At 60.0% G+C, this 57,671-nt stretch carries 46 protein-coding genes and 1 riboswitch (2 of these 47 cut by a window edge); of the genes, 15 read left to right on the top strand and 31 right to left on the bottom strand.

The annotated features are described in order from the left end of the window. The 3 genes in view from J5M66_RS07400 to J5M66_RS07410 are tightly spaced (each overlapping or abutting the next) and all read right to left on the bottom strand, a layout consistent with a single transcriptional unit that may run on beyond the window. Positions 1-746: the 5' portion of an N-acetylmuramoyl-L-alanine amidase gene (locus tag J5M66_RS07400; protein WP_024011366.1), read on the bottom strand. It extends 685 nt beyond the left edge of the window; only the first 746 of its 1,431 coding nucleotides appear in the window; its start codon is at positions 744-746; the stop codon falls past the left edge of the window. Beyond that, on the bottom strand, positions 747-1,217 hold the full coding sequence (gene tsaE / locus J5M66_RS07405; RefSeq protein WP_123443942.1) for a tRNA (adenosine(37)-N6)-threonylcarbamoyltransferase complex ATPase subunit type 1 TsaE: 471 nt from the start codon (positions 1,215-1,217) through the stop codon (positions 747-749). Continuing rightward, the gene (locus J5M66_RS07410; protein WP_207809642.1) at positions 1,205-2,704 is read right to left on the bottom strand and encodes an NAD(P)H-hydrate dehydratase; all 1,500 of its coding nucleotides are present in this window, start codon (positions 2,702-2,704) and stop codon (positions 1,205-1,207) included. The genes tsaE and J5M66_RS07410 overlap by 13 nt, the downstream gene beginning before the upstream one ends. Positions 2,705-2,767: 63 nt before the next feature. On the opposite strand from J5M66_RS07410, the gene queG reads away from it, so the two are divergent. After that, positions 2,768-3,862 carry a tRNA epoxyqueuosine(34) reductase QueG gene (gene queG, locus J5M66_RS07415; RefSeq protein ID WP_207809640.1) on the top strand — a complete coding sequence of 365 codons (1,095 nt, stop codon included), beginning with the start codon at positions 2,768-2,770 and terminating at the stop codon, positions 3,860-3,862. A gap of 76 nt (positions 3,863-3,938) precedes the next feature. Here the strand turns inward: queG and J5M66_RS07420 are convergent, their stop codons facing one another. The 6 genes from J5M66_RS07420 to orn form a co-directional block, all read right to left on the bottom strand. Continuing rightward, the gene (locus tag J5M66_RS07420) at positions 3,939-8,669 is read right to left on the bottom strand and encodes an RHS repeat-associated core domain-containing protein (protein ID WP_207809638.1); all 4,731 of its coding nucleotides are present in this window, start codon (positions 8,667-8,669) and stop codon (positions 3,939-3,941) included. 80 nt (positions 8,670-8,749) lie between these two features. Beyond that, a complete protein-coding gene (locus tag J5M66_RS07425; protein ID WP_207809636.1) occupies positions 8,750-9,736 on the bottom strand; it encodes a hypothetical protein in 987 nt (328 codons plus the stop codon). A gap of 340 nt (positions 9,737-10,076) precedes the next feature. Further along, entirely contained in the window at positions 10,077-12,599 is a 2,523-nt protein-coding gene (locus tag J5M66_RS07430; protein ID WP_207809634.1) for a hypothetical protein, read from the bottom strand. Between the two features lie 177 nt (positions 12,600-12,776). Then, positions 12,777-13,811 carry a hypothetical protein gene (locus J5M66_RS07435; RefSeq protein WP_207809633.1) on the bottom strand — a complete coding sequence of 345 codons (1,035 nt, stop codon included), beginning with the start codon at positions 13,809-13,811 and terminating at the stop codon, positions 12,777-12,779. A 175-nt stretch (positions 13,812-13,986) separates the two neighbouring features. Then, complete coding sequence (locus J5M66_RS07440; RefSeq protein WP_177421648.1) at positions 13,987-14,601, bottom strand: trimeric intracellular cation channel family protein; 615 nt, start codon at positions 14,599-14,601, stop codon at positions 13,987-13,989. A 102-nt stretch (positions 14,602-14,703) separates the two neighbouring features. Continuing rightward, positions 14,704-15,246, bottom strand: a complete 543-nt coding sequence (gene orn, locus J5M66_RS07445) for an oligoribonuclease (RefSeq protein ID WP_110644898.1) — start codon at positions 15,244-15,246, stop codon at positions 14,704-14,706. 107 nt (positions 15,247-15,353) lie between these two features. Between orn and rsgA the strand changes: the two genes are divergently transcribed. The 3 genes from rsgA to J5M66_RS07460 all read left to right on the top strand — a co-directional run bounded on the left by rsgA (position 15,354) and on the right by J5M66_RS07460 (position 18,143). Beyond that, positions 15,354-16,385, top strand: a complete 1,032-nt coding sequence (gene rsgA, locus J5M66_RS07450; protein WP_024011360.1) for a small ribosomal subunit biogenesis GTPase RsgA — start codon at positions 15,354-15,356, stop codon at positions 16,383-16,385. 313 nt (positions 16,386-16,698) lie between these two features. Next, positions 16,699-17,658 carry a caspase family protein gene (locus tag J5M66_RS07455; protein ID WP_207809631.1) on the top strand — a complete coding sequence of 320 codons (960 nt, stop codon included), beginning with the start codon at positions 16,699-16,701 and terminating at the stop codon, positions 17,656-17,658. Beyond that, positions 17,658-18,143, top strand: coding sequence for a toll/interleukin-1 receptor domain-containing protein (locus J5M66_RS07460; RefSeq protein WP_016771960.1), 486 nt, complete (start codon positions 17,658-17,660; stop codon positions 18,141-18,143). The genes J5M66_RS07455 and J5M66_RS07460 overlap by 1 nt, the downstream gene beginning before the upstream one ends. Positions 18,144-18,201: 58 nt before the next feature. Here the strand turns inward: J5M66_RS07460 and motB are convergent, their stop codons facing one another. Next, positions 18,202-19,248 (bottom strand): flagellar motor protein MotB, encoded by a 1,047-nt coding sequence (gene motB / locus J5M66_RS07465; RefSeq protein ID WP_041480740.1) that lies wholly within the window; start codon positions 19,246-19,248, stop codon positions 18,202-18,204. A gap of 3 nt (positions 19,249-19,251) precedes the next feature. Further along, positions 19,252-20,103, bottom strand: coding sequence for a flagellar motor stator protein MotA (gene motA, locus J5M66_RS07470; protein WP_016771962.1), 852 nt, complete (start codon positions 20,101-20,103; stop codon positions 19,252-19,254). Positions 20,104-20,269: 166 nt separating this feature from the next. Between motA and J5M66_RS07475 the strand changes: the two genes are divergently transcribed. The 4 genes from J5M66_RS07475 (at position 20,270) to J5M66_RS07490 (ending at position 25,360) form a co-directional block, all read left to right on the top strand. Then, entirely contained in the window at positions 20,270-21,808 is a 1,539-nt protein-coding gene (locus tag J5M66_RS07475) for an HDOD domain-containing protein (RefSeq protein ID WP_207809629.1), read from the top strand. Between the two features lie 42 nt (positions 21,809-21,850). Continuing rightward, a complete protein-coding gene (rhdA, locus tag J5M66_RS07480; RefSeq protein WP_110602719.1) occupies positions 21,851-22,675 on the top strand; it encodes a thiosulfate sulfurtransferase in 825 nt (274 codons plus the stop codon). A 9-nt stretch (positions 22,676-22,684) separates the two neighbouring features. Continuing rightward, complete coding sequence (gene asd / locus J5M66_RS07485) at positions 22,685-23,545, top strand: archaetidylserine decarboxylase (RefSeq protein WP_207809626.1); 861 nt, start codon at positions 22,685-22,687, stop codon at positions 23,543-23,545. A 66-nt stretch (positions 23,546-23,611) separates the two neighbouring features. Further along, positions 23,612-25,360, top strand: coding sequence for a molecular chaperone (locus J5M66_RS07490; RefSeq protein WP_206421151.1), 1,749 nt, complete (start codon positions 23,612-23,614; stop codon positions 25,358-25,360). Between the two features lie 104 nt (positions 25,361-25,464). Here the strand turns inward: J5M66_RS07490 and serB are convergent, their stop codons facing one another. Further along, entirely contained in the window at positions 25,465-26,679 is a 1,215-nt protein-coding gene (serB, locus tag J5M66_RS07495; protein WP_016771966.1) for a phosphoserine phosphatase SerB, read from the bottom strand. Positions 26,680-26,813: 134 nt separating this feature from the next. Here serB and J5M66_RS07500 point away from each other — a divergent pair, with 134 nt between their 5' ends. Continuing rightward, entirely contained in the window at positions 26,814-28,325 is a 1,512-nt protein-coding gene (locus J5M66_RS07500; RefSeq protein WP_110644890.1) for an AhpA/YtjB family protein, read from the top strand. Between the two features lie 231 nt (positions 28,326-28,556). On the opposite strand, the gene J5M66_RS07505 is transcribed toward J5M66_RS07500, so the two are convergent. The 9 genes from J5M66_RS07505 to J5M66_RS07545 all read right to left on the bottom strand — a co-directional run bounded on the left by J5M66_RS07505 (position 28,557) and on the right by J5M66_RS07545 (position 37,923). Next, entirely contained in the window at positions 28,557-29,267 is a 711-nt protein-coding gene (locus J5M66_RS07505; protein ID WP_024011350.1) for a PqiC family protein, read from the bottom strand. Positions 29,268-29,452: 185 nt separating this feature from the next. Continuing rightward, positions 29,453-31,717 (bottom strand): DNA topoisomerase IV subunit A, encoded by a 2,265-nt coding sequence (parC, locus tag J5M66_RS07510; protein WP_024011349.1) that lies wholly within the window; start codon positions 31,715-31,717, stop codon positions 29,453-29,455. A gap of 7 nt (positions 31,718-31,724) precedes the next feature. Next, a complete protein-coding gene (locus tag J5M66_RS07515; RefSeq protein WP_130888435.1) occupies positions 31,725-32,249 on the bottom strand; it encodes a TIGR02281 family clan AA aspartic protease in 525 nt (174 codons plus the stop codon). Next, positions 32,246-33,235 (bottom strand): esterase-like activity of phytase family protein, encoded by a 990-nt coding sequence (locus J5M66_RS07520; RefSeq protein ID WP_123443957.1) that lies wholly within the window; start codon positions 33,233-33,235, stop codon positions 32,246-32,248. The genes J5M66_RS07515 and J5M66_RS07520 overlap by 4 nt, the downstream gene beginning before the upstream one ends. Beyond that, positions 33,235-35,142, bottom strand: a complete 1,908-nt coding sequence (gene parE / locus J5M66_RS07525; RefSeq protein WP_024011346.1) for a DNA topoisomerase IV subunit B — start codon at positions 35,140-35,142, stop codon at positions 33,235-33,237. Before parE ends, J5M66_RS07520 begins: the two co-directional genes overlap by 1 nt. Positions 35,143-35,183: 41 nt before the next feature. After that, positions 35,184-35,792, bottom strand: coding sequence for a YqiA/YcfP family alpha/beta fold hydrolase (locus tag J5M66_RS07530; RefSeq protein ID WP_123443959.1), 609 nt, complete (start codon positions 35,790-35,792; stop codon positions 35,184-35,186). 157 nt (positions 35,793-35,949) lie between these two features. Further along, entirely contained in the window at positions 35,950-36,765 is an 816-nt protein-coding gene (gene cpdA / locus J5M66_RS07535) for a 3',5'-cyclic-AMP phosphodiesterase (protein WP_123443960.1), read from the bottom strand. A gap of 97 nt (positions 36,766-36,862) precedes the next feature. Beyond that, the gene (locus J5M66_RS07540; RefSeq protein WP_016771972.1) at positions 36,863-37,315 is read right to left on the bottom strand and encodes a DUF1249 domain-containing protein; all 453 of its coding nucleotides are present in this window, start codon (positions 37,313-37,315) and stop codon (positions 36,863-36,865) included. Next, positions 37,306-37,923, bottom strand: coding sequence for an NUDIX domain-containing protein (locus J5M66_RS07545; protein WP_024011344.1), 618 nt, complete (start codon positions 37,921-37,923; stop codon positions 37,306-37,308). Before J5M66_RS07545 ends, J5M66_RS07540 begins: the two co-directional genes overlap by 10 nt. A 227-nt stretch (positions 37,924-38,150) precedes the next feature. On the opposite strand from J5M66_RS07545, the gene J5M66_RS07550 reads away from it, so the two are divergent. Then, entirely contained in the window at positions 38,151-38,897 is a 747-nt protein-coding gene (locus tag J5M66_RS07550) for an RsiV family protein (RefSeq protein WP_016771974.1), read from the top strand. On the opposite strand, the gene cytX is transcribed toward J5M66_RS07550, so the two are convergent. After that, on the bottom strand, positions 38,866-40,158 hold the full coding sequence (cytX, locus tag J5M66_RS07555; RefSeq protein ID WP_207809624.1) for a putative hydroxymethylpyrimidine transporter CytX: 1,293 nt from the start codon (positions 40,156-40,158) through the stop codon (positions 38,866-38,868). The two genes, J5M66_RS07550 and cytX, sit on opposite strands and share 32 nt — an antisense overlap. Before the next feature lie 251 nt (positions 40,159-40,409). Then, entirely contained in the window at positions 40,410-42,299 is a 1,890-nt protein-coding gene (gene thiC, locus J5M66_RS07560; RefSeq protein WP_207809621.1) for a phosphomethylpyrimidine synthase ThiC, read from the bottom strand. A 144-nt stretch (positions 42,300-42,443) separates the two neighbouring features. Beyond that, a riboswitch (TPP riboswitch) is annotated at positions 42,444-42,549 on the bottom strand. Positions 42,550-42,753: 204 nt separating this feature from the next. Here thiC and J5M66_RS07565 point away from each other — a divergent pair. After that, on the top strand, positions 42,754-44,187 hold the full coding sequence (locus tag J5M66_RS07565; protein WP_016771977.1) for a TolC family outer membrane protein: 1,434 nt from the start codon (positions 42,754-42,756) through the stop codon (positions 44,185-44,187). 1,683 nt (positions 44,188-45,870) lie between these two features. Here J5M66_RS07565 and waaA read toward each other — a convergent pair. Together waaA and J5M66_RS07575 are read right to left on the bottom strand one after the other, a co-directional pair. After that, entirely contained in the window at positions 45,871-47,145 is a 1,275-nt protein-coding gene (gene waaA / locus J5M66_RS07570) for a lipid IV(A) 3-deoxy-D-manno-octulosonic acid transferase (protein WP_207807709.1), read from the bottom strand. Positions 47,146-47,156: 11 nt separating this feature from the next. Beyond that, entirely contained in the window at positions 47,157-48,053 is an 897-nt protein-coding gene (locus J5M66_RS07575) for a LysR family transcriptional regulator (RefSeq protein WP_123443964.1), read from the bottom strand. Between the two features lie 108 nt (positions 48,054-48,161). On the opposite strand from J5M66_RS07575, the gene J5M66_RS07580 reads away from it, so the two are divergent. From J5M66_RS07580 to J5M66_RS07595, 4 genes are all read left to right on the top strand, one after another. After that, positions 48,162-48,494: a multidrug efflux SMR transporter gene (locus tag J5M66_RS07580; protein ID WP_016771980.1), complete on the top strand. Its 333-nt coding sequence runs from the start codon at positions 48,162-48,164 to the stop codon at positions 48,492-48,494. Between the two features lie 117 nt (positions 48,495-48,611). Continuing rightward, positions 48,612-49,787 carry an FAD-dependent oxidoreductase gene (locus J5M66_RS07585; protein WP_207807708.1) on the top strand — a complete coding sequence of 392 codons (1,176 nt, stop codon included), beginning with the start codon at positions 48,612-48,614 and terminating at the stop codon, positions 49,785-49,787. After that, positions 49,784-50,596: an aldo/keto reductase gene (locus J5M66_RS07590; RefSeq protein ID WP_207807707.1), complete on the top strand. Its 813-nt coding sequence runs from the start codon at positions 49,784-49,786 to the stop codon at positions 50,594-50,596. The genes J5M66_RS07585 and J5M66_RS07590 overlap by 4 nt, the downstream gene beginning before the upstream one ends. A gap of 32 nt (positions 50,597-50,628) precedes the next feature. After that, complete coding sequence (locus tag J5M66_RS07595) at positions 50,629-51,594, top strand: metal ABC transporter ATPase (RefSeq protein WP_071174214.1); 966 nt, start codon at positions 50,629-50,631, stop codon at positions 51,592-51,594. Here J5M66_RS07595 and J5M66_RS07600 read toward each other — a convergent pair. From J5M66_RS07600 to J5M66_RS07625, 6 genes are all read right to left on the bottom strand, one after another. After that, on the bottom strand, positions 51,591-52,391 hold the full coding sequence (locus J5M66_RS07600; RefSeq protein ID WP_123443967.1) for a hypothetical protein: 801 nt from the start codon (positions 52,389-52,391) through the stop codon (positions 51,591-51,593). The genes J5M66_RS07595 and J5M66_RS07600 overlap by 4 nt on opposite strands. Before the next feature lie 57 nt (positions 52,392-52,448). Next, positions 52,449-53,135, bottom strand: a complete 687-nt coding sequence (locus J5M66_RS07605; RefSeq protein ID WP_123443968.1) for a hypothetical protein — start codon at positions 53,133-53,135, stop codon at positions 52,449-52,451. Then, on the bottom strand, positions 53,136-54,110 hold the full coding sequence (locus J5M66_RS07610) for a glycosyltransferase (RefSeq protein ID WP_207807706.1): 975 nt from the start codon (positions 54,108-54,110) through the stop codon (positions 53,136-53,138). A 130-nt stretch (positions 54,111-54,240) separates the two neighbouring features. Further along, positions 54,241-55,662: a bifunctional D-glycero-beta-D-manno-heptose-7-phosphate kinase/D-glycero-beta-D-manno-heptose 1-phosphate adenylyltransferase HldE gene (hldE, locus tag J5M66_RS07615; protein ID WP_076565323.1), complete on the bottom strand. Its 1,422-nt coding sequence runs from the start codon at positions 55,660-55,662 to the stop codon at positions 54,241-54,243. Positions 55,663-55,726: 64 nt separating this feature from the next. Next, positions 55,727-57,127 (bottom strand): PIG-L family deacetylase, encoded by a 1,401-nt coding sequence (locus J5M66_RS07620; protein WP_207807705.1) that lies wholly within the window; start codon positions 57,125-57,127, stop codon positions 55,727-55,729. Between the two features lie 4 nt (positions 57,128-57,131). Further along, a protein-coding gene (locus tag J5M66_RS07625; RefSeq protein WP_207807704.1) for a GNAT family N-acetyltransferase crosses the window boundary here: on the bottom strand, positions 57,132-57,671 show its 3' portion. It continues 357 nt past the right edge of the window; the window shows 540 of its 897 coding nt (coding positions 358-897); the start codon falls outside the window, past its right edge; its stop codon occupies positions 57,132-57,134.

Consider the following 57,671-nt stretch of genomic DNA (forward strand, 5'->3'; position numbering starts at 1 on the left):
AGGTCGGCGCCCTTCTTGCGGGCGATTTCGGTTCGCCCGCGCAATGGAATGAAGTAGTCGCCGGTACGGGTCAGCTCGGCGCGGAAGCCTTTCATGCCGTTGACCTGACGCTGCAGCTCGCGAGCGATCTGCAGTACCACGTCTTTCTCACGCTGGCCGCGCGAGCCGGACGCGCCCGGGTCTTCGCCACCGTGGCCGGCGTCGATCACCACGATAATGTCGCGTTTGCCGGCCGGGGCTGGCGGCAGCTTGATCGCCGGTTCGGTCGGGGTCACCGGCACTGCCGGCACGGTCGCCACCGATGGCGTCGGGGCCGGCGGCGGCGCGGCATCGGCCGGGTTGTCGAACAGATCGACTACAAGACGGTTGCCATACTGCGCGTTCGGCGCCAGCGAGAAGCTTTTCGGAGTGACGGCTTTTTTCAGGTCAATGACCACCCGCAGGTCGGTCGGCGTGCGCTGGGCCGAGCGCATCGCGGTGATCGGCGTGTTCGCCGTCTGCACGTTCAACGGCGCGCCGAGGGTGGCGCCATTGATGTCGATCACCAGCCGGTCCGGGGCTGTCAGGGTGAAAACGCTGTGCTGCACCGGGCCGCTGAGGTCAAAGACCAGTCGCGTGTTGTCCGGCGCCCGCCACAGGCGCACGCTGTTGACCTTTGAATCGGCCACAGCGTTGACGGTTACTGCCATCAACATCAGTCCAGCGGCAGCCACCAACGCGCGAAAGCGCATACCAAACCCCATCATTTAATTGGATTCCAATGCCAAAGCGGCACACCAGGCCTCGCCACGCGAGCCCTGGGCTAAAATTTTCAGCGAACGCCCGCTGTCTTGCGGGCTAATGGTAATGGTCAGGTCAGGCTTTGGCAAAAAGCCTGCACCTTTATCGGGCCACTCGATCAGGCACAGGGCATCGTCTTCGAAGTAGTCACGGATGCCGAGAAACTCCAGCTCCTCGGGATCGACCAGGCGATACAGGTCGAAGTGGAAGGCACGAATGTCACCGATCTCGTAGGGCTCGACCAATGTGAAGGTCGGACTTTTTACCGCGCCAACATACCCCAAACCGCGAATGATGCCCCGCGACAGGGTGGTTTTGCCCATACCCAGATTGCCTTCGAGAAAAATCAGGCCATGGCCCTGGGTGACGCGGGCGATCCGTGCGCCAAAGTCGCTCATCGCCTGTTCATCGGCCAGGTACAGGGTTACTTCAGACACGGTGCTTGCTCCTCCAACAACTGACGAATGGCTGGAATCAGATCACTGGCCGCCAGCCCACGGCCGAATTTGCCTTGTTGCATACCCGCGTTGGCGTGCAGCCAGACGGCCAGGCATGCCGCATCGAACGCGTCCATGCCCTGGGCCAGCAATGCGCCGGTGAGACCGGCCAGCACATCACCCAACCCGCCCGTGGCCATCGCCGGATGGCCCTGATGACAGAGGGCCAGACGCCCGTCTGGATGGGCGATCAGACTGCCGGCACCTTTCAGAACCACTACCGCTGAATACTTTTTGCTCAACGCCAGAGCAGCGGCCGGGCGATCGGCCTGCACCTCGGTGGTGCTGACGCCAAGCAAGCGCGCCGCTTCACCCGGATGCGGGGTGATCACGCAATCCTTGGGCAACTGGACAAAATCGCTGGCCAGCAGGTTCAACGCGTCAGCGTCCCACACCTGCGGCAGCGGCGCATTGGCGGCAGCCGACAACAGGGCACGGCCCCAACTGGCCTGACCGAGGCCTGGCCCGACCACCAATACCGAAACCTTTTCCAGCAGACCCATCAGTTGATTGGCTGACGAGGTGCCGAGCGCCATAGCCTCCGGCACCCGAGTCAGCGCCGCCGGCACATGCTCTGGGCGAGTCGCCAGCGAAACCATGCCCGCGCCGCCGCGCAAGGCCATTTCCGTGCTGAGCAGAATCGCTCCGCCGAACCCGTGATCGCCGCCGATCAGTAACACATGACCAAAGCGCCCCTTGTGCGAGGTCAGCGCGCGCGGCGCAAGTGCTGGAAGATTAGCGGCGCTCAGGCGTTGAGCGCAGACGGGAATGTCACTGAAAATTTCGTCGGTGGCTTGCAAGTCGTTGAACACCAGTTCGCCGATTTGATCCGCCGCGTCGCCAGTCAACAGCCCGATCTTCATAGCAATGAATGTCACCGTTAGATCGGCGTGGACCGCGACCCCCAGTTCACGCCCGGTATCGGCACATAGCCCGGAAGGGATATCGACCGCCGCTACCGGCAAACCGCAGGCGTTGATCGCCTTGATCGCCGATGCATACGGCTCGCGCACTTCGCCGCTCAGACCTGTGCCGAGCAAGGCATCGAGGACGACACCGCGCAGCTCGCTTTGCCCCTGCCAGCCTTGCACCACAACACCAGCAGCCACCGATTCGGCATGGGCCAGTGCGGCATCGCCCTGCAAACGCTGCGGATCGCCGACGGCGAGAACCCGCACCGTCCAACCGGCCCGCAGCGCCAGCCCGGCCACCAGATAACCGTCGCCAGCGTTGTTGCCGTGCCCGGCGAGCACCGTCAGTTCGTTCGCTGCCGGCCACTTGCGCACCAGTGCGCGCCACGTCGCGCGGGCGGCGCGCTGCATCAATTCGAAGCCCGCCGTGCCGGCGGCGATCAGCCGCGCGTCGAGTTCGCGCACCTGCGCGGCGCGGTAAAGCGCGTCGGGTAATTCATCTTTCGTCTGCGGCATGCGTCTTCGGGCTCCGATGTCTGGCAGAATTATACGCACCTCAGCTCCGGTTTCTCTCGCCTCATGTCCGCCATCACCACAGACCTGCCCGCCCTCGCCCAATCGATCAAGGATTGGGGCCGCGAGCTGGGCTTCCAGCAAGTCGGCATCAGCGGTCTGGACCTGGCCGAGCACGAGCAGCATCTGCAACGCTGGCTCGACGCCGGCTATCACGGCGAAATGGACTACATGGGCGCCCATGGCAGCAAACGCTCGCACCCGGAAGAACTGGTGCCGGGCACGTTGCGCGTGGTTTCCCTGCGCATGGACTACTTGCCGGGCGATACCGAAATGGCCAAACGCCTGGCTGAACCGGAAAAGGCTTACGTGTCGCGTTATGCCTTGGGCCGCGATTACCACAAATTGATCCGTAAACGTGTTCAACAATTGGCCGACAGGATCCAGGCAGAGATCGGCCCGTTCGGTTTTCGCGCGTTTGTCGACAGCGCACCGGTGCTGGAGAAAGCCATCGCCGAACAGGCGGGGCTGGGCTGGATCGGCAAAAACACCCTGGTGCTCAACCGCAAGGCCGGCAGTTACTTCTTCCTCAGTGAGCTGTTCGTCGATCTGCCGTTGCCGGTGGATGAACCGCACAGCAGCGAACATTGCGGGCGTTGCACTGCGTGTCTGGATATCTGCCCGACCAACGCCTTCGTCGGCCCCTATGTGCTGGACGCGCGGCGCTGCATTTCCTATCTGACCATCGAGCTGAAAACCGCGATTCCCGAAGAGTTGCGGCCGTTGATTGGCAATCGCGTGTTTGGCTGCGACGATTGCCAGATCGTCTGCCCGTGGAACCGTTTCGCCCGGCCGACCGGGGAAAACGATTTCAAGCCACGGCACAATCTGGATAACGCACAGTTGGCCGAGTTGTTTTTGTGGGATGAAGATAAGTTTCTAAGCAGCACCGAAGGTTCGCCATTGCGGCGCGCCGGGTATGAGCGCTGGTTGCGCAATCTGGCGGTGGGGCTGGGAAATGCGCCTTCAACGATTCCGGTGCTGGAAGCGTTGAAGGCGCGACGGGATTATCCGTCAGAGTTGGTCAGGGAACATGTCGAGTGGGCACTGGAACGGCACGCCCGCCGCGCGTTCGCAAAACCGGCAAGCGCAATGTTCTAATCGTAGCCGGACCTTGAGTGCTCCTGCTTTCGCTATGTATCGTTTCATTGCGTGCTCCAAGCTTATTGTTTGTCCTTTACCTATGACCACCCAGCTGGTCGATGACCGCGATCCGCTCCTTAGCGTTTTCGGTCATATATATTCGGTCTCCTTTCGACAGATAGAGATGCATCGACTTTGATGCTGATCCGGATGGGCCATACATGGGCGTGTATTCGGCATGAATCAGCACTGCAGAAGACGTTGGGGAGTTACCCGCCTCAATGTGCTGCATGAAGGTTTCGGCCTTTTCAAGCAAGCCCGTAAGCCCCCTTTTCTCAAGCATGTTATTTTTGGGATTGACCCTGACGAGTGACCATGGTTTCTCGGCCTCTTCCTGAACGGCCGCGCTGGCCTTCGCCTTAGCCTTGGCCGCCGCCTTGTTTCCCTTGCCCTTGATCATACCTCGGGCCATCTCTCGACCCGCTGCTTTGGAGCCTTTACTACTCAGGCCTTGCTTGAAGGCGCCAGCCAGTTTCCTGCCAGCATTGATGCCCGCTTTGGCACCAGCTGCCAGCCCTGCCCCCACCGAAGCCAGCCCGAGACCAAAACTGATCCAGCCCAATATCTCGCCCGCCTGAGAACCCGGTGCGAGTTCATTGACCACCTCGCTGGCAATACCCGCCAGGCCCGAAGCAACCGCCAGCCCCAGTGCCGTCACTGCCCATGGCGTCGCCGCGCCCATCGTCACTACGCTGGCAACAATGCCGAGAATACTCAGGCCGATGCCCAGGATCGATTGCCAGGAGACATGCCCGGTAGGGTCAACCCGATTGACCGGGTCGCCCAGGCAATAACTGTAGGCATTCAATCCGCCCGCACCGAACGGACTCATGCTATCGGGGGAAAGAAAACGCATCAGTGTCGGGCTATAGGCCCGGTAACCGTTGCCCAGCAGATACAGCCCGGTAACCGGATCCAGCTGTTCGCCGTTGAACCCCGCCAGGCTGAACAATCCGCCGTCGGCAGGACGGTGCCCATAAGGACTGTAGGCGCAATCGGTGAGGTGCTCCTTACCCAGTGTTGCCAGCACGCTTTGCTGTTGATCGGTGCCAAACAGCTGCGCGCTGGCGTTCAGACCGAGTTGCCGCTGTCCCACAAGCGCGCCACCGTGACGCACGACACTGGATGAATTTTCACCACTGACCTCATTGGCGACCCGGCCTGCGTGGTAATAACGCTGCACAGTCGCCTTATCGGGTTGCGACAGTTCAACCAGATCGTCGAAACCGTCGTAATGGTAGCCACGGAACGCTGATCCCCCCGCGTCGGACAATTGCTCAAGACGTCCGAACGCGTCATAGGCCAGCGTTCGCGCCTGGTCGTCCTTGATCATCCTGCCGTTGGCGTCGTATTCCAGCGTCACTGCTGGTGGATAGTCGACATGGGAATGTTTGACTGCGCTGAGCTGTACCGGATCGGGATTGTCATAACTGAAGGTGGTCAGATTCACGCCCAGCGGGAACTTCGTCTGCACGGTAAGAATGTTGTCCAGCGCATCGAAGGTGAACGTCTGCTGGATAATTTCCTTGCCATACGGGTCACGGGGCTTTTGGGTGCCAGCACAGTCGTACTGGATCAAGCGCCCGCGCCCGTCGTAGGTGAACTGTTCATCACGTAAGAGTTGAGTGCCACGTCTGGACACTTTCTGCGCCAGTTTGCCAGCCAGCGTGTAAGTCGATTCGAGGGTCTGGTCAGGCTGACCCTGAATCTCGAATGTACGCCGGGTTTCACGACCGATATCGTCATAGGCGAACCGGGTGATCATCTGACGCTTGATCGAGGTGTCTTCGGTTTTCGTCCACTCCAGCATCCCCGTCCGGGCGTTGTAGTGGAACTCGGTTGTCAGCAAGCCTTGCGAGGCGGATAGAAGGCGGCCGAACTCATCGTATTCAGATCTGTTGTCGGTACCGAGCACATCAACGTGGGTGATCGGTCGCCCCTGCAGGGACCAGGTACTGGACGTTGCTTTCGTGATAGCGCCGAAGCTCGTCGTTTCGGATTTCAGGCGCCCGGAAGGGTGATAGGCAAAGCTGCGGCTCCTGCCGCTTTCGGTACAGGTCAAGGGTTTGCCACTGACGGGGTCATAGGTCATGGTTGTGACCAGGTCCTCTGCCTTGCGCTCAGTCAGCAAACCGCCCAGTTCCCGCAAATAAGTGAATTCGGTTTTTTTGCCATCAGCACTCTTGTACCACTGCGGCTGAGTGAAGCCCGCTTCATAACCCGCCTCGGACTTTCGCCCGCCCACAGTACTCTGGATCAACCGCCCCAGACCGTCATACGTTTGCTGGCCCAGCACTTTGTCACCGACCTTGATGTTGATCGCCAGCCCTTCATCACTATGCTCGGCGTACTCGGTCACGACCCTACCGCCGTCGGGCAGGACATTGCGGGTCATTCGGTCAAAAACATCGTACTCATATCGGCTGGTGTTGCCGACAGGGTCTGTCTGGCTGGCTGTGCGCCCATAACCGTCATAGGTGTAAACGGTTTTGCCCAGACTCCTGTTCTTCAGATTGAAGCTCTCGACACTCAGCGGTTTACCGAAATCATTGACGACGGTGATCGTCTTGCCCATGCCCTGGAGCCAATTGGTTTGCCGGCGAAGCACCGGATCCGCCTCGCTGTGTTCGATACGCCCATCATCGTGCAGCGTCTTGCTGACCTGGCCCCAGGAATCGAATTCATAGCAAGTGCTGACCGGACAAGGCTTGCCATCACGCCAATCAGTCAGCGTCACTTTCACCTTGTGACCGACCGAATCATGCAGCGCAGAATAAAGCGTGCGTGTCTGAATGAGACCGTCCTTGTCGGGATGGTCGCAGTCCTTTTCCTGAACGGTGATCACCCGTTCCAGTCCGTCATAGGCGACTTTTTGCTCGCCGCCAGCAGGATCCGTGGTCACCATTGTCGCCGGCTGCTGTTTGCTGGCGGCCAGATAGGCCCACCGGGTAGCGGCCGCAAAGGGGGTGCCGGCAGCAACTGTTTTGCCCACTGCCCGGCCGATTGCATCGTATTCATATTCGATGTGCTCGCCATCGACACCGACTTCAGAGACCTGTAATCCGGTCAGCGTCGAAAGCACCTTCTCACTGGTCTGCAGCGCGCCGTCGAATCCGCGCGTGCTGGACCTGACTCGCAGCCTGTCACCCTCAAGCTCATAGGAAAATTCGATAACGGTTTTTTTATCATTCAGGGTGACACTTTGCTCTTTTGCGGCTCCATGCTTGAGTGGATCCTCGGGCGTATTCAGATAACTGCGTGCGGTTTTCGAACGCAACACCTCTACACCCTCCACCACTTCGAAAAAACGCTCCTCGACCGGTAACACAGAGGCCAGTTCGGCACCCTCAAGCGCCGGTTGCAAAGCGTAGTCGTAGTACGTGACTGTCGAAGCACCATCCGATGCGGCAGCAGTCACCGTCCTCTTTTTCGGGAACCTGGAAAAGCCCAGCGGATCCTCCGGGCAGTTATCCCCGCCAATGGCCGGATAGTATTCCGTCGTAGTCATCACCCCAGTGGGCTCAACCTGCTTGAGCAAGTTACCTTCGCCATCGAACTCAGTGATCGTGGTTTCCACACGCTGCTGTTGGGTGCGCCGATCGAGGTACGTCACCGTATGGACTTTAGGCATGCGGAACTGGGCCACCTGCTCACTGAACGGCTTGGTAACGGAACAGTGATACTCCGTGGCAGTGGCGATCTGAGCGTCGCCACAGGTCGTAACCTCAGCCACCAACAGATGGAATTTGTTGTAGGTGCGTTTAATGCGGGTATGTACTTTGCCGCTGACCAGCAAGTGCTCGTCCGAGGTGTAGACGTAGTTGCTGGGCGCCAGATAGAGCGGATCCAGGTCACTATCCTTGGCTGGAAGGAGGCCCTGCCCAAGGAAGTTATGGTCGGAGTACGTGTATGTCTTGCACACTCTGGGCTGGCCGCGCCCTGGGTAGACATCGTGAGCGATAACAAACGGCAGTGTCTGTTCCACACCGCTGATGAAGCGGTGGCCGTGCCGCTTGTAGCGAACGATTTCGACCCCGCGCAGCGGGTTGACGATGCGATGAACATAGCTGGCCCCAGCGATGACTTCATACTCGAGCTCCCAACCTTTACCCACCGGAAGCTCGATGGCCGTTACCCGACTGTTTTTCAAAATCAGCCTGAAGTTGGAGCTCGAAGTAGTGTCGGGATATCGCGACAACGTCACCTGACCTGCCGAACGGGAAATTTTCAACAGGCAGCGCGTGGCATCACGGACTTCGGCCAAACGGGGAGACTGGTTGAACAACTCATGTTTCAGCGTAATGCTCACGCCGTTCGCCGCGATTATTTTTTCCGCGACGGCGACCTGAGTGCCGGCCAGGACTTTGAGCAGTTCCCGCCGACCATCCTTGTATCGGACTTCATAGCGCCCTGCTCCAGTGACTGACACCTTTGCTGTTTGCAGTTTCATTTCCTTGAACTTCAGGCCGCTGGACGTCTCGACAGCCTTGTAGCGTTCACCGTTGGCCAAGGTCATGACTTTGCTGCGCAAGTCATAATTGGTCAGGGTCAAAGACCAGCCAACGCCGAAACCACTATCCGCCTGATTGAGCGGATTGAAACTCACTGAAAGTGCAAGCTCCGGACCATTGAGTTCTGCCGAGTGCAACTTGCCAAGCGAAAATGCACACGTATACATGCCCGTACGGGGATCAACGCCTCCGGAAACAAATTCACCGAAGTTGAAAGCGTTCGAATGCACAGAGGAAGAGAAATTACTTTCCATTATTGAATCGTCCTTTTATTTCCAGACTCAGAATTTGGCAGTCAACACTGGCCAGCGAAGTACGCTGACCAGACAAGAAGTCAGACAAGTCGCTTCATTGACCGCTTGGATTGATCCAGAATAAAAGTGAGCTGCTTTTTATCACCATCGATACTAAGCCGGTGTTCCGAACCGAATTCATCGATCACGGCAAATTCGAAGGCGCTATCACTTTCCCGCGCCGCTTGCGGGTCAGCGGAAACATACTGAACGAGCGTCAACTGTCCAGGCACTTTGTTGATAGGTACGGTGACGTAGCCATGGGGACTGCGAAATGTTGCCTGCAGGCCATATATAGGCGCCATATATCCATAGAAAGTTTTGCGACTACCTTGTTCACCGGGAATATTCCCGGACACATAAACCTGCACCGCATCTTCGGAATCATAAGGATCAAGTTTCACTTCACTGCTGTACCAGTCAAGAAGGTGAACCTGCCTGCCATCCGCTCGCAGGCCAATATGATAGTGCTGAACCCACTCATACAGGCCCCGATTCTGTTTCTTGTCATACTTGCTCAACGAAAAGTCGCTCAGCGAGTACTCTTTAGGCGGAATCGCCTCCAGCGTGACACTGCTGTCGAAACCAACCCCATTACTTCGCAATACCGCGCCGTTCAAGGAAATCTCGGCAGCCACTTCCATGATTCCAGGTCGGGAAGCCGAAACCCAGAATTGTAAAATCTGTACCGGATCTACGGCGTCGCTGATCCGGTTGTCAATGACCCGCGGGACTTCTGTCAGCCGCGTTGCGCCGCCCGACATTTCGTGAGCGTAACGATTTTCCTGAATCGATACATTCCATTCTCCCTCCAATGGGCGAGCACCGTTATAGGCAATAAGCCGCAGTGACTGCAATGCGGGATGTCCGTGCAACGATACGCCGTCGCCATTGTTATCGATCCCGTGTAGAAGCACCAACACACGCACCTGCATGCGACCGTTGGCATAAAGCACTTTGTGCTGACCATGATTCGTGGTGTCGAGTTTTACCTCTATACGGGATATACCTACTTCCTCGCTAAACATTTGATAACACCTCAGCTGATTAATATATTTCACCCCTTAAGGGCTCAGCAGAGTATTAACATCGAACCTGAATATAAGAAGTCGCGACATTTGACATTTTGTGAAGTAGTAATCTTTCAACATCATCATGAATATTTCACACAGATGCTAACAACTTCAAAAAATGCGATCTGAATGTTACGCACTTCAACACTAAACCTTCGACCCCTTTGATTCTGCCCAAGATGGCCTGTTACCCCTTCCGAATTCACTCAAACCGAATCAGAAGGGGAGTTAGCGAGTAGTTTATGTTTGCCAAATCATGTTAGCAGCGTGATCGACCCGTTACTTTCGAAAACACCTAGTTGCTATCTGAACCTGTTGAAAATCCGCTTTCCGATGAATCACTTTCGGAATCAACGTCTGAAACTGCCTCGGCCGTTTGGATTTCTACCTTCCGGTCCATACTGGAATTCGCAAGATACTGATTAATCCGCCGCATTGACTCGTTACTCAGCGGATTATTCAATAAACCAACGTATAGGTCTTGCGTATCCGGAATATCGAACAGATCGTCTCCTATGTGCGAAATATTATTACCCTGTAACGCCATGACACGAAGGTCTCCAAGCCTGTCTATACCGGAGGGCAGGCTGTAAAGATTTGCATTATATAGCATCAACTCGGTTAAACCTGTCATGAAGCCTACATGCGGAGCAACTGTGAGAGGGTTGTTGGCAAGATTCAACAAAGTGAGCGTCTCGATCCTGGACAAACCTTCAGCCGTGGCTTCAGATAATTCAAGCGAGCAATCGTTCAGCACAAGCTGACGCAGCTGGCGCATCTGGAATATCCCTGACGGAAAGTCCTCCATTTTTATGCCAGTGACCACCAAATATTGCACATTGGGAAAACTGTCAAAAAAAGCGCCCATGCGTGCGCCTGGCTTTTCCACAGTCAGTATCAACTCTGTTACGTAGTCGAACCTGGCGGATAGCTTTGGTAACTCTGCGGAAAAATCGACATGATGGGAAAAATGATAGTCACCGAACCCCCACCTCGAAACCGACTTGCGCTGCCAGATATCCTGCAGCTTTGCGCTGAACCGCTCGCGAGCCAGCCGTTGCTCTGCGGTTTGCGGTGCGCCCTGCGATGAATCCGTGCGGGTCGACAATCCTTGCGCACTCCAGATCGCCAACTCATTGCGCAGTGTTGCCAATTCTGTCTCCAGGCGAGCCAAGACCCTGGCTGGGTCCGACTTCAGACGGTCGGAAATGAACATGGCCAGTTCTTGTTCGGCAAGCTGCGGATAAAGATCACGGACACGCTCTTCAACGGATTTTGTCAACGTCGGGTTGACATCGCCGCCGCCTCGCAGCCCCGCTTGTACGTATTGGGCGCTGGCCGGAACAGCCGTTACCTGCACCGGTGCAAACTCCAGCAATTCGCTCACGCGTTGGCGCGACGGCAATGGCTGTGCACGTACCAGCTGCCGCAGAGCCGCACCACCGCCCTGCGCTACACCGAGCAATTGGCGCTGCTCGGGCAGTAAAAGGAGCCAGACGGCGGCATACAGATCCGTCCGACCTTGGGGTGACGGGACGCCGCTGAGCTGGATAACGTAGCCTTCATGCTGACGAATAAATGTGTGACGCACTGGCGATCGAGCATCGCCAATAGCACTCAATAACTCACCCTCTGACGCTTGCCGACGAATCTCGATACGAATCTGTCGCGGCCAAAGATCAAGCTGCCCGATCATCTGCAATGCCAGCAGATCACTGTCCAGACTGGCTACCGAATCCAGATAGATTCCTGCGCACGCCCTGGCGAGACGCACCTCGCGTAGCGCCACCAGCGTCTTTTCTGCCATGTGCCTCGGCATTCCCGGCCGCAGGCGCAAATGCATATGGTCGGCGGTACTGGCCTCTCGCCACAACGCCTGAGCGATGATCTTGGGCAGGTCGGGAAAAATCCGTCGCATCAGCAATGTGTTGGCATCGCAATCAAGTTCGAACGCCCGCTCACTCTGCTCAAAAAGCAAGGCGCTGGATTGTTCGATAACGCGCTCGCTCAGATCATCTGCCCGTGGCGGCAACAAAGCCTGCAGTTGTGAATCAGCCTGCGCACGCACGGTCGGATCGGAATGTTGCACTTGGGTGATGAACAGCTGGATCTTTTGATCGAGGGCAAAACGTCTCGCTGTGTCCTGCAGCAATGCCAGCGAGGTGGGATGAATCTCGGACCTGTGCACTATCGTTGTGTTTACGCCGCTCACTGCGAGCATGCGTTTGATCATCAATGGAGAAAAATCTTCTATTGAATATTCCGCGCCGGTAAGCAGCTCTGCCGCACGTTTGTGTTCGGAATAGACAGTTGCAAGCGGGTTGGTCGACTCAGGGTCGTCCAGCGGGTGCCACAACCGGCCCTCGCTGTCAGGCCTCAATAGCGGACCGGAAGGATGCAGTTCTCTGGCATGCGTGGCGCGAAGCAGACCGCTCTCAGCGTCTCGGACCACTTGTACGATGTGATTATCAGCGACGGCAACATACTGGCGATGCTTCAAGGTTTTGATACCCAGTGCAACGGACTCATCGAGACCCTCTTGTGAGGGTATCCAGTAGCTTTCCAGGGGATCTTGTGCAGAAAACCTTGGGAATTCGTCGAATGTGGAATACGTCGTGGTCGTGCTCACATTGACACCAGGCGTTATCGCCAGCGGATCTGATGAAAATTGCGAATGCAGCGGTTCCTGATGATGTGCAACAGTCAAATGCGCCACTGTCGAAGACGAGGACAACGGTCGGTGGGAGACATCGATGCTGGAATCGGAGGGTTTGGTTGGGACAGATACAGGTTTGATCTTCGGCGGTTTGCCAGTCATGATCGCTCATCCTTGAGAGGGGGTGCGCTGGCCCCACAGAGTGCAGGGCCAACGCGAGTCATCAGAAAAGCACTTTCGTGCATATGCCTGATCATCGACATGGCAGCTTATCTGCAGTCGAAATGCCAAACGCATATACATCTACTACATTCACCGACATTGCATCAGTGAACGAACTCAGCCTCGTTGAAGATATAAATTACGCTCGTGAAAATTCACGCGGATTGCCAGTTTATGCTCAGTACCATATTCATCGATCGCGATGAAATGGAGGACGCCACCATATTTTTGTGGCCCGGTGCTTTTCGAGTATTCAGATAGAGCCTGGACGATGGTCAACTCCCCGTCGCTTTGAGTATTTACGTGATAATGCTTCGAGTTCCATGTTTGCGCATCACTGGTGAAAGTGTATGCAAATGGATCACCCCTGTCAGGCAAAGAGACGACGACACTGGATGTTTCGGGACGCACGAAAATGCATTCCATGTAATTTGTTTTTATTTCGTTAAGCCGGTTACCACCCGCAAAATCGTAATCCTTGCCCTCTTCTGCCCCCTCTGCAATCCAGTCGACCAGCCGGATCTGCTTCCCACCCGGGTACAGTCCCAAATGGTACTTCCAGATACGGTTACCGGGCGACTCATTACCAATCCTGGTCTGGTACAACCGAAATACTCCGTCTACACCATATGTCGAAGGCGTTTCCGCTTCTACAGTCACGCTGCTGTAATGAACACTGGCAGGCGTGGTTCCGTTACTGAGGATCGTCTCGCCATTCACGGACAGGCGCGCACCGATCTCAGTCGTTCCGGCGCTCGATGAGGAAACCCAGAACGTACGAACCTGTGGATGAACGCTGTCATTCTCAAGATCATCGTCGTGCCTGTCTTCGGCGTCAGGTGCAGGACGTGCCTCACGCGTAAACCGCCCTTGGACTGAGCTCGCGACCCAGCCATCGCGCAAGGTCTTGCCGGTCGCGTAATGAATAAGCTGGATGCTTTCCATTACATCTGCGGGTACATGCATTGCGTTGCCGTCGGCGTCCACTCCGGCAACGAGTACTTGAACTTTGACCTGCATTCGGCCATTAGCGACAAGTGCCCTGCTTTGAGTATTATTACCGGCATCAAACTTGACTTTTAAACTGGACAGCCCCGCCAGAGTGGGCGGATTGTCATTTTGATTATCTGTAACATCCATGCTTTCACTCAAAATGCAGCTCCTTTGTAAGAATATAGTTTGGTACTGACATCGAAAATATGTCAGCGAAAAAACTACATACCCATCAAGCAAAGATCAAAGTGAAAAGTGTAAGAAATATGCGCGCGTCAGTCACAAATAACATATTTGCCATTAATCAACTTCAATGACAAGGACGCACGATCAATCATTGTTCGTCGTTATAAACGAACTTCGGCATTTCCCAATGAAAACGAATGGCCAGCAGACGCAACAGGAATCCGCCAAACAAAGTGATCAGAATGGCTTGTTCACCTGGCACATTGAGATAAAGACACAACATGTAGCACCACGCCGCAGCAAATGAGACGCTGGCGTAAAGTTCGCGGCGAAAGATCAAGGGAATATCGTTGCAGAAGATATCGCGAAGAATACCGCCAAAAACGCCGGTGATGACTCCGCTGACGGAAGCCACCAACATGCCGTGACCCATTTCCAGCGCCGTCATGCAACCGATCAAAGTAAATGCCACCAGTCCAACTGCATCGAGCACCAGAAACAGCGAGCGCAGGTGGCGCATCCAGCGCGCAGCGAATACGGTGAACATCGCTGCCACCGAGGTCAGCACCAGATATTCCGGATGTTTGACCCAGGTCAGCGGGTAATGCCCGAGCAACACGTCGCGCACCGAACCGCCACCGAGCGCGGTGATGCAGGCGATCAGCACCACGCCGAACCAGTCCATGCCTCGTCGTCCGGCGGACAGCGCGCCAGTCATGGCTTCGGCGGTAATGGCGATCAGATAGAGCATCAGCAACATGATGGCAGTCCAGGCAGGAAGGCGCGCAGTCTAGCCATTTCAGCGCCGCACCAGAAGAGGGCGCGCCTTTCGCAAGCAGGCTCGCGAAGGCGTAAAGCCGCTCCCTCAGAACTTGATGAAGTGCTTGCGGTAATGCTGCAACTCGGCGATCGATTCGCGAATGTCGTCCAGCGCCAGGTGCGTGCTGCCCTTCTTGAAGCTGTCGCGCACGTCCGGAGCCCAGCGTGCGGCCAGTTCCTTGAGCGTCGAGACGTCGAGGTTGCGGTAGTGGAAGTAGCTTTCCAGCGCCTTCATGTGGGTATAAAGAAAGCGACGGTCCTGGCAGATGCTGTTGCCGCAGATCGGCGATTTGCCCTTCGGCACCCACTTTTCCAGGAAAGCAATGGTCTCAGCTTCTGCCTCAGCCATGCTGATGCGGCTTTCACGTACACGCTGGGTCAGGCCGGAATTACCGTGAGTGCGGGTGTTCCATTCGTCCATGCGCGCGAGCACTTCGTCGCTGTGATGGATGGCGATCACCGGGCCTTCGGCCAATGTATTCAGCTCACTGTCGGTGACGATGGTGGCCATTTCGATGATGACATCGTTGTCCGGGTCCAGACCGGTCATTTCCAGGTCGATCCAGATCAGGTTCTGCGGGTTTTGCATATTCGGGCTCCTAGGCAATGCTGCGCAGTTTAGCCTAGGCCGGTGGCCGGGCGTGCTAAACTCGCGGCCGTTTTACCTAATCGCTGCATTCTTCAGACGGAACACCCATGGCCAAACGCCAACTCAATCGTCGTCAAAACTGGCGCATCGAAAAGATTCAGGGCGAGCGCGCCGCACGCGCCGCCAAACGCGAGTCCTCGGCGGTCGAGGCCCTCGAGGGCGGCGACCTTGGCCCTGAGCAGCACGGCCTGGTGATCGCCCACTTCGGTGTGCAGGTCGAAGTCGAAGCTGTTGACGGCGAACTCGCCGGCCAAGTGTTCCGCTGCCACTTGCGCGCCAACCTGCCAGCGCTGGTCACCGGCGACAAAGTGGTCTGGCGCGCCGGCAACCAGGGCATCGGCGTGATCGTCGCGCAACTGCCGCGCAGCACCGAACTGTGCCGCCCTGACAGCCGTGGCCAGCTCAAACCGGTTGCTGCCAACGTCGACATGATCGTCATCGTGTTCGCGCCGCTGCCCGAGCCTCACGCCAACCTGATCGACCGCTATCTGGTCGCCGCCGAACATGCCGGCATCCGCCCGCTTTTGCTGCTGAACAAATTCGACCTGATCGACGAGCAGAACGCCCCGGCGCTGAACGCGTTGCTGGCGGTGTATCGCACGCTGGGTTATCCGGTGCTGGAAGTCTCGGCGCACCACGGCGATGGCATGGAGCAGCTGCAAAAGCAGCTCGACGGACGCATCAGCGTGTTCGTCGGCCAGTCCGGCGTCGGCAAGTCGTCGCTGGTCAACAGCCTGCTGCCTGAGGTCGAAACCCGCGTCGGACCGTTGTCGGAATTGTCCGGTCAGGGCACGCACACCACCACCACTGCGCGGCTGTTCCACTTCCCCGGTGGCGGTGAACTGATCGACTCCCCAGGCATTCGCGAATTCGGTCTGGGCCACGTCAGCCGCGCCGACGTCGAAGCCGGTTTCATCGAGTTCGACGACCTGCTTGGCACTTGCCGCTTCCGCGACTGCAAGCACGATCGCGAACCGGGTTGTGCACTGCTCAAGGCCCTGGAAGATGGCCGCATCCAGCAGCAACGGATGAACAGCTATCGCTCGATCATCGCCAGCCTGCCTGAAAACGGCTATTAAACAGCCACGCCGGCAGCCCTACGCGATGGGCTGCCGGTTGTCGGACTGCGTCTGACTCACCTCTCCTCCTCTTAAACGTCAGCTTCTTCTGTAGGCACTTGCACGACTGCTTGCAGGACCTTTCTGTTTTGCCGCGCAGACCTTGTAGGCCTGAGCCAGCGGCCTACATTTCTTTCCTCCTTCGCTCACAGCGACCATCGAGGAAAGCCATGCCAACCTGTGTTTTGTTCATCATCCATTCGTCTCGCGACGCCCGCCCGTGCAATACCCACAGAATCCCCGGCGCGATCCGCCTGCACAAGGCGGTGTGACCATGCGCAAAGGATTGTTCATCGGTATCAACGATTACACGCATATCGGCGGGCTCAGCGGCTGTTGCAACGACGCCATGGCCATGGCTTCGGTATTGAAAAGCAACGCCAACGGCGACCCCAACTTCAAAAATGTCGTACTGACGTCTGCCGAGGATTACCTGAGCCGGGAAAAACTCGAAGACCAGATCCGCGAGTTGTTTTCCGGCGACTGCAACGTCGCTCTGCTGTATTTCGCCGGTCATGGCGGTTTCGATGCCGACACAGACGAAGGCATGTTGATCCCGCAGGACTACCGCAACGCCCAGAACGGCATCCGCATCAGCGACATTATCAACTGGGCGGACAAAGCCACGCGGATCAAAAACAAAATGATCATCCTCGACTGCTGCGAAAGCGGTTCGGCCGGCGAAGTGCGCGCCCTGCGCAGCGAGAGCAGCATGGTCAGCGAGGGTATGACGATCCTCACCGCCTGCAAAAAAGCCGAGCCGGCGCTGGAGGGCGCGCAGCACGGCGTATTCACCGGCCTGCTCCTGCAAGCGCTGCATGGCGGCGCGGCGAATATCCTCGGCAAAATCACCCCCGGCAGTCTGTATTCCTTCGTCGACAACGCCCTCGGTGCCTGGGAGCAGCGTCCGGTGTTCAAGACCAATGTGTCGCAGTTCATTTCCCTGCGCGAAGTCTCGCCGCTGATTCCCAAGGAGATCCTGCGCAAATTGCCCGACTGGTTTGCCGAAGCCGAATCGGTCTTGCCGCTCGACCCCAGCTACGAACCCACCGAAAAGGCGTTCGTGCCTGAGCACGGCGAGGTCTTCGCCCAGTTGCAGAAGTGCAACCGCCACAGCCTGATCGAACCGGTCGACGCCGAGCACATGTACTACGCCGCCATTCACTCGACCGGCTGCCGCCTGACGGCACTCGGCGCCTATTACCGCGAACTCGCCCTCAAAGGACATTTCTGATGCCAGTCTTTATCAGCTATCGCCACATGGATCGCGCCCATGCGATCGCCATCAACACCCGCCTGACCCAGGCGAAGATCAGGACTTACCTCGACGTGCTGGATCCGGAATCGCAGACCACCGATGACATTACCGGGGTCATTACCCGCAACATCACCGAGTGCACGCATCTGCTGGCGGTGGTGTCGGAGAAGACTGCGCAGTCCTGGTGGGTGCCGTTCGAAATTGGCGAGGCGACGATCAGTAACCGGCGGATCTGTACGTTCAAGACCGGACCGGCGCAATTGCCGATCTATCTGGACAAGTGGCCGAAGCTGAGCACGGCCAGCGATCTGGATTTCTTTATCGATGCGTATCGTGATGAGGTGTCGAACAAGCGGTCGATGGCGCTGGATTCGATCAGCGAATCGGTCAAAGGGGCTTACAAGCGCGATGCAGAGATGTTTCATGAACAGCTGAAGAACCGGATTCGTCGGGGATTCTGAGACTGTGCCGGCCTGTGATAGCCACAAAAAAGCCGACATCACTGTCGGCTTTTTTCACTTACTGCTTCGGCGCAGGCGCTGGCGCCGCCCCACCCGGCTCGGCCGGTTTCGGCGCCGCATCGTCAAACAGATTCAACCGCTCGCGCAACTCGTGAGCCGGCACTGGCTGTTTGTCCGCCGGCAGCGCATTCGGATCAACCGGGGCTGCCGGAGCAGCACCGTTCTGACCTTGATCCGCCGGTTTCGCCGCCTCAGGCCCCTGCGCACCTTCGATGGCGGCCTGGGCTTTCTTCGTCAGCACGACAATATCGATGCGGCGGTTGACCGGGTTGAACGGATTTTCCCGATCAAACAACGCCGACGAGGCATAACCGACCACCCGCGCCACCTGCGCATCCGGATAGCTGCCCGCGACCAATGCGCGACGCGCGGCGTTGGCACGGTTGGCCGAGAGTTCCCAGTTGCCGTAATCGCCAGTGCCAATGTACGGCTTGGCGTCGGTGTGGCCGCTGATGCTGATCTTGTTCGGCACCGCTTTGATGGTGTCGGCCATGGCCAGCAGGATGTCTTCAAAGTACGGTTTCAGGCGTGCGGATCCGGAGTCGAACATCGGCCGGTTCTCGGCGTCCATGATCTGGATGCGCAAACCGTTCGGGGTGATTTCGAAGAGGATCTGATCCTTGAACTTCTGCAGTTGCGGGTTCTCGTCGACCTTGTTCTGCAGTTCTTGCAGGAGCAGTTCGAGACGCTCCTTCTCGACCTGCTCGGCCATGCCTTCAACCTGATCGGTGTCGACCGTGACCTTGTCCGGTTGCGGCTGCGACTTCACTTCCGGGTTGAGGGTGTTTTCCGGAGCCAGGGTCGGTGTACCGCCGAGGTCGATGATGTACGGCGTGCCGCTTTCGGAGAAGCCGACCGGGTCCTTGAAATAACCGGCGATGGCGATCTTCTGTTCCGGCGTAGCAGTGGACAGCAGCCACAGCACCAGGAAGAACGCCATCATCGCCGTGGCAAAGTCGGCGAAGGCGATTTTCCACGCCCCGCCGTGGTGCCCGGCGGCAATGCGCTTGACGCGCTTGACGATGATCGGCTGATTATTTTCCATGACTTAGCGACCGCGAACCGCTTGTTCCAGCTCGGCGAAGCTTGGACGGTGCGCCGGATACAGAACCTTGCGCCCGAACTCGACCGCCAGCGACGGCGGCATGCCGGACGCCGAAGCCACCAGCGAGGCCTTGATGGCTTCGTAGACGTTGAGCTCTTCCTTGGCATCGTGGGCCAGGGAATGTGCCAGCGGACCGAAGAAACCGTACGCCGCGAGAATACCGAAGAAGGTACCGACCAGTGCCGCACCCACGTGCAGACCGATCGACGCCTGGTCGCCCTCGCCCAACGAAGCCATGGTCACCACGATACCGAGTACCGCCGCAACGATACCGAAACCGGGCATGCCGTCGGCGATGCCGTTGACCGCGTGCGATGGGTGCTCGAGGTCTTCCTTGAGGCTGTACAGTTCCATGTCGAACAGGCCTTCCAGTTCGTGCGGAGCCATGTTGCCGGAGGACATGATGCGCAGGTAATCGCAGACGAACGCGGTCATGCGTTCATCCTTGAGCACCGCCGGGTACTTGGCGAAGATCGGGCTCGCGGCGGCATCTTCGATGTCGCCTTCGATCGCCATCATGCCTTCGCGGCGGCTCTTGTTGAGGATCTCGTAGATCAGCCCGAGCACTTCCAGATAGAAGGTGTGGGTGAAACGCGAACCGAACATGCTCAGGGATTTCTTGAGCACGTGCATCGTCATGTAACCGGGGTTGGCCTGGAGGAACGCGCCAAGGGCCGCACCACCGATGATCAACACCTCGAAGGGCTGGATCAGGGCGGCAATCTTGCCGTGGGAGAGCACGTATCCGCCGAGCACGCTCGCGAATACGACGATGATGCCGATAATTTTAGCCATAGGTAGAAGGTACTTGTTTAAGTCGGGTTCAAGGTCATATTCGGAAGTTAAAAAATCTCTTCTTCTACTTATCGGCAAAACTGCGCCAGACTATAGCCAGTTCAGGCGAAAAGCCAATTTAGCCCATGCCGGGCGCGTCTACAGTCAGTGAAGATCTCGTCCAGACATGGCTAATGAAACGAACATTCCACACGCACAACCGACCACCCTCCAGGCTTGGGTCAAGCTGCTCGACAGCTTTCGCCTGCCCGTACCACAAGAGGCTCACGACAAAGTCTGCCGGGCGATCCGCGACAATCGCAGCTCGCTGCGCGACATCGCCGAGTTGATGCAGGACAGCCCGGCGCTGGCCTTGAGCATCATCCGTGAGGCGAATCGTCACACCCACGGCACCATGGCCGCGCCAGCGGAAAATCTCGAGGTGGCAATCAATCGCCTGGGCCTTGCGCGCACCGAAGAATTGCTCGCGCGCCTGCCCGCCGAACCGCACCGGCAGATCCCCAAGGCTTTGCGCCAATTGCAGTTAATCAGCCAACACGCGACACAGCAGGCCAACGGCTTTTTTGCCAGTCGCCTGGCGCGGCTGTGGCAGGACATCCACTGGGGCAGTCTGCTGTTTTTGTCGCCGCTGTGGCCGTTGGCGCTGACCTATCCGCAGTTGCTCGAAGAGTGGGAACTGCGGGTGATCCACAAGGGCGAGTCGGCGCGTGTGGTCGAAAAGCAATTGTTCGGCGTGCGCCTGTTGAAAATTGCCGAGGCACTGGTCCAGGCCTGGCATCTGCCGATCTGGGTCGAGCAAGGCTACAAGTTGCTGCTCAGCGAACAACGCGAACTGGTCAAAGTGCTGCGCATCGCTCGTGACAGCGAGCACCCACTGCGCCAGCAGAATCGCCTCGACGAGGATCCGACGCTACGCCGCTGGCTCAATCAACCCGCCAATACCGTGCTGCTCGCCAACGGCCTGGCGCTGTCGGCGCAACAGGCCTGGGACAGTCCGCACAGCAAGCGCTGGCAGTACCTGACCAGCCTGTATCTGCAGATTTCCATGGACGAAGTGCAGCAACAGTTGCACCAGCAAGCGGCGAACAGCGCGCGTCAGCATGCAATGCCCGATCTGTGGCACCCGGCGGTTTCGCTGATCTGGCCGTGGGGCACTCGTCGCTTGCCGGCCGGCATGCTCCCGGCAGCAGCGCCGAACGCGGATGATCTGGGCCAGTGGCGTCGGCAATGCGCCGAACTGCTCGCCGAGCCCAGCCGCTTCACCAATGCCATGAGCCTGACCGTCGCCGCCCGCGAGGCACTGGTGGCCAGCGGCATGCGCCGGGTCATGATTCTGATGGCCGACCGCACGCACTCGACCCTGCGCGTGCACCAGACCGCCGGGTTGCCGAAGGATGCGGCGGCGCTGAGTTTTGTCGTCAGCCAGAGCAAAGTCCTGCAACGCCTGCTCGCTCAGCAGGCGCAGGTGCGGATCTCGCCGGAGAACAATGCGCAATTCTCTGCCTTATTGCCAGCGAGCCTGCGCACGCTGTTTCGCGGCGAGCACTTATTCTTGCGCTCACTGGTGAATAACGGCCGGGTGATCATGATCGTCGTTGCCGATCAGGGCGGCGGGCCGTTCGCCGACATCACCGTACAAGCCTTCGGCAAAACCGCGCAGTGCATCGAAAAAGCCCTGCACAGCTTTAGCAGCCGTGGCCAATGAGCCTGCGCTACAATCCTCCCCTTTGTGCTCTGGAGACCTCACATGTCTGACTTCTCTGGCTTGCCGCTTGTCATCGAGCCGAGCGACCTGCTGCCGCGTCTGGAGTCCCCGGAACTGATTCTGGTGGACCTGACCAGCCCTGCCCGGTATGCCGAAGGTCACTTGCCCGGCGCACGTTTTGTCGACCCGAAACGCACCCAGCTCGGCCAGCCACCGGCGCCCGGGCTGATGCCGGCGAAGGCCGATCTGGAAGCGTTGTTTGGTGAACTCGGTCATCGCAAAGATGCGGTCTATGTCGTGTATGACGATGAGGGCGGCGGCTGGGCCGGGCGTTTCATCTGGCTGCTCGATGTCATTGGCCACGACAAGTACCACTATATAGACGGTGGTCTGCCGGCCTGGCTGGCGGACGGCATGCCGATGTCGATTCAGGTGCCGGCCGCCGTCGGTGGCCCGGTCTCGCTGACCCTGCACGATGAACCGACCGCCACCCGCGAATACCTGCAAAGCCGTCTCGGCGCCGCCGATCTGGCGATCTGGGACGCGCGTGGGCCGCTGGAATATTCCGGCGAGAAAGTCCTCGCCGCCAAGGGCGGACACATCCCCGGCGCGGTCAATTTCGAATGGACCGCCGGCATGGACCAGACTCGTCAGTTGCGTATCCGCAGCGACATGCCGCAGATCCTCGAAAACCTCGGGATCACCAAGGACAAGGAAATCATTACCCACTGCCAGACCCATCACCGGTCGGGCTTCACTTATCTGGTGGCCAAAGCCCTCGGTTATCCGCGGGTCAAGGGCTACGCCGGTTCCTGGGGCGAATGGGGCAACCACCCTGACACGCCAGTCGAGATTCAAGGTTTTTAAGGACAACTAATGAAAGAGCGTCTGTTTATCCTCAGCCAGTACCTGCTGCCGCATCACCTGCTGTCGCGCCTGGCCGGCTGCATCGCCGAATGCCGTGTGCGCTGGTTCAAGAATGCCTTCACCCAATGGTTCGCCAAGCGTTATCAAGTGGACATGTCGCAAGCACTGGTCGAAGACCTGACCGCTTACGAGCACTTCAACGCATTCTTCACGCGTGCGTTGAAAGACGGCGCGCGTCCACTGGACGAAACTCCGGGCGCGATCCTCAGCCCGGCCGACGGTGCGGTGAGTCAGCTCGGCCCGATCGAGCACGGTCGCGTGTTCCAGGCCAAGGGCCACAGTTTCAGCGTGCTCGAATTGCTCGGCGGTGATGCGGCCAACGCAGCGCCATTCATGGGCGGCGACTTCGCCACCATTTACCTGTCGCCGAAGGACTACCACCGCGTGCACATGCCACTGGCCGGCACCCTGCGCGAAATGGTCTACATCCCGGGCCGCATTTTCTCGGTGAACCAGACTACTGCCGAAAACGTCCCGGAGCTGTTCGCCCGCAACGAGCGCGTGGCGTGCATTTTCGACACCGGACGCGGGCCGATGGCCGTGGTGCTGGTCGGCGCGATGATTGTCGCTTCGATTGAAACCGTGTGGGCCGGTCTGGTCACCCCACCGAAGCGCGAGCTGAAAACCTTCCGCTACGACGAAGCCGCACGTGCACCGATTCATCTGGAAAAAGGCGCGGAACTGGGGCGCTTCAAGCTCGGTTCAACGGCGATCGTGCTGTTTGGCCCGGATCAGGTGAAGTGGGCCGAAGAGCTGGTGGCCGGCTCGCCAGTGCAGATGGGCCAAGGTCTGGCGCTGCCAAAAGCGTGACCCTGTTTGCGGAAGCAGCCGAGGCTGCTTCCGCAAACCGCGGCATTTGCTGCTATGGTTTTGCTCATGAGCCAGACCAACTTATCTCCCAAGCTGCGCGCTCCGACTCCCACGCAAACGCGCCTGTCGTTCTGCGACGCCAGCCCGCGTGATCTCAAGCGCTGGATCGCCGGCCTGCCCAAGGCCAACATCGGCGAAACCGCCCGCCTGCTCTATCAAGGCCTCGGCGAACTGAACCTGTTGCTCACTCCCAGCGACAATCGCCTGCAACTCTTGGAACTGCTGCGGCCCGAGGTGTATTTCGTCTGCCAGCATCTGGAACGGCACTTTCTCCATCAGGCGATCATGCTCGACGAGCGCTCGCGCAAAGTCAGCAACCTGTGTCAGGCGCTGCAAGGTCAGTTGGCCATCGGCTATAAACAGATCGTTCTGCGCATCCTGCCCAAATACAGCAAGGACCGCGCGACGTTGGTCAGCACCGCCTTGCAACGCGCCGCGCATGCCCTGAAGGCGCAACTGGTGCGCGCCACGCAGTTGTACAGTTCACCGCCGGAACATGTGTGGTTCGAATTGCACCAGCTGTATCGCAGCGCGGCGCAATTGCAGCTGCAACAACGGCGGCTGCGCGATGATCTGGCCTTTTTGACCAGCGAACTGAGCGTCGAACAGACCTACATCGCCGCCCTGTTGCTGGGCAGCGCCCGTTGCAATCAGTTGCGCCAGAGCCAGATTGCCCGGCTGGCCGAGGTGATCGAGCCGTGGAGCGCCCTGCTCAAACTGCATCCCGGCAGCGCCGACGACGGTTTGTTCGCCATCAGCCCGGAACTAGATGTCGGCCCGCGCTACCGCAAGATGTTTCGCAGCGAACAACAGAACGGGCTGCTGGGCTTCGATCCGCAACCGCTGGTCAAACAGCTCGAAACGCACCTGCTGCACCAGTCCACCTCGACCCCGTTACCCGTTTCCGCCGGCCTCAGCGTCGACACCCTGCAACATCTGCACGCTACCTGGGGCCAAGCGGCCGAACGCAGCTTTCAACGCATCGCCGGCCAGGGCACGCTGACCGTGTGCGTTGGCATGAGCGCCCTGCACTTCTACCTCGGCGGCGAGCGCACCTTCAGCGAGTTGCTCAAACATCCCGGTGCCCGCGCGGCAAACTTCAGCAGCGTCGTGGCCAGCGGCGAAAAGGACAGCTGGAGTCAGGCGTTCGACGCTGCCCCGCAAAGTAACGATGAGCTGTTGCCGTACGAGGAAATCCAGTACGACCAGTTGAGCGAAGAAGAAGGCCCGGGCAACGCGCCGAATTATCCGACTTACGCCTTGCCGGTGATCAACCATAGTCCCGGCGGTTATTGCCTGGCCTGGCCCAGCGAAGTACCGGCGGAGTTGCAGGCCGGGGAAATGCTCGGCATTCAGGACAGCGAGGGCAAAGGCTGGAGCATTGCGGTGATTCGCTGGATCCGCCAGGTGCGCGGCAGCGGCACACAGATGGGCATTGAACTGGTCGCGCCACACGCACAGCCATGCGGCTTGCAACTGGTCCGAACGAAAGATGATCACAGCCAGTATTTACGCGGTTTGCTGTTGCCGGAAATCAGTGCGATCGATTTGCCGGCCACCGTACTTGCACCGCGCCTGCCGTTTCAGGAAGGCAACAAGGTGTTGATCAACACCCAGGGCGAGGAACACCGCGCCGGACTGGATCGGCGGGTGGCGAGTACGCACAGCTTCAACCAGTTCGCCTATCGCTCGCTGGATCCTGCGCAGAATGGCGGAGGTGAGGAGGATTTTGATTCGTTGTGGAATTCGCTCTAGACCGAGGCGCGGCCTTCGCGAGCAGGCTCGCTCCCACATTCAAATGCAGTTCAAATGTGGGAGCGAGCTTGCTCGCGAAGAGGCCAGATCAGCTTATCGAGATCTCAGAGCTGCCCGTCACGATCCCGGAAACCCAGCAGATACAACACACCATCCAGCCCCAGCGTTGAGATCGCCTGCTTCGCCGACTGCTTGACCAGTGGTTTGGCGCGGAACGCCACGCCCAGCCCGGCAATCGCCAGCATCGGCAAGTCGTTGGCGCCGTCGCCGACGGCGATGGTCTGCTCCAGACGCAGACCTTCCTTGTGCGCCAGCTCCTTGAGCAGATCAGCCTTGCGCTGCGCATCGACAATCGGCTCGATCGCCACGCCGGTGCACTTGCCGTCGACCACTTCCAGCTCGTTGGCAAACACGTAATCGATGCCAAGCTTGGCTTGCAACTGCTTGGCGAAATAAGTGAAGCCGCCGGACAGGATGGCGGTTTTGTAGCCGAGGCGCTTGAGTTCGGCGAACAGGGTTTCGGCGCCTTCGGTCAGGCGCAGCGAGGCGCCGATCGAGTCGAGCACGCTGACGTCGAGGCCCTTGAGCAGCGCCAGACGCTCCTTGAAGCTGGCGCGGAAATCCAGTTCGCCGGCCATGGCGCGCTCGGTGATTTCGGACACTCGATCACCCACGCCGGCCGCCTTGGCCAGCTCATCGATGACTTCCGCTTCGATCAGCGTCGAGTCCATGTCGAACACGGCCAGACGTCGGTTGCGACGGAACAGCGAGTCTTCCTGAAAGGCGATATCGACGTTCAATTCCTGGGCAACGCTGAGGAATTCGGCGCGCAGGGCCTGCGGATCGGCAGCTTCGCCGCGCACGGAAAACTCGATGCAACCCTTGCCCTTGTCGGCCGGTGTGTCCAGCGGCATGCGCCCCGACAGACGGTCGATATGGTCGATGTTCAGGCCATATTTGGCGGTGATCGCGCTGACCGCCTGCAACTGGCCGGCAGTGACCTTGCGCGTCAGCAGGGTAACGATGTGGCGCTTCTTGCCCTGATTGCCCACCCATTGCTGGTAGTCCTCTTCGGACACCGGGGTGAAGCGCACTTGCTGATCCAGTTCGTAGCCTTTGAACAGGATGTCCTTGAGCACCGATTTGCCTTGTTCGGAATCGGGAATTTCAACCAGGATGCCGAACGACAGGGTGTCGTGGATCACCGCCTGACCGATGTCGAGAATGTTCACACCACCTTGTGCCAGAACACCGGTGATGGCCGCCGTCAGACCCGGACGGTCGACTCCCGTGATGTTAATCAGGACGATTTCGCGCAACGCGCACCCCCGCAACTGGAAAAAAACCGCATTCTACCCACTTTCAGTGACCATCGGGCACCGCGAGCGCTTTGCCGGTCTGGGGCCTGTCGCTATACTGCGCGTCAACTTCACGGACAAAGAGCCGAGCTCAAGTGAACCGGCCCACGCCAGTCAAAACCGATAACTTCTTCCTGCTGATCTTCCGTGCACTGCGCCATCGCCGTGTACCGATTGCATTGCGCATTGCCAGCCACAACGTGATCCTGGTCGCTCTGGCCCTGGTGATCTATGCCGGGGTGATGGGGCTGCAATTCAAGCAGGCCATGCACGAGCAGGCCGATGCGCTGGGCGAAAGCCTGACCACGCAGACCGCCACCTCCGCCACCGAGCTGCTGGTGTCCAACGACATCCTCAGCCTCAACGTGCTGCTCAACAACCTGACCAAGAACAAACTGGTCGCCCACGCGGCGATCTACAGCGTGGACAACCGCATCCTCGCCGAGTCCGGTCAGCGTCCCAAGCACAGCCTGCTGGGCGAAGCCGAGGGCATGTACGAGAGCAAGATCACTTTCCAGGACGTGACGGCCGGGCAACTGCGCATCAGCCTGGACATGGATCAGTTCCAGCAGCCAATGACCATCAGCCTGCAAAGCATGGGCATTCTGAGCGCGATTCTGCTGGCACTGTCGCTGGCTCTGAGCCTGCGCATGGGCCGTTATCTGTCGACGCCACTGCTGCAATTGCGCGTGTGGCTGCGCCGCATCGACGCGCATACACCGGGAATCGATCGCCAGGATGAAATCGGCGATCTGGCGCGCCAGCTGCACGCCAGCTACGCCCCGGAACCTGAGCCTGAACCTGAACCCGAGCCGGAATTCGCCGAGGAAGAAGACGAGCCGGAATTCGAAGTGCGTAACCTGCGCGATCCAAGTTTCGACGAAAGCCGCCCGCTGGCCGCGAAGAAACCGGCGCCGCGTCACCTGGTCAGCACCGTCGAAGACGATGATGACGATGACGCCTTCGCCGACCTGCGCGACGAATCGCTCAACGGCGCCGCCCAACCGCTCACGCGCAAACCGAGCCCTGACGTGCCGCAGCATACCGCCGTACTGGCCGTGCAACTGGGTTCGCAGGAACAATTGCGCCGTTTGCCTCGCGCACGTCTGGAAGAACTGCAGGAACGCTATCGCGACTGCCTCGAGCAGGCCGCTTCGCTGTATCAGGGCGAAATCGAAACCCTCAACGATGGCAGCACGCTGTTGCTGTTCCACACCGAAGATTGCGGCGACGATTACCTGACCAATGCCATCTGCTGCGGCGAACTGCTGCGTGCTCTGGGTCATCAGTTGCAGATCGAGGTCGCAGACAGCGGCATCACCCTGCAATTGCAGCTGGGCCTGACCTTGGGCGACGAATTGTTCGGCCTGAGCCAGATTGATCTGCTGCTGACCGATTCGGCCCAGGATGCACTGGCCTTGTCGCAACACAGCCGCAATCTGCTGCTGGTTGAGCGCAAGATCAGCGATGACGCGTTGATACGCCAACGTGCGCGGATCCGGCCGATCGCCAGCCCTGAAGGCGCGTGCTGTGTGGAGCGGTTGATGGAGCCTTATCCATCGATGCTGGAGCGGCAACTGGCGCGGATGCATGAGCGCCGGGCGTAAGGCTTAGGCCAGATACGCAAAAGCCCGCAGATGAGTGATTGTCTGCGGGCTTTTTGTTGCCTTTACTGGCCCCTTCGCGAGCGGGCTCGCTCCCACATTTAATCGGCGACGTGCAGGCCCTGTGGGAGCGAGCCTGCTCGCGAAGGGGCCAGCGCTGAAGACGAATAATCTCTGCCCCCCAGACACAACAAAGCCCGCACAAGGCGGGCTCTGTTCTGACGCGTTCCAGCCTCAGAAGCGAAACACTTCCATATCGGTACGAATCGGCGAGGCCATTGGAATCTTCGGCTGCTTCTCGGCATCCGCCGCCGGCGCTGCGGGTTTCGGCGCGGCTTTACGCGGTGCCTCGGCCACGGGCGGCTGGTTGGCCAGTGGCTTGAGCGCCACCGACAACTGCTCGGCCAGACGCTGCAACAGAACGCCTTGTGCCTGCACCTGGGACGCGGTGCTGCCGGCGTGCGTTTCCTGCAGGTGAATGATGCGATTATCACGCACCTTGCCGCGACGATCGATCAACCGCCACTGCGCATCGAGAATCGCCGGTTGTTTCGCTCCGGAATCCAGACGGGTGATGGTCAGCAACACCTGCACATCCGGCGTGAACCCGGCGGTAGCAGGCGCCAGCACCACACGCTGGCTGTCCAGGTGACCGGCGACCTGACGCATCAGCAACTGATCGATATCCGACGAAAGGCTGCCAGCCCAACGACCGTCGGTCGCCGCTTGCAGGCTGCCGTCGGGTTGACGTTGCAGCAGGGTTTCGCGTTGCAGGTAATCGGCTACAACCACCGGCCCCAGCAAAACCGCCATGCCCGCGCTTTGCGCAGGCTGAACCGGACTTCCGCTGTCCAGTTGGTACAGCGACACCGGCTGGTGAACGCTGCAACCCGCCAGGCCAAGAACGCCGGCGAGCAACAAAATAAGGGGGCGTAGAGCAGTCATCATCCCGTCCAGGTGGCCGCCACAAGGCTGACCACAGTGAAAATACTCAATAAATATGAAGAACGCTCGGCCACGCCGGCGCTTGAAAGGCCATATCATCCGTGAATATGCGTTCCGACTCCAGCGCCAAAGCGTCGATCTACGCGTTTAATCGCAGATCGAACGCTCTAGGAAGGCGTTCTCGCCTAATTGAGGTTTTCGACGAGCAGCGCATCGACCCGCTGAAAGCCCCGCGGAAGTTTGTTTCCGCGCCGTCCACGCTCACCTTTGTAGTGCTCGAGGTCGTCGGCTTTCAGTGACAGAGTCCGTTTGCCAGCCTGCAACACCAGGGTGGCGCCTTCCGGCAGAACGGCGATGTCCGTGACATATTCTTCGCGACTGGCCACGCGTTCACCGGAAATACCGATGATCTTGTTGCCTTTGCCCTTACCCAATTGTGGCAGATCGCTGATTTTGAAGATCAGCAGGCGACCTTCGGTCGTGACCGAGGCCAGCCAGTTCTGCTCACGATCGGCCACAGGGCGCGGTGCGATGACCTTGGCGTTGTTCGGCAAGCTCAACAGCGCCTTGCCGGCCTTGTTCTTCGCTTGCAAATCTTCACCCTTGACCACAAAGCCGTAACCGGCATCGGAGGCAATCACGTACAGCGCATCGTCTTCGGGCATCAGCACACATTCGAACGAGGCGCCCGGTGGCGGCGTCAGACGGCCGGTCAACGGTTCGCCCTGACCACGGGCCGACGGCAAGGTATGAGCAGCAACCGAATAGCTGCGGCCGGTGGAGTCGATGAACACGGCAAACTGGTTGGAGCGCCCCGCCGCCGAGGTCTTGAAGCCATCGCCGGCCTTGTACGACAGACCGGTGGCATCGATGTCATGGCCCTTGGCCGAACGTACCCAGCCTTTTTCCGACAGCACGACGGTGACTTTCTCGTTCGGCAGCAGGTCGTGCTCGCTCAACGCCTTGGCTTCGGCGCGCTCGACGATTGGCGAGCGGCGGTCGTCGCCGTAGGTTTCGGCGTCTTTGAGCAGCTCGGTGCGCACCAGTTTCTTCAGCTTGGCTTCGCTGCCCAGCAGGGCTTGCAGCTTGGCTTGTTCCTTGAGCAGTTCGTCCTGCTCGTCGCGCAGCTTCATTTCTTCCAGTCGCGCCAACTGACGCAAGCGGGTGTCGAGGATGTAGTCGGCCTGGATCTCGCTGAGGGCGAAGCGCTCGATGAGCTTGGCTTTCGGATGCTCCTCGGTACGGATGATGTGAATCACTTCATCCAGGTTGAGGTAGGCAATCAGCAAACCGTCCAACAGGTGCAGACGACGCTCGACCTTGTCGAGGCGGAATTGCAGGCGGCGACGCACCGTCAGCACGCGGAACTCCAGCCATTCGACCAGCAGCGCACGGAGGTTTTTCAGCTGCGGCTTGCCGTCCAGACCGATGATGTTGACGTTGACCCGGTAGGTCGATTCCAGCTCAGTGCTGGCGAACAGGTGCTGCATCAGCGCTTCGTGATCGACGCGGCTGTTGACCGGGATGATCACGATGCGGCACGGGTTTTCGTGGTCGGATTCGTCACGCAGATCGGCGATCTGCGGCGCTTTCGACGGTTTGGCCTGCATCAGCGCGGCAATCTGCTCCAGCACTTTGGCGCCGGAGACCTGATGCGGCAGCGCGGTAACGATGATGTCGCCGTCCTCGACGTGGTACACGGCGCGCATACGCACCGAGCCCTTGCCGGTTTCGTACATCTTCAGCAGGTCGGCGCGCGGCGTGATGATTTCCGCTTCGGTCGGATAATCCGGACCCTGAATGTGTTCGCAGAGCTGTTCGACCGTGGCTTTCGGCTCATCCAGCAAGCGTACGCAGGCGGTGGCGACTTCGCGCAGGTTGTGCGGCGGCACATCGGTGGCCATGCCCACGGCGATACCCGTGGTGCCGTTGAGCAGAATGTTCGGCAGGCGCGCCGGTAATACCAGCGGCTCCTGCAGGGTGCCGTCGAAGTTCGGGCCCCAGTCAGCGGTGCCCTGGCCCAGCTCGCTGAGCAGCACTTCGGAATAGCGCGACAGCCGCGCTTCGGTGTAACGCATGGCGGCGAAGGACTTCGGATCGTCCGGCGCACCCCAGTTGCCCTGGCCGTCGACCAGCGTGTAGCGATAGCTGAACGGCTGCGCCATCAGCACCATCGCTTCGTAGCACGCCGAGTCGCCGTGGGGGTGGAATTTACCGAGCACGTCACCGACGGTACGCGCCGATTTCTTGTGCTTGGAATCGGCGTCCAGCCCCAGCTCGCTCATGGCGTAGACGATACGCCGCTGTACCGGTTTCAGGCCGTCGCCGATATGCGGCAAGGCACGGTCCATGATCACGTACATGGAGTAGTTGAGGTAGGCATTTTCGGTGAAGTCAGCCAGCGATCGGCGTTCTACACCGTCCAGGCTGAGATCAAGGGAGTCGCTCATGCGGGCCTCATCGGTTCGTTGTCTGGCGCAGCAGCATGGTGCCACCGCGCTGGGTAAATTCAAGTCTGTTCAGGGCGCTCATGCCGAGCAGCACCTGATCGCCATGCAGTCCCGGCGCCACCAGTGCGCGGACATCGCGCAGGATGATGTCGCCCAATTGCAGACGGGCAATCTTCGTTCGGTAACCCTGGCTCAGGCCATTGGCCGTGCTCAGGGTCACGCCGAAACCTTCTTGCAGCTTCAAACGCTTGGCCAGATCCGCCGGGATCGCCACATCGGTCGCGCCGGTGTCGAGCATGAACTCCACCGGCTCGCCGTTGATCTGGCCGCTGGCGACAAAATGCCCTTGGGCATTGCTCGCCAGTTTCACTTCGATAAATCCTTCGCCCTGCTCCGACGTAACCACGATGTTCGGATTCTGCTGGCGCTGTTCCCACTGACCGAAAAACCGCGTCGCGAGAAACAGCGCCGCGCACCAGGCGAGGATCATCAACACACGACCGGCACGCTTGCCCGGTGGCTGCTGGCTCATGGCCTGGCACTCCAGCCACCGTCCGGCGCGGCAAAGCGCCAGACCACCGGGCGGACTTCGCCATCGGCACGCGGGCCAAAATTGTTGTCGACGCCGATCCACGCACCTTCGGCATCAATGATCAGCGCTTCCTCCAGTCCGTAGTTCTGCGAGTAGCGACGTTTTTCCTGCAACAGTTCGCCGGCATACGACCAGCACTGCTCGACCTTGGCCGTCTGCGCATCGCGACGGCATATCTCGAAAGCGTTGCGTTCAAGGGTAAACAGCTTGCCGTTGAACAAGGAAATGTCGGAAAAGTCGCGATGAACCGCTTTCGCCTTGGGAAACTGTGGCGGCTGCATCTCCTTGCCGCCCTCACTGAGCAGCACGCAGCGACCGTCACAATCCCACACCGTCTGCTGGCGCTTGATCAGCAGCAAACCGCGCTTTTGCCGTTCGGCGGCCAGCCATATCTGATCACCGGCCGGGTTGATCGCCAAGCCCTCGAAGATCGAATTGAACTTGAGCAGCAGGCCGCTCGCCCGCGCTTCGCGAACCAGCAGCGGCGAGATTTTCAGCCAGTTCGCCGGGCCGCTGACCGGCACCTGCAACACCGCCGCATGGGCCTCACTGACGATGTAGCGATTGCCTACGCTGTCGCAACTGATGCCTTCGAAATCCAGATCGCCACCGCGAATGAACGATGCAGCCCAGGTGCGCGAACTCAAACCCCACGGCAAGCCGCTCTCGGGCACGGGCGGCACGTCGATGTGCACGGTTTGCGCCTGCCAGACCGGATCGCGGGTATCGAGCCGATAGATCTGCTCGTCATCGCGATCGGAAACCGTCCACAGCTCATTGCCGCACATGGCCAGCCCCGACAGGTTACCGCCGCGCATGCCTTCGACCGGGTGTTCGGAAAGCAGCCGCAATTGTTGCAGCGGCTCGGCCGACACGCTCAGCGCACTCAGCAGCAACGCACCCGCCAAGGCCCAGCCAAACTGCATCAGGCCAGCACCTCGGCGAGGTTGCCTTTGGATTCCAGCCAGGATTTGCGGTCACCGGCGCGTTTCTTCGCCAGCAGCATGTCCATCATTTCCGAGGTTTCGGCGAAGTCTTCGCCCAGCGTCAACTGCACCAGACGCCGAGTGTTCGGGTCCATGGTGGTTTCACGCAGTTGCGGCGGATTCATTTCGCCCAGACCCTTGAATCGGGTGACCTGCGGCTTGCCGCGTTTCTTCTCGGCCACCAGGCGATCGAGAATACCGTCGCGCTCGGCCTCGTCGAGGGCGTAGTAAATCTCTTTGCCGAGGTCGATACGGTAAAGCGGCGGCATCGCCACATAGACGTGACCGGCATCCACCAACGGGCGGAAATGCTGGACGAACAGCGCACACAACAAAGTGGCGATGTGCAGACCGTCGGAGTCGGCGTCGGCGAGGATGCAGATCTTGCCGTAGCGCAGCTGGCTCATGTCCGCCGCGCCCGGATCCACGCCGATCGCCACGGCGATGTTGTGCACTTCCTGGCTGGCGAGCACTTCGCTGCCGTCGACTTCCCAAGTGTTGAGGATCTTGCCGCGCAACGGCAGGATCGCCTGGAATTCCTTGTCCCGCGCCTGTTTGGCCGAACCGCCGGCGGAGTCACCCTCGACCAGGAACAGCTCGGAACGCATCGGGTCCTGCCCGGCGCAGTCAGCCAGTTTGCCTGGCAGCGCCGGACCTTGGGTGACGCGTTTGCGCTCGACTTTCTTGCTCGCCTTGAGACGGCGGCCGGCGTTGTTGATCGCCAGTTCGGCCAGGGCCAGACCGGTTTCCGGGTTGGCGTTGAGCCACAGGCTGAACGCATCCTTGACCACACCGGAAACGAACGCCGCCGCTTCACGGGATGACAGACGCTCTTTGGTCTGGCCGGAGAATTGCGGTTCCTGCATCTTCATCGACAGGACGAAAGCGATGCGCTCCCAGACGTCTTCCGGCGCCAGTTTCACGCCGCGCGGCAGCAGGCTGCGGAACTCGCAGAATTCGCGCATCGCATCGAGCAGGCCCTGACGCAGACCGTTGACGTGCGTGCCGCCCTGGGCGGTCGGGATCAGGTTGACGTAGCTTTCCTGCACCGCGTCGCCACCTTCCGGCAGCCACAGCAGCGCCCAATCGACCGCTTCTTTATTACCGGCGAAAGCGCCGCAGAACGGCTCGTTCGGCAGACGTTCGAATTCGCTGACCGCATCGACCAGATAAGAGCGCAGGCCGTCTTCGTAATGCCACTCGACTTTCTCGCCGGTGCCTTTGTCTTCGAAGCTGACCAGCAAGCCCGGGCACAACACAGCCTTGGCCTTGAGCACATGCTTGAGGCGGCTGATGGAGAATTTCGGTGAGTCGAAGTATTTCGGGTCCGGCGCGAAGTACACGCTGGTGCCGGTGTTGCGCTTGCCGACGGTGCCGACGATTTCCAGCTCGGACGCCTTGAAGCCGTCCTTGAAGGTCATCTGGTATTCGTTGCCGTCACGCTTGACCCGTACGCGCACTTCGGTCGACAGCGCGTTGACCACGGAAATACCCACCCCGTGCAGACCGCCGGAGAACTGGTAGTTCTTGTTGGAGAACTTGCCGCCCGCGTGCAGCTTGGTAAGGATCAGTTCGACGCCGGACACACCCTCTTCCGGGTGGATGTCGACCGGCATGCCACGGCCGTCGTCGCTGACTTCCAGCGAATGGTCGGCGTGCAGGATGACCTGCACCGATTTGGCGTGGCCGGCCAGGGCTTCGTCGACGCTGTTGTCGATGACTTCCTGGGCGAGGTGGTTCGGCCGACTGGTGTCGGTGTACATGCCGGGGCGTTTGCGCACCGGGTCGAGGCCCGAGAGGACTTCGATGGCGTCGGCGTTATAAGAACTAGCGCTGGGAGTGGCCATAAGGTCTCGTCGTCAGTCATTCATGAAAGAGGGGCAAGACTTCACAGCGTGGTGAAATCGATTGCCTGATACATATCGGCAGCCATGCCGGCAAAACTCAGCAACGCCGGCAATTGCCCGGCAAAGCCCTGGAAACTGTGGTCGCCGCCAGCCTGGATGCGCAAGGCACAGGCGCGGTAATACTGTTGGGCGAGGCGATAATCCAGCGTTTCGTCGCCGGTTTGCAACCAGACCTGATAACGCTGCGGATCCTGCGGTGGTGGCACTTCCAGTTCGGCCAATGCCGTGACGTGGTCGTGGGTCAGTTCCCAGGCTTCATCGGTGTAGAGGTTCTTCTGCGTGCCCAGATAACCATCGAACATCCGGTGCGGGCTGACCGCCGGGTTGACCAGCAGGGCTTTCAGGCCATGGCGCTCGGCCAGGTGAGTCGCATAGTAGCCGCCGAGCGAACTTCCCACCAGCAACGGCCGGCCCAGCTCGGCGATTGCCTGCTCGAGCTGACCGATGGCTTCGCGCGGATGGTGATGCAGCGCCGGCACGCGCAATTGCTCGCTCAAACCCAGCCGCTCCATGACCGCGACCAGCTGACAGGCCTTCTTCGAGGCCGGCGCGCTGTTGAAACCGTGGATATAGAGGATCGAACCGGACATTTGAGCTCCCTGGCTGTCGGCGAAAGATAGCGGAGTTTACAGGGAGTCAGAGCAATCGTGGGTGTTTGTGCGGCCGCCTTCGCGAGCAGCCTCGCTCCCACAGGGAAACGCATTCCAGCGTGGGAGCGAGCCTGCTCGCGAAGAGGCCCGTATGGTCTCAGTAACCGTTGGAACCGTAATCAATCTGAAAGTCGAATCCAGTCACGCGCTCAACCCCGGTTTCCAAACGCCCGTCCGGCAACAACCGCAGCCAGCGATACCCCGGCGCCTGCTCGCCCACTTTGAAATCCGCACTCCCGGGCTCGAACTGGATGCACGTCGAGGGCGAGGCCATCAAGCGCACGCCATTGCGGTCGCGATCGATTTCCTGATGCACATGCCCCCACAGCACCGCGCGAACCTGTGAAAAGCGATCCAGCACTTCAAAGAACGCTTCCGGGTTGCGCAAGCCGATCGGCTCCATCCACGCGCAGCCGATCGACACCGGATGATGATGCAGGCACACCAGATGATGACGCTCCGGCGCCTCGCTCAGCGCGCGGGCCAGCAGCTGCAACTGATCATCCTGCAGATAACCCGGCACCGAACCCGGCACCGCCGAATCCAGCATCGTCACCCGCCAATTGCCAATATCGACCACCGGCTCCAGGAGCGTGCTCTGCACCGCCGCCTCGGCCATGACCATCGGCTCGTCGTGATTGCCGGGAATCCAGCGCGCCGGGGCATTGATCTGCGCGCTCAGTTGGCGGAAGGCCTGATACGACTCCAGCGTGCCGTCCTGGGAAATATCTCCGGTCGCCAGCAGCAGATCGATCTGCGCCTGTTGCGCCAACACCAGGTCGATGACCTGTTGCAGGCTCTCGCGGGTCTTCATGCCCAGCAGCTTGCTGTGCGCTTCAGCGAACAGGTGGCTGTCGGACAACTGCACCAGCAGCGCCGGGTCGGCGCTGGTAATTGTCGATACGCTGGGCAAGGCGCTCTCCCGGGGCTAGGCACGCAATGGATGGGTGCGGCAATTATGCTGGGGGATGACACAAAGGGGAAACCGCCGAAGCGGACGCAGTTCACAACTAGCGAACGACTTCGTACTCGTGCCCCAACGCCAGGCAATGACTCAGCCATTCGCCCAGAAACACATTGAGCTGGGCCTTTTCATCGGGCTGGTGCATGGCGGCGTTCGGATAAGGATAGATGCCGCGAAAGCGTCGTGCATGCTCGGCGCTGACCACTTCGGCCATGCGCGCGTCGTGGTAGACCTGCACTTCCAGTTGCGGCACCGGCAACCATGGCAGGCTGTGCTCCTGGCGTACCTGCAAGGTCGTGGTGTACGGGCAGGTCTGCAGCACTTCGAGGGCGAGCACGCCGAGCATCTGCTCGCCCTGGGTCACGGCGATACGCCGCGCCTCGGGTTCGTTGCGCATGTCCGGCAGCAGTCGCATCAGGCGCGCGTAGTTGGCCTCGCAGGCGGCTTGCAGCCCCACGAGGTCAACCCGATAACGATCGCGCAGCTTGTTTACGACCATAGCCCCCTCACTTCGGCGCGGTTCAGCGCCAGCCACTGCAAGGCGATGATGCTCGCCGCGTTGGCAATCCGTCCGTCACGCACGGCCTGCAAGGCATCTTCAAAGGCCCAGACCGTTACGCGAATGTCTTCGGCCTCTTCTTCCAGCCCGTGCAGCCCGCCGACACCGTCGGTGCTGCAACGCCCCAGATACAAATGCACGAATTCGTTGCTGCCACCCGGCGATGGGAAATACTTGGTCATCGGCCACAACGCCTTGATGTCCAGCCCAGCTTCCTCCTGCGCCTCGCGGTGAGCAACTTCTTCCGGTTGCTCATCCTTGTCGATCAGACCGGCGACCAGCTCGACCAGCCACGGGTTGTCGGCCTTGCCCATGGCGCCGACGCGAAACTGCTCGATCAGCACCACTTCATCGCGTTGCGGATCGTAAGGCAGGACGCACACGGCATCGTGGCGCACGAAGATTTCCCGGTTGATCTCGCGGCTCATGCCCCCGGCGAACAGCTCATGGCGCAAGTGCACACGGTCGAGCTTGTAGAAGCCCTCGTAGCATTTTTCGCGCCGCACGATATCCACGGCGGTCGGAATGGCGTTGGCAAAGTCAGTCATGATCATCCTCTTTACTGCATATCCTTTACGGGGTTTCCGTGTACAACCGGCAACCTCGACTTCGCGCCATCCTAACGCGCCCGCACCGTTTGATGCAGCCCCTTTACCGTCAGCGGGATGGACGGTGAAGCTGAAACACACTCTAATCAGCTTAGTGGCGAACTGACTGCTCCGTTGAGAGTCGAAGCGGTATCTTTTTGCCTTCCCCTGCTTTCGAAAGGACGCCCATGTCGCTTTTCAAAATTGCCTCTGTGGCCGCTATTGCCCTGACTCTGGGCGCCTGTGCCAGCCTGTTCCAGCCCAACTATCGCACGCCGCTGGAAACCACCCGCGACGCCTCGGAACAACTCAAACCCGGCTGTTCCAATCCCGATTGCCCGCTGGTGAACATCGACACCCTGCGTTTCCCGGACGAGCCGGCACTGGACGGCATCATCGAAAAACGTCTGCTGCAAATGACCCGCACCGAGAAGAACGCACCCGTAGCGCCAACCCTGGCCGCCTACCGCGAGCAGTTTCTGGCCAGCGCCGGCCCGCGCAACAGCAGCTATCTGCAAGCGAAAGTACGCGAGCAGCATGACGGACTGGTGATCATCGAGCTGTCGAGCTACCTCGACACGGGCGGCGCCCACGGCACGCCGGGTCGCGGTTTCATCAACTATTCGCGCCAGCAGCACAAGGTGCTGAACCTGTCCGACATGTTGCTGCCGGGTCAGGAAGAGGCATTCTGGAAAGCCGCGCAAGTGGCGCACAACAGTTGGCTGATCAGCACCAAGCTCGATCAGGAGGCGGAATTCGTTGCGAACTGGCCGTTCGTGAAAACCCCGCACGTGGCGCTGACCTACGGTGGCGTGATCCTCAAGTACGACGTGACCACCATTGCGCCTTACGCGCTGGGCCACGTCGAACTGAAGATTCCTTATCCGCGCCTGAACGGCATTCTCAAGCCTGAGCTGTTTCCCGGCCGTAACTGAAGGCCCGGCCCAGCACCAGTTGCAACAGCCCTGCCAGCACCAGCGCCGGCAGGGTTGCGCCGACATCCGGATACAGATTCGCCAGCAAGTGGTAGGTGCTCACGCCACCCAGCCACGCCAGCAACGTCGGCCAGCGCAATGCGGCTGACGCGACCTGAGCACTGCGTTTGCGTAGGATGAAGTGATCCACCAGCACCACGCCGAACAGCGGCGCGAACACCGAGCCGATCAACAGCAGGAAATTCTGGTACTGCGCCAACGGCGCCAGCAGTGCGATCAGCGTGCAGATCACGCCGATGGCCAAAGCCAGGTGCTCGACTTTCAGACGCAACAGGATCCCGCTCGAGACCGCTGCCGAATGTATATCGGCAAAAGCGTTTTCCGACTCGTCGAGCAGAATCAGCAACAGCGGAATGCCCAGACCGGCACCTGCCAAGGCCAGCAGCAGCGCGTTGACTTCACCGCTCGGCGCAAACGCCAGGGTGTAGGCCACACCAAGGCTCATCAGCCAGAAATTGCCGATGAAGAAACCCACAGCCGTGCCACCGAAAACATTCTTTGCGCGTTTGCCGAAACGCGAATAGTCGGCAATCAACGGCAGCCACGACAGCGGCATGGCGATGGCAATGTCGAAGCCCACCGCGAACGGCATCGAGCCGTCACCGGCGCGCGCCCACAGCGCCACGAGGTCGGCTTTGGCGAACAGGTTCCAGGTCAACCACAGGCACGCGGCGAGCAGCAGCCAGATGCCCCACTTGCGCAGAATCTGCCGCACGAACGTCAACGGCCCGCTCACCGCGAGCAAGGTCGCCAGCGCACCGAAGAACAGCGTCCACAGCATCGGATTGGCCCACAGCGAACCTTCGCTGAAGGCGCGGGTGCCGAGCAGGCTGGCGGCGTCGCGCATGACGATGATTTCGAACGAGCCCCAGCCGATCAGTTGCAGCAGATTGAGCAGCGCCGGCAGGCTCGCGCCTTTGCTGCCAAGGCTGAGCTTCAGCGCGGCCATTGATGACAGGCCGGTGTCGCTGCCGATCACGCCGACTGCAGCCAGCAACAGCACGCCCACCAGCGTGCCGAGGAAAATCGCCAGCAAAGAACCGGACAGACCCAGACCCGGCGCGAGCAATGCGCCGGTCTGCAAAACCATCAGGCCGATGCCGAGGGAGAACCACAGGGAAAACAGATCGCGACCGCCGAAGACACGCTTTTCAGCGGGGACGGCGAGGTCGGGGGAAAAAGTGCCGGGTTGAATGCTCAAGGGTGTTATCTCAAAGAGGAGCAGGAAAAAGCTGCAAGCTGCAAGCCGCAAGTTAAAAGCGGTACGCGGACTGCTTCTAATCTTGCAGCTTGCCGCTTGCCGCTTGTGGCTAGACTTTTGATCGTTCCCACGCTCTGCGTGGGAACGATCAGTGAAAAAGCTGCAAGCCGCAAGTTAAAGCGGTACGCGGACTGCTTCTAATCTTGCAGCTTGCCGCTTGCCGCTTGTGGCTTGTGGCTTGTGGCTTGTGGCTAGACTTTCTTGTACAGCTGACTGCCTTCCTGTTTGAACCGCTCGGCCTGCTCAGCTAGCCCCTTGGCGACGTCCACATCGACCGCGTCAATGCGTTGGTTGGCCGCATACTCGCGGACTTCCTGGGTGATTTTCATCGAGCAGAATTTCGGCCCGCACATCGAGCAGAAATGCGCGACCTTGGCCGAGTCCTTCGGCAGGGTTTCGTCGTGATAGGAACGCGCGGTGTCCGGGTCCAGGCCGAGGTTGAACTGGTCTTCCCAGCGGAATTCGAAACGCGCCTTGCTCAGTGCGTTGTCACGGATCTGCGCGCCCGGGTGTCCCTTGGCCAGGTCCGCCGCATGTGCGGCGATCTTGTAAGTGATGATCCCGGTCTTCACGTCATCCTTGTTCGGCAGGCCCAAGTGCTCCTTCGGCGTCACGTAGCAGAGCATCGCGCAACCGAACCAGCCGATCATCGCCGCGCCGATACCGGAAGTGATGTGGTCATAGCCCGGCGCAATGTCGGTAGTCAGCGGACCGAGGGTGTAGAACGGCGCCTCGTCGCAGCATTCGAGCTGCTTGTCCATGTTCTCTTTGATCAACTGCATCGGCACGTGGCCCGGGCCTTCGATCATGCATTGCACGTCGTGCTTCCAGGCAATCTTGGTCAGCTCGCCGAGGGTTTCCAGTTCGCCGAATTGCGCTTCGTCGTTGGCGTCGGCAATCGAGCCCGGACGCAGGCCATCGCCCAGCGAGAAGCTGACGTCGTAGGCCTTCATGATTTCGCAGATTTCGTCGAAGTGGGTGTAGAGGAAGTTCTCTTTGTGGTGCGCCAGGCACCACTTGGCCATGATCGAACCGCCACGGGAGACGATGCCGGTGACGCGTTTGGCGGTCAGCGGCACGTAACGCAGGAGCACGCCGGCGTGAATGGTGAAGTAGTCGACGCCCTGCTCGGCCTGTTCGATCAGGGTGTCGCGGAACAGCTCCCAGGTCAGGTCTTCAGCGACGCCGTTGACCTTCTCCAGCGCCTGATAGATCGGCACGGTACCGATCGGCACCGGCGAGTTGCGGATGATCCACTCGCGGGTTTCGTGAATGTGTTTACCGGTGGACAGGTCCATCACCGTGTCCGAGCCCCAGCGAATGCCCCAGGTCAGCTTCGCCACTTCTTCTTCGATCGAAGAACCCAGGGCGCTGTTGCCGATATTGCCGTTGATCTTCACCAGGAAGTTACGGCCGATGATCATCGGTTCCAGTTCGACGTGGTTGATGTTGGCCGGAATGATCGCGCGACCACGGGCGATTTCTTCGCGGACGAATTCAGGGGTGATTTCTTTCGGAATGCTTGCGCCGAAGCTGTGGCCCGCATGTTGCTGGTTCAACAGGCCAGCGGCGCGGGCCTCTTGCAGCTTCATGTTTTCGCGGATGGCGACGTATTCCATCTCGGCAGTGATGATGCCTTTGCGCGCGTAGTGCATCTGGCTGACGTTGGCCCCGGCCTTGGCCCGGCGCGGGTTGTTGACGTGGGCGAAGCGCAGTTTGGTCAGTTCGGCATCGGCCAGACGCTGCTGGCCGAAGTTCGAACTCAGGCCCGGCAGGCGCTCGGTATCGCCACGGTCATCGATCCACGCTGAACGCACATCGGCCAGACCTTTGCGCACATCGATGACCACGTTCGGATCGGTGTACGGGCCGGAGGTGTCGTAGACAGTGACCGGCGCATTGATCTCGCCGCCGAAATCGGTCGGGGTTACATCGAGGCTGATTTCGCGCATCGGCACGCGAATGTCCGGGCGCGAGCCCTGAACGTAGACTTTTTGCGAACGGGTGAACGGCTTGACCGACTGCTCGTCGACCTTGGCCGAGTCACTCAGGTTGATCGCGTTTTTTTCTTTTGTTGTCATCACAGGCTCTCCAGACAGCATCCAGCAGTGGATTGTCGGAGCAGAACCTGAAAGGCACGGACGCACCAGGACCGGTGCTGTGCATTCGTCATGGCGTTCGATTGTCGAACAATATCCCGGACGAAGCACAAGAGGACTCGCCGGGTGACGAGAAATCTTGTTCCCTACGCAGGCGCTAACCTGATCAGGTTCAACGGGATCCGAAATTATTCGATCTCAGCCTCATAGCAAGGCACCCCGACAAGAACCCGGCCAGTCTAGACACAACCATCAAGGAACGCCAACACCGCAGCGAACGCCATGATGAATGGCGTAAATACCCAGGTTGGCCGATTGTTGCCGGAGCAATGCGCAACTACACTCGCTGGGCCTGCTCAGCCTTGACGCTGTGCAGGCCGCGCCTTACCTTTGGCGCCCGGATTACTTCCATAATATTCATGCTAGGGATCGCCTCATGCTGCGCAAACTTTCATTGGCTGTTGCCGTGTCCTGTGCGTCCAACACAATGGCCTGGGCAGCGGAAGCACCCTTGTCGACCAAAACCGATCTGGTCAGCGTCTATCAGGAAGCGGTCGACAACAACGCCGACCTCGCCGCGGCCCGCGCCCAGTATGGCGCGCAGAAAGAAGTGGTGCCGCAGGCCCGCGCCGGTCTGCTGCCGAACCTGTCCGGTGGCGCCGAAGTTGCTGACGTGCGCACCTCGATCGACCAGCCTTCGGCCATCGCCAACCGCAGCGCGCATTCCTATCAGGCGACCCTCGCGCAGCCGCTGTTCCGCGCCGATCGCTGGTTCCAGTATCAAGCAGCCAAGGACGTCAACGAACAGGCCGCGCTGCAACTGTCGGCGACCGAACAGAACCTGATCCTGCAGAGCGCCGAAAGCTACTTCAACGTGCTGCGCAGCCAGGACAATCTGGCCTCGACCAAAGCTGAAGAAGCGGCGTTCAAACGTCAGCTCGATCAGTCCAATGAGCGCTTCGATGTCGGCCTTTCGGACAAGACTGACGTGCTGCAATCGCAAGCCAGTTACGACACCGCGCGAGCCAACCGCATCGTCGCCCAGCGTCAGGTCGATGATGCGTTCCAGGCGTTGATCACCCTGACCAACCGCCAGTACAACTCGATTCAGGGCATCGTTCATACGCTACCGATCTTGCCGCCCGCGCCCAACGATGCGAAATCCTGGGTCGACACGGCGGCGCGGCAGAACCTCAATCTGCTCGCCAGCAACTACGCGGTCAGCTCTGCCGAGCAGACACTCAAGCAGCGCAAGGCCGGCCACTTGCCGACCCTCGACGCCGTGGCGAAATACGAGAAAGGCGACAACGACGCCCTCGGCTTTGCCAACCCCAACTCGTTCGGCGCGCCTTATGGCGGCAACGTCGAGCAGAGCACCCTGGGCCTGCAACTGAACATCCCGATCTACAGCGGCGGGCTGACCAGTTCGCAAGTGCGTCAGTCCTATGCGCAACTGGATCAGAGCGAACAGCAGCGCGAATCGCTGCGCCGGCAGGTGGTGGAAAACACCCGCAATCTGCACCGCGCGGTGAACACCGACGTCGAGCAGGTGCAGGCGCGCCGCCAGTCGATCATCTCCAACCAGAGCGCGGTGGAAGCCACTGAAATCGGTTATCAGGTCGGCACACGCAACATCGTCGACGTGCTCGACGCGCAGCGTCAGCTGTACACCTCGGTGCGCAATTACAACAACACCCGCTACGACTACATCCTCGACAACCTGCGCCTGAAGCAGGCGGCGGGGACGCTGAACCCGGGTGACCTGGAAGACCTGCGGCGCTATCTGAAAGCCGACTACAACCCTGACAAGGATTTCCTGCCGCCGGATCTGGCGTCGGCGGCCGAGGCGCAGCTCAAGGCCCGGCCATAAACAATCTGGAATGAATTCCCTGTGGCGAGGGGATTTATCCCCGATCGGCTGCGCAGCAGTCGTAAATCATGCTTGCCAGATCTGACTGAATCACCGCGCTGAATGGTTTTGGGGCTGCTTCGCAACCCAGCGGGGATGAATCCCCTCACCACAGTAATATTCCAAGCGACTATTGGATCAGCCGCGCCAGACCATCCAGCCAAAGGCGCGGCCATGAAAAATCTGGAATGAATCCCCTGTGGCGAGGGGATTTATCCCCGTCCGGCTGCGCAGCAGTCGTAAATGCTGCCTGCCAGATCTGACTGAATTACCGCGTTGAATGGTTTTGGGTCCGCTTCGCAACCCAGCGGGGATAAATCCCCTCACCACAGTAATATTCCAGGCGACTATTGGATCAGCCGCGCCAGACCATCCAGCCAAAGGCGCGGCCATGAAAAATCTGGAATGAATCCCTGTGGTGAGGGGATTTATCCCCGTCCGGCTGCGCAGCAGTCGTAAATCCTGCTGGCCAGATCTGACTGAATCACCGCGCTGAATGGTTTTGGGGCTGCTTCGCAACCCAGCGGGGATAAATCCCCTCACCACAGTCATATTCCAAGCGACTATTGGATCAGTCGCGCCAGACCATCCAGCCAAAGGCGCGGCCATGAAAAATCTGGAATGAATCCCCTGTGGCGAGGGGATTTATCCCCGTCCGGCTGCGCAGCAGTCGTAAATCCTGCTGGCCAGATCTGACTGAATCACCGCGTCGATTGGTTTTGGGGCTGCTTCGCAACCCAGCGGGGATAAATCCCCTCACCACAGTCATATTCCAAGCGACTATTGGATCAGCCGCGCCAGACCATCCAGCCAAAGGCGCGGCCATAAAAAATCTGGAATGAATCCCTGTGGTGAGGGGATTTATCCCCGTCCGGCTGCGCAACAGTCGAAATCCTGCTTGCCAGATCTGACTGAATCACCGCGTCGAATGGTTTTGGGGCTGCTTCGCAACCCAGCGGGGATGAATCCCCTCACCACAGTAATATTCCAGGCGACTATTGGATCAGCCGCGCCAGACCATCCAGCCAAAGGCGCGGCCATGAAAAATCTGGAATGAATCCCCTGTGGTGAGGGGATTTATCCCCGTCCGGCTGCGCAGCAGTCGTAAATCCTGCTTGCCAGATCTGACTGAATCACCACGCTGAATGGTTTCGGGGCTGCTTCGCAACCCAGCGGGGATGAATCCCCTCACCACAGTAATATTCCAAGCGACTATTGGATCAGCCGCGCCAGACCATCCAGCCAAAGGCACGGCCATAAAAAATCTGGAATGAATCCCTGTGGTGAGGGGATTTATCCCCGTCCGGCTGCGCAGCAGTCGTAAATCCTGCTTGTCAGATCTGACTGAATCACCGCGCTGAATGGTTTTGGGGCTGCTTCGCAACCCAGCGGGGATAAATCCCCTCACCACAGTCATATTCCAAGCGACTATTGGATCAGTCGCGCCAGACCATCCAGCCAAAGGCGCGGCCATGAAAAATCTGGAATGAATCCCTGTGGTGAGGGGATTTATCCCCGTCCGGCTGCGCAGCAGTCGCAATAGCGGTGGACACGGTTTTTCTAAATGACCGCGTTGAATTATTTTGGGGCTGCTTCGCAACCCAGCGGGGATAAACCCCCTCACCACAGTCATATTCCAGGCGACTATTGGATCAGCCGCGCCAAGCCATCCAGCAGCCGCTGCAACGCGCCCTGATTGCGCCGCATCACCGCCAGCCCGGCCTCGGCCATGCGCTGCGCATCACGTGGCAGTTCGAACAAGCGCTGCACTTCGACTGCGAGGCCTTCGGCATCATCCACTTCGGCCAACGCCCCGGCTTCGCGCAGTTGCGCGGCGATGTCGAGGAAGTTGAACAGGTGCGGGCCGCTGAGTACCGGTTTCGCCAGCGCGGCGGGTTCGAGCAGGTTGTGCCCGCCGTTCGGCACCAGACTGCCGCCGACAAAAGCGCTGTCAGCCAGGGCATAGAGAAACAGCAACTCGCCCATGGTGTCGCCAAGCAGCACGCTCGTCTGCGCATCGACATTGGCCCCGGTCGAGCGACGTACCGTGGCGAAATCTTCGCGCTGGCACAGGTCGAACACCGAATTGAAGCGCTCCGGATGACGCGGCACCAGAATCAATAATGCATCCGGATGATTGGCCAACAGGCGACGATGAGCGTCGAGCACCACTTCATCTTCGCCTTCGTGAGTGCTCGCGGCGATCCACACGGGACGATCCTGCGCCTGCCATTGGCTACGCAATTCGGTAGCACGCTGCAGCAATTGCGGATCGATGGTCAGGTCGAACTTGATCGAACCGGTGACCTCGACAGATTCAGGCCGCGCGCCGAGATCGCGGAAGCGCTGGGCCTCGGCTTCGGTCTGCACCGCCAACAGGCTCATCTCGGCAAGCATAGGCGCGGTGAGTTTGTTGAAGCGGCCATAGCCTTTGGCGGAACGCTGCGACAACCGTCCATTGGCCAGCGCAACCGGAATTCCGCGCTTGGCACACTGATGAATGTGGTTGGGCCACAGCTCGGTTTCCATGATCACCGCAAGTTTCGGCTGCACGCGATCAAGAAAACGCGCCGCCGCACAAGGCAAGTCATACGGCAGATAGCAGTGTTGAATGCGCGCCTCGTTGGCGAACAGTGCCTGAATCCGCTCCGAACCGGTCGGGGTCATGCAGGTCACGGTGATCGGCAGCGCCGGATAGCGTTCAAGCAGCGCGCGGATCATCGGCGCGGCGGCAATGCTTTCGCCCACCGATACCGCGTGCACCCAGATGCCGCCGGGCTGCAGGGTCGGCATGCCAAGAGTAAAGCGCTCGCCAATGCGTTTGGCATACGCCGGCGCCTTGCGTGCGCGCAGCCACAGCCGAATCGCCACCAATGGCAGCCCCAGGTAAAACAGCGCGGTGTAGAGAGTTCTATTCATGGCGGCGGAGTTTATCGGCTTTTGTCGCCGATCGCCCGCAAGTGCACGGCAAAACGTTCCGCCAGCCAGCGCGCGGCGGGGCCGAGCGGTTCGTCGCGGCGCCAGACCAGTTCCACCACAAGCGCCGGCGGCGTCCATTCACTGTCGAGCTCAATCATTTGGCCCTGATACGCCGAGTACTGCACAACGTGGCGCGGTAACCAGGCCCAGCCGAGATCCCGCACCAGCCATTCGGACATCACGTAAAAACTGTCGGCGCGCCACACCTGCGGGCTGGCCGGCTCGTTGCCGGGATAGACGCTGGTCTGCGTAGACATCAGCAATTGCCGGTGCTGCGCCAGTTGCTGGCAGGTCACGTAGGCCTGCTGCGCCAGCGGATGATTGACGCCGCAGACCGTGACCATTTCCACTCGACCCAGCACGCGGCGCTCAAGGGCTTCGGGGATTTCATCGTGATAGAACAGCAGGCCGAGGTCGGCGCGACGTTCGACCAGTTTGCGCGCAACTTCGCCTTGGGCGGCGCTGGTCAGTTGCACTTCCAGGCTGGGAAACTGCTCGGCCAGTTCACCGAAACTTTCCACCAGCGCCTGATACGGCATCGCCTCGTCCTGCGCCACACGCAGTTGCGCTTCTTGGCCGCGCAGCATGGCCATGGCGCGGCCGTTGAGGCGCTCGCACTGGCGCAACACTTCCCGCGCTTCCTCCAGTAACGCCGCGCCCGCCTCGGTGAGCATCGGCTGCCGACCGCTGCTGCGCTCGAACAGGCTCACGCCCAAATCCTCTTCGAGCATCGCAACAGCACTGCTGATCGCCGATTGCGCCTTGCGTTGTAGGCGCGCCACGGCGGAGAACGAACGCTGCTCGGCGACGTCGACAAATATGCGTAGCTGCTCAAGATTCCATTGCATGCGCGCTCTCAACCTATCTCCAGAACAGATAGGTAATGACTTTACCCCATCTGAGCAATCCCTAGAATATCGCCTCAGCAAGCAACGTTTTATTTGAGGATCACAACCATGAACGCTTACGTCTATCTGGCCATCGCCATCTGCGCCGAAGTGATCGCCACCGTTTCGATGAAAGCGGTCAAGGGCTTCAGCACGCCGCTGCCGCTGATTCTGGTCATTGTCGGCTATGGGATCGCATTCTGGATGCTGACGCTGGTGGTGCGCACCGTACCGGTGGGCGTTGCCTACGCGGTCTGGGCGGGGATGGGCATTGTTATGGTCAGCGTCGCCGCTCTGTTCATTTACGGGCAGAAGCTCGACGTACCGGCGATGCTGGGGATGGCGTTGATCGTGCTGGGGGTCGTTGTGATTCAGCTGTTTTCGAAAACTGCGGGGCATTAAAAAGCAGCAGCAAGCTTCAAGCGGCAAGCCGCAAGCATTGCTGATTTGCTGGTCCGGGTTGCAGCTTGCAGCTTGAAGCTTGAAACTTGCGGCTTCTTCAAGCTCCGAGGTCGCTGCATGCCATCCGTTATTTCCACCGACGTTCTGATTGTCGGCGCTGGTGTCGCCGGCCTCTGGCTGAATGCGCGCCTGCGCGGTCAGGGTTTTTCGACCGTGCTGGTGGAAAGCGCCAGCCTCGGTGGCGGGCAGAGTGTCAAATCTCAAGGCATCATCCATGGCGGCGCCAAGTACGCGCTGCACGGTGCGCTGACTGGCGCCTCGGAAGCCATCGCCGACATGCCGCGCCGCTGGCGCGAGGCGCTGGCCGGCACGGGCGAGCTGGATCTGTCCGGCGTGCGCCTGCTGTCCGAAGCGCATTATCTGTGGTCGCCAGGCACGCTGGCCGGCAACCTGACCAGTTTCTTCGCCAGCAAAGCCGTGCGTGGCCGGGTCGATCAGGTCAAGGGCGATGAACTGCCGCCGGCCCTGCAAGACAGGCGTTTCAAGGGCAAGGTCTATCGCCTCGCCGAACTGGTAGTGGATGTCCCGAGCCTGATCCAGCGCCTGGCCGAGTTGGCCGGTGACGGTCTGCTCGCCGGGCAGGTCATCGAACCGCTGCTGGAAGCCGGCGTGCTGGTCGGCCTGAAAGTCGATGAGCGTGAGATCCGCGCCCAGCGCATCGTCCTCAGTGCTGGCGCCGGCACTGCCGAACTGCTCGAAGCGTTGGGCCTCAGTCGTCCGGCCATGCAGCGCCGACCACTGCACATGATCCTCGCCAAGGGCCCCGGCTTGAAACCGCTGTACGCGCACTGTCTGGGCGGCGGCACCAAGCCGCGCATCACCGTGACCACGCATCCGGCGGCTGATGGCCAGTGGGTCTGGTACATGGGCGGCGACATTGCCGAAAGCGAAGGCGTGGCCCGCGAGCCGGCGGAACAGATCGCCACCGCGCAAAAGGAAATCGCTCAACTGTTGCCGTGGATCGACCTCAGCACCACGCAATGGGCAACCCTGCGCGTCGATCGCGCCGAGCCGCTGCAAACCGGCCTGACCCGCCCGGACAACGCGTTCCTCGCCGAAGAAGGTCGCTTGCTCGTCGGCTGGCCGACCAAACTGGCACTGGCGCCAGACTTCGCCGACCGCGTTATCGCCTCGCTGCAACGCGACGGCATCCAGCCGCAGGTGACTGAACCGCTGCCGCCGCTGCCGAAACCGCCGCTCGGTCTACCCGCGTGGGAGCAACTGCTGCCATGACCATCGCCACTCTGCACGAACTGCATCGCCCGCTGGGCAGCACCGGCCTGACGGTGTCGCCGCTGGGTCTGGGCACAGTCAAACTCGGCCGCGATCAAGGGGTGAAATACCCCAACGGCTTTCAGATTCCCGACGATGACGAGGCGCGCATGCTGCTGCGCCAGGCGCGGGATCTGGGCATCAACCTGATCGACACCGCACCGGCCTATGGTCGCAGCGAAGAACGCCTCGGCCCGCTGCTACGCGGCCAGCGACAGGATTGGGTGATTGTCAGCAAGGTCGGCGAAGAGTTTGCCGATGGCCTGTCGCACCACGACTTCAGCGCTGCGCACACGCGAATGTCGGTCGAGCGCAGCCTGCAACGTCTGGAAACGGATTTCATCGATCTGGTCCTCGTGCACTCGGACGGCAACGACATGGCCATCCTCGAGCACGAAGAGGTCTACGCCACCCTCGCGGCGCTGAAGGCCGAGGGCAAGATTCGCGGCTTCGGCTTTTCCGGCAAAACCGTCGAAGGTGGGCTGAAAGCGCTGGAGCAAGGCGACTGCGCGATGGTCACCTACAATCTGAACGAACAAAACGAAAAGGCAGTCATTGACTATGCTGCTGCCCACGGCAAAGCGATTCTGGTGAAAAAAGCCTTGGCCAGCGGTCATGTCTGTCTGAGTCCGGGAGTCGATCCGGTGCGCGCCAGCTTCGAGTTGCTGTTCACTCAGCCCGGCGTCGCCAGTGCTATTGTCGGCACAATCAATCCGCTGCACCTCGCCCATAACGTAGCGACCGTTGCCCAGGTCCTGCGTAGTCACTGACGCCGCCCCGCGGCCTTAAGCCAGGAGCCGATATGCCGCGCACGCTCATCCGCAAGAACCCGAGCAACTTCAAGACGCTGCCGCTGTTCGTCGAAGCCACGCCCGAAGGCCTGAGCTATCAGAGCGTCGGCATGCCGCTGAACTTCGCCCAGACCCTGCAACGGCGTAAACCGGTCAGCGTTGCCGACAGCGAGCGCTTCGCCCTGGAACTGGCCAACCTCGGCGTGTCCGTGCGCCTGACCTTGCATTGGCAGAATCGCGATTACTGGGTGCTGGTGCGCCAGCGTCGGCAGGATCGCGGCGACGTGGTACTGAAGCTGATTTCCGGCTACGTGCCGGCCCACGAATTGAATATTCCGCTGCACACAGCAATTCAGGAAATTGCCGAAGAGTGCCTGCTGGAAACCCCGGAAGGCTGGCTCGGTGGGCGTTTCAATGACACCTGGTTGCCGGCGCCCTACTCCGCTGCGCTGCATTACCGCGAAGCGCTGCCGTTTCGCCTGACACCGCTGTCCGGTTCGGCGCGCCCGGTGCGCTGCGCCAACCTGCAACTGCTGGAGCGGCCACGGGCGTACGTGCATCTACCGACCGCGTCGCTGCAATTGATCTACGATTTGCGTTTGGAAGTGCCCAGGGAAGCCAAATCGCTGAGCTTGTTTCATGTCGATGAACGCTTGGAGGGTGATCAACTGGTGGCGCGTCTGGACCGAAAACGTCCTGATTTGTATCTCATGCCGCTCAAGGATGGCGCGCCAACTGCCGAGCTGTTTACCCTCAAACGCGACAAGCTGATACCGGCCAGCACCCGCGGTATTCACCTGGCGGAAAGCTTTGCAACGCAGCAGGGTTGGGTGGTGCACGACGAACGCATTCGCTGGAAGGACTGGCTGGTGCAACAGGGTCTGACACCGGCGAAAGCGCCACGCACCGGCCTCAAGCAACTGAGCATCAAGGCACTGCGCCTGGTCGGGCTGGGCAGGAAACGCGCAAGCCGCTAGCGTCGGCGATCCCACCAGGTGCGCAATGTCGCGAAGAAGTGGAAGTAGCGGTTTTCGCGCTTGCCCATGCCACGCTTGGGGGAGAACGACTCTTCGGCAAATGCACCGGTGATTCGCACGCGGGAGGCCTGGGTTGGCAAAGTGCAGACCTTGGCGCCTGCCTCAAGCAGGGCGAACTTGAGCAAGCGCTCGGAGTGCAGCTTGCGGCCGGTCGCCTTGCAGAAATCGAAGATGCGTTCGATGCGTTTGCCGTAGGCGACATAGGTATTGCGCCCGCACACGGCGAAACGGTCATTTAGACCGCCCCACCATTGCCAGTCAGGAATATAGACGCTGTGTCGCCGCGCCTCGGAGTGGTTGAACACATAGCCTGGCAGCGCCGTGTGGAAGAAATTGTCCGGCCGCACGAACACGACGAAGTCGGGATCGAACGACTCGATCTCGCCGGTGACCGTATGCAAGGAGTTCAACTGATAGATCAGGTTGCGCAGCGATGCATAGTCATCGGCCCAGGTATCGCCCAGCGCTTTGACCCGCTCGAAATCCCAGCGCTCCAGCACGCCTTCGGTCGAGGTCAGCGCGCCGCTCATGGATTCGAAGGGCTGATAGTTGTCAGCCGCCAGCTCGCCTCTCTCGCCGGAACGCGAATTCTGCACTTCATCGACTTTATACAGATGATAAAAGCACTGCACCTCGCTGTCCGCAGGCAACTGCGCCAGTACGTTCTGTTCGATTGACGGGAAGCAGATCGGCGAGTTTCTGGGAATCCCGAAAAACGCCACGGCAATTTTCAACACTCGATTGCACCTATGAAGAAATGATTCGGCCCGGCAGGCACCTGACTGCGGCGTGGCTTATTTGCGCTTGAACAGTTTCTGCCACCAGCGTCGGGGTTGCAGCGGCACGCCAATCACATCGGACCTTTGCAACCAGTCCCGCTCGTAATCCCAGGCATGACCGCTCCAGAGCTTGCCCGCCTCGTTGGAGAAACCCAGGGTCATCAACTGATAGGTATAACCGACATGCCCACGCAACCAATCGAACAGCACCAGCGTATTGAAGCCGGTGGAGGGGCCGACGTAGCGCTTGCCGCCCGGGCGGTCGACCGGGTAGTTCCACAGCGGCGGCAACGGAATGCGATCCCAGTACATCGCAACGCGCGGCAACGGGCACATCGGTGCTGCGCAACCCACCAGCATGGTAAAGCAGCGCTCGCCCGCGCGGTCGACCAGTCGCTGTACGTCCGCATTGCCGGGCAGACCGAAGAAATAGGCGTCCGGCGCGTTATAGCCGTGCACGAAGACATTCACGCTTTGCTCGTTGAGCAGCGTCGCCTTGATGCAATGATTGAAACTGACGACGACGTCATCAGCGCCGATATTCAGCGCTGCGAAATCAGCTGCGGTAATCGCGGGATTATTAGCGATCAATATCACCCGCGCCGCACGGCTGAGACATTCGCGCAGGGCTTCGGGCAAGGCTTGCAAAACCGACTGGTCGCCACCGGGCAGCGCATCCAGCGCCATGCATTCGTCCGCCATTCAGGCGGGCACCTTCATGCCGTAACGCAATTTGATCCAGAGCCGGGTGAAAGCCGACGGCGGTTGCCATGGGCGCATCTCGCGTTGTATGGCTTCGGCGAGCGCCTGACCGACCCGCGCAAACGAGTAACGGCTTTCAGCAAACGCCTGGCCGTTGCTGGCTATTCGCTGCGCCAGTTCCGGGTCGTCCTGCAGCAGCTTGATCTTCGCCACCGCCTCGTCTTCGCTGCGGTAGAACACGGTGTTGTGCATGTCTTCGAAACCGAGCAACCGGTCTTCTTCGCCTTGGCTCCAGGCCAGCAGCACACAGCCGCAAGCCATGGCTTCGAAGTTCTTGATCATGAACTCGTTCATGCCGATGTCGGCGCTGACGAAGATTTTGATGCGATTGAGAGTTTCCAGATATTCCGCACCCGATTTGGTACGGGTCACGAGCATCCCGGTGCGCTGTGAAAGGGCTTCAAGCATGGCCTTGCGCTCGGCGTACTCGGTACTCTTCAAGCTACCGAGGAAGCCGATCGGGATATCGCGCTCGACGCCGGTGTTGTGCAGCATTTGCTCGTCATAGCCTTTGGAGACGAACACGGTATCGATGCCTTCGGCGAGCATCTTGTGCGCGACCACTGCGCCGGAAACCAGCGCCCGGCAGCTCGGCAATCGGCTGTACAAGCGCGAATAAACACCACGGTACTTACTGGCCGGCATGTAGTTCTGATAGGCGTCGTGCTCGAGAAACACCAGCCCTGGAATGCACTTGAGCACCCGCAGTTGCGGCGCCAGACGTTTGACCCGGGAGAAGATCACCACGCGATCAAAGGTCTGGTATTCGACCGACGCCAGAAAGGCTCCGAGGTTCATCTGCTGCTGTTTGCTCAGACGATAGATGAAACACTCATCGCAGTTCTGCTGAACGATGTCATAGAGCCGGTCGAGAATGACCCGCTGCTCGTCCATCACCAGAAGCATGACTTTCATAAATTAAATGACCACGTAACGTAGGCAGGCAAGCGCAGCGGATTCAAGCCTGCCAACATCGACGGAAACGGTGAAATCCCCAAGGCAAAATCCGTTCACACGCGGTACACAACGGTAAAAATTCATCTGATCAGCGACTGCGGATTTTTTCGACAATTGCGGTCGTCGAGCTGTTTTCCACCAGTCCTAGCACTTTCACGGTACCGCCATAAGCGGTGACGATATCTGCACCGACAACCTGATCGATGCCGTAATCGCCACCCTTGACCAGCACATCAGGCTTTACCTCGCGCAGCAGATTCTCTGGCGTGCCTTCCGGGAAGCTGATGACCCAGTCCACTGCACCGAGGCCCGCCAGAACCGCCATGCGCCGGTCGACACTATTGATCGGGCGACCGGGGCCTTTCAGGCGACTGACCGAAGCATCGTCGTTGACTGCGACAATCAGTCGATCGCCTTGGGCTCGTGCCTGCTCAAGATAAGTCACATGGCCGGCGTGCAGGATGTCGAAGCAGCCATTGGTGAAGACAATTCGTTCGTTATGCGCACGGGCGTCGGCGACGGCCAGCACCAGTTGCTCAAGGCCCAGCACACCGCGCTCGGAGCCTTCTTCACGCTGAATCGCGCGGCGCAGTTCCGGGGCACTGATGGCCGCGGTACCAAGCTTGCCGACCACAATCCCCGCCGCCAGGTTGGCCAGGGCCACGGCGTGTGGCAGATCCTCACCGGCAGCAATCGCAGCGGCCAGGGTCGAAATCACGGTGTCGCCGGCGCCGGTCACATCGAACACTTCCCGGGCACGCGCTGGCAAATGCAACGCCGGTTGATCCGGGCGCAGCAGGGTCATGCCGTGTTCGCCACGGGTGACCAGCAGTGCTCCCAGCTCCAGATCGTGCATTAACGTTGCGCCCTTGCTGACGAGTTCGTGTTCGTCAACGCAACCGCCGACGATGGCTTCGAATTCGCTCAGGTTCGGGGTGATCAGGCTGGCGCCACGGTAGATCGAAAAATCCTTGCCCTTCGGGTCGGCCAGTACCGGGATGTTTTTCGCCCGAGCAGCCTGGATCAGCGCCTGATGGTTTTTCAGCGCGCCTTTGCCGTAGTCGGAAAGCACCAGCACCTTGATGCCTTCGAGCAGGTCATCGACCTGCGAGCCGAGCGCCAGCGCATCGGTGGCGAACGGTTCTTCGAAGTCGATACGCAGCAATTGCTGGTGCCGGCTCATGACCCGCAGCTTGACGATGGTGGGCTGGTGCGCAATGCGCTGGAACAGGGCACGTACGCCGGCGCCCTTGAGACTGTTGCTCAGGCTGTCGGCGGCCTCGTCATCACCGGTCACACCGACCAGCGACGCCGGCGCACCCAGTGCGGCAATGTTCAGGGCAACGTTCGCGGCACCGCCCGGACGGTCTTCGATTTGCTCGACCTTGACCACCGGCACCGGCGCCTCAGGGGAAATCCGTGAGGTTCCGCCATGCCAGTAACGGTCGAGCATGACATCGCCGACTACCAAGACAGGGGCTTGATCGAAACGCGGCATGGACAACTTCATGGAGCAACCCACATACAAAATGAACAGGGGCGCGATATTACCACAGGGTAAAGCGCCGTCCGCCTCAATCTGAAAGGTCGCGGACCCAGAACAGTTCGTGGCGGCGAACAGCCTTGCGGAAAAACTCGTTACTGCCTGTGACAGGCCAGCGACGTCCGGCCAGCACTTGCTGGATCACCCGGCGCGACTGCCGCTTGAATCCGAGCGGACCCTGCAGGTCATGCTCCATGGCCAGCGCCATCGCCTTGTCCAACTGCACATCCGCTGACAGCAATGGACTCCACAGACGATCGGACGGCAACGGCTCGACTGCCGGCGGCAGCGCGATACCGCCACCGGCAGGGCCCATGGGCCAGCGGTCATTGTCATGCAGATGATTGGCGTACATCAGCAACGTCGACGGTTTCCACGTACTGGCGGCGATGGCTTCCAGCAGAGCACGGGTAGTAGCGACGTGATCGCTGTGCGGATCCAGTTCGGGATGCGGAGTGACAACGACTTCGGGCCGAAAGTGCTCGAGCAATTGCCGTATATCACCGACGAGATTGATCCAGGTCGGCGCACCATCGATATCGCCGGGGAGTTTGATCGGATTGTGCTGCCGAACACTGCGCACATCGTTTTCGCCGGATTCCCGCGAGCCGAATGGTTTGCCCGGCTCCTCGGCCATCGCTGGCAACTGCAGGCAGTAGTAGCCCAGCTGTACACAATGACTGGCCGGCACCCCGCCCCACAATGGAATGCTCTGGCTGTCCCAACTGCGCAGTCTGCCCTTCAAGCGAGCAGCCTGAGCCTTGTCTAGCCCGAGGCGCTGGAAGTCTTCGGCCTCGATTTCGCCCTGGGTCAGGGTGACGATGCTCGCTTCTTTGCAGCGACTGTAAAGCCCGAAAGCCGCCAGCTCGGCATCATCGGCGTGGGGCGCGATGACCATGACCCGTTGCTGCGCGTAATCGGGATTGCGCATGATCCACAGTGTGCCGCTGGAACTCAGCGTGCAATGCCGACCACGCACTGTCAGGGTATTGTCGCCAAGCGCCGCCGCCTGCCCGGACAGATTGAGAAAGCGCCGCCCGCCGACGCCACGCTCAAAATCCTGGCGATCGCCACCCAGTTCGACATAGGGATCCCGCCAGCGGCCCAGCCACTTGGCCGTTATCTTGAGCTCCAGCAGCAGCGTTTCACCCGGCGCCAGCGGCTCGCTCAGACGCACGATTCCAGCATCCAGCTCCACGGCTTGACGCGGCGTACCGCTGGGAAAGCTGTACTGATAGTCGTCGCTTGCGCGATAGAACAGATGGTCGGCAAACCACGCCTCATGCGCCACCCACGCCAAGACCAGCAGCACCGGCACCAGCCACCAGCCCAGCAAGAAGCCGGCCGCCAACAGCACGACCAAGAACGCAATCAGGAACAAGCGCTTGCTGCGTCGATGGGCTTTCAGGAGCTGTTGCTTGCGAGCAGTCATGGTTTCAGACCTTGTAGACGGGCACCGTGTGGCACCAGCGATCCTTGTATTCGCGGTCGGCACGGCCGAACGAATAGCGCAGTGTCTTGCCCAGTGCCTGAGCATCCGCCCACGCCTGCTGGGTGTTGACGAAACTCAACACGCTGCCGGGACTGAACTCGCGGCTTTGCGGGTCGACACCACCGTTGACGTATTCCAACGATACCCATTGCGGCGCTTCGACACGGTAGAGAATCTGGATGGCGACCGGCGCCGACTCGAGCACCACTACCGAACCGGTCATGAACTCGCGCAGCAGCGTGAACACTTCGACCAGTCCGGCTTTGCCGGGCACATCAAAGCCCCAGCGACGCTGGAACAGATCGCCATAAGCGGCGGCCTGCTCTTGCGGCGTCAAGTCGGACATCGGAATCAGCGCACCACCCGCCTCTTCCAGCAGGCGTTGTTCGCGACGCTGGTTGTAGCGAAATTTCTTCGAATAATCCTCAGGCAGCCGCGCCAGTGCCAGCCCTTCGGGCTGAGCGCGCAGAGTGCTGATCTGTTC

The organism is Pseudomonas sp. 67(2021) (assembly GCF_017491835.1).
GTDB classification, from domain to species: Bacteria; Pseudomonadota; Gammaproteobacteria; order Pseudomonadales; family Pseudomonadaceae; genus Aquipseudomonas; species Aquipseudomonas atacamensis.

What these genes read in the sequence shown, in the direction of transcription:
- J5M66_RS07520 (WP_123443957.1), bottom strand. Translation starts at nt 33,235, where the DNA reads ATGCAGTTTGGCTGGGCCTTGGCGGGTGCGTTGCTGCTGAGTGCGCTG.
- motB (WP_041480740.1), bottom strand. Translation starts at nt 19,248, where the DNA reads ATGGAAAATAATCAGCCGATCATCGTCAAGCGCGTCAAGCGCATTGCC.
- rhdA (WP_110602719.1), top strand. Translation starts at nt 21,851, where the DNA reads ATGTCTGACTTCTCTGGCTTGCCGCTTGTCATCGAGCCGAGCGACCTG.
- queG (WP_207809640.1), top strand. Translation starts at nt 2,768, where the DNA reads ATGTCCGCCATCACCACAGACCTGCCCGCCCTCGCCCAATCGATCAAG.
- J5M66_RS07490 (WP_206421151.1), top strand. Translation starts at nt 23,612, where the DNA reads ATGAGCCAGACCAACTTATCTCCCAAGCTGCGCGCTCCGACTCCCACG.
- parE (WP_024011346.1), bottom strand. Translation starts at nt 35,142, where the DNA reads ATGGCCACTCCCAGCGCTAGTTCTTATAACGCCGACGCCATCGAAGTC.
- J5M66_RS07550 (WP_016771974.1), top strand. Translation starts at nt 38,151, where the DNA reads ATGTCGCTTTTCAAAATTGCCTCTGTGGCCGCTATTGCCCTGACTCTG.
- rsgA (WP_024011360.1), top strand. Translation starts at nt 15,354, where the DNA reads ATGGCCAAACGCCAACTCAATCGTCGTCAAAACTGGCGCATCGAAAAG.
- J5M66_RS07610 (WP_207807706.1), bottom strand. Translation starts at nt 54,110, where the DNA reads ATGAAAGTCATGCTTCTGGTGATGGACGAGCAGCGGGTCATTCTCGAC.
- J5M66_RS07575 (WP_123443964.1), bottom strand. Translation starts at nt 48,053, where the DNA reads ATGCAATGGAATCTTGAGCAGCTACGCATATTTGTCGACGTCGCCGAG.
- J5M66_RS07530 (WP_123443959.1), bottom strand. Translation starts at nt 35,792, where the DNA reads ATGTCCGGTTCGATCCTCTATATCCACGGTTTCAACAGCGCGCCGGCC.
- J5M66_RS07475 (WP_207809629.1), top strand. Translation starts at nt 20,270, where the DNA reads ATGGCTAATGAAACGAACATTCCACACGCACAACCGACCACCCTCCAG.
- orn (WP_110644898.1), bottom strand. Translation starts at nt 15,246, where the DNA reads ATGCAAAACCCGCAGAACCTGATCTGGATCGACCTGGAAATGACCGGT.
- motA (WP_016771962.1), bottom strand. Translation starts at nt 20,103, where the DNA reads ATGGCTAAAATTATCGGCATCATCGTCGTATTCGCGAGCGTGCTCGGC.
- parC (WP_024011349.1), bottom strand. Translation starts at nt 31,717, where the DNA reads ATGAGCGACTCCCTTGATCTCAGCCTGGACGGTGTAGAACGCCGATCG.
- J5M66_RS07545 (WP_024011344.1), bottom strand. Translation starts at nt 37,923, where the DNA reads ATGACTGACTTTGCCAACGCCATTCCGACCGCCGTGGATATCGTGCGG.
- waaA (WP_207807709.1), bottom strand. Translation starts at nt 47,145, where the DNA reads ATGAATAGAACTCTCTACACCGCGCTGTTTTACCTGGGGCTGCCATTG.
- J5M66_RS07585 (WP_207807708.1), top strand. Translation starts at nt 48,612, where the DNA reads ATGCCATCCGTTATTTCCACCGACGTTCTGATTGTCGGCGCTGGTGTC.
- J5M66_RS07460 (WP_016771960.1), top strand. Translation starts at nt 17,658, where the DNA reads ATGCCAGTCTTTATCAGCTATCGCCACATGGATCGCGCCCATGCGATC.
- J5M66_RS07430 (WP_207809634.1), bottom strand. Translation starts at nt 12,599, where the DNA reads ATGACTGGCAAACCGCCGAAGATCAAACCTGTATCTGTCCCAACCAAA.
- J5M66_RS07595 (WP_071174214.1), top strand. Translation starts at nt 50,629, where the DNA reads ATGCCGCGCACGCTCATCCGCAAGAACCCGAGCAACTTCAAGACGCTG.
- J5M66_RS07605 (WP_123443968.1), bottom strand. Translation starts at nt 53,135, where the DNA reads ATGGCGGACGAATGCATGGCGCTGGATGCGCTGCCCGGTGGCGACCAG.
- J5M66_RS07580 (WP_016771980.1), top strand. Translation starts at nt 48,162, where the DNA reads ATGAACGCTTACGTCTATCTGGCCATCGCCATCTGCGCCGAAGTGATC.
- hldE (WP_076565323.1), bottom strand. Translation starts at nt 55,662, where the DNA reads ATGAAGTTGTCCATGCCGCGTTTCGATCAAGCCCCTGTCTTGGTAGTC.
- J5M66_RS07540 (WP_016771972.1), bottom strand. Translation starts at nt 37,315, where the DNA reads ATGGTCGTAAACAAGCTGCGCGATCGTTATCGGGTTGACCTCGTGGGG.
- J5M66_RS07565 (WP_016771977.1), top strand. Translation starts at nt 42,754, where the DNA reads ATGCTGCGCAAACTTTCATTGGCTGTTGCCGTGTCCTGTGCGTCCAAC.
- J5M66_RS07515 (WP_130888435.1), bottom strand. Translation starts at nt 32,249, where the DNA reads ATGAGCCAGCAGCCACCGGGCAAGCGTGCCGGTCGTGTGTTGATGATC.
- J5M66_RS07505 (WP_024011350.1), bottom strand. Translation starts at nt 29,267, where the DNA reads ATGACTGCTCTACGCCCCCTTATTTTGTTGCTCGCCGGCGTTCTTGGC.
- J5M66_RS07455 (WP_207809631.1), top strand. Translation starts at nt 16,699, where the DNA reads ATGCGCAAAGGATTGTTCATCGGTATCAACGATTACACGCATATCGGC.
- J5M66_RS07590 (WP_207807707.1), top strand. Translation starts at nt 49,784, where the DNA reads ATGACCATCGCCACTCTGCACGAACTGCATCGCCCGCTGGGCAGCACC.
- J5M66_RS07620 (WP_207807705.1), bottom strand. Translation starts at nt 57,127, where the DNA reads ATGACTGCTCGCAAGCAACAGCTCCTGAAAGCCCATCGACGCAGCAAG.
- J5M66_RS07410 (WP_207809642.1), bottom strand. Translation starts at nt 2,704, where the DNA reads ATGCCGCAGACGAAAGATGAATTACCCGACGCGCTTTACCGCGCCGCG.
- J5M66_RS07425 (WP_207809636.1), bottom strand. Translation starts at nt 9,736, where the DNA reads ATGTTTAGCGAGGAAGTAGGTATATCCCGTATAGAGGTAAAACTCGAC.
- asd (WP_207809626.1), top strand. Translation starts at nt 22,685, where the DNA reads ATGAAAGAGCGTCTGTTTATCCTCAGCCAGTACCTGCTGCCGCATCAC.
- thiC (WP_207809621.1), bottom strand. Translation starts at nt 42,299, where the DNA reads ATGACAACAAAAGAAAAAAACGCGATCAACCTGAGTGACTCGGCCAAG.
- J5M66_RS07420 (WP_207809638.1), bottom strand. Translation starts at nt 8,669, where the DNA reads ATGGAAAGTAATTTCTCTTCCTCTGTGCATTCGAACGCTTTCAACTTC.